48 protein-coding genes (2 of these 48 cut by a window edge) are annotated in these 57042 nt (G+C 72.0%); 25 read left to right on the top strand and 23 right to left on the bottom strand.

All coding sequences use genetic code 11. From position 1 onward, the window contains the following. The 4 genes in view from ACBI99_RS07355 to ACBI99_RS07370 are tightly spaced (each overlapping or abutting the next) and all read right to left on the bottom strand, a layout consistent with a single transcriptional unit that may run on beyond the window. Nucleotides 1–74: the start of an ATP/GTP-binding protein gene (locus ACBI99_RS07355; protein ID WP_219515339.1), read on the bottom strand. It extends 514 nt beyond the left edge of the window; the window shows 74 of its 588 coding nt (coding positions 1–74); it begins with the start codon at nt 72–74; its stop codon lies off the left edge, out of view. Beyond that, the gene (locus tag ACBI99_RS07360) at nt 61–420 is read right to left on the bottom strand and encodes a DUF742 domain-containing protein (RefSeq protein WP_219515336.1); all 360 of its coding nucleotides are present in this window, start codon (nt 418–420) and stop codon (nt 61–63) included. Before ACBI99_RS07360 ends, ACBI99_RS07355 begins: the two co-directional genes overlap by 14 nt. Further along, complete coding sequence (locus tag ACBI99_RS07365; protein WP_219515334.1) at nt 417–860, bottom strand: roadblock/LC7 domain-containing protein; 444 nt, start codon at nt 858–860, stop codon at nt 417–419. The genes ACBI99_RS07360 and ACBI99_RS07365 overlap by 4 nt, the downstream gene beginning before the upstream one ends. Continuing rightward, the gene (locus tag ACBI99_RS07370; RefSeq protein ID WP_357592413.1) at nt 857–2335 is read right to left on the bottom strand and encodes a hypothetical protein; all 1479 of its coding nucleotides are present in this window, start codon (nt 2333–2335) and stop codon (nt 857–859) included. Before ACBI99_RS07370 ends, ACBI99_RS07365 begins: the two co-directional genes overlap by 4 nt. 355 nt (nt 2336–2690) lie before the next feature. On the opposite strand from ACBI99_RS07370, the gene ACBI99_RS07375 reads away from it, so the two are divergent. Then, nucleotides 2691–4049: an MFS transporter gene (locus ACBI99_RS07375; protein WP_219515311.1), complete on the top strand. Its 1359-nt coding sequence runs from the start codon at nt 2691–2693 to the stop codon at nt 4047–4049. Here ACBI99_RS07375 and ACBI99_RS07380 read toward each other — a convergent pair. Next, nucleotides 4046–4648 carry a DNA-binding response regulator gene (locus ACBI99_RS07380; protein WP_219515279.1) on the bottom strand — a complete coding sequence of 201 codons (603 nt, stop codon included), beginning with the start codon at nt 4646–4648 and terminating at the stop codon, nt 4046–4048. The two genes, ACBI99_RS07375 and ACBI99_RS07380, sit on opposite strands and share 4 nt — an antisense overlap. Then, the gene (locus ACBI99_RS07385) at nt 4645–5865 is read right to left on the bottom strand and encodes a sensor histidine kinase (RefSeq protein ID WP_375071951.1); all 1221 of its coding nucleotides are present in this window, start codon (nt 5863–5865) and stop codon (nt 4645–4647) included. The genes ACBI99_RS07380 and ACBI99_RS07385 overlap by 4 nt, the downstream gene beginning before the upstream one ends. Nucleotides 5866–6007: 142 nt before the next feature. On the opposite strand from ACBI99_RS07385, the gene ACBI99_RS07390 reads away from it, so the two are divergent. The 3 genes from ACBI99_RS07390 (at nt 6008) to ACBI99_RS07400 (ending at nt 8662) form a co-directional block, all read left to right on the top strand. Continuing rightward, nucleotides 6008–6553 (top strand): hypothetical protein, encoded by a 546-nt coding sequence (locus ACBI99_RS07390; protein ID WP_219508691.1) that lies wholly within the window; start codon nt 6008–6010, stop codon nt 6551–6553. Nucleotides 6554–6646: 93 nt separating this feature from the next. After that, on the top strand, nt 6647–7579 hold the full coding sequence (locus ACBI99_RS07395) for a hypothetical protein (RefSeq protein WP_219508692.1): 933 nt from the start codon (nt 6647–6649) through the stop codon (nt 7577–7579). 120 nt (nt 7580–7699) lie between these two features. Then, complete coding sequence (locus ACBI99_RS07400) at nt 7700–8662, top strand: prephenate dehydrogenase (protein WP_357592994.1); 963 nt, start codon at nt 7700–7702, stop codon at nt 8660–8662. A gap of 50 nt (nt 8663–8712) precedes the next feature. Here the strand turns inward: ACBI99_RS07400 and ACBI99_RS07405 are convergent, their stop codons facing one another. Beyond that, on the bottom strand, nt 8713–9900 hold the full coding sequence (locus ACBI99_RS07405) for an acyl-CoA dehydrogenase family protein (RefSeq protein ID WP_219508695.1): 1188 nt from the start codon (nt 9898–9900) through the stop codon (nt 8713–8715). Between the two features lie 69 nt (nt 9901–9969). Continuing rightward, a complete protein-coding gene (locus tag ACBI99_RS07410) occupies nt 9970–10245 on the bottom strand; it encodes a phosphopantetheine-binding protein (RefSeq protein ID WP_246645785.1) in 276 nt (91 codons plus the stop codon). 224 nt (nt 10246–10469) lie between these two features. Here ACBI99_RS07410 and ACBI99_RS07415 point away from each other — a divergent pair, with 224 nt between their 5' ends. After that, nucleotides 10470–10880 carry an SgcJ/EcaC family oxidoreductase gene (locus tag ACBI99_RS07415; RefSeq protein WP_219508697.1) on the top strand — a complete coding sequence of 137 codons (411 nt, stop codon included), beginning with the start codon at nt 10470–10472 and terminating at the stop codon, nt 10878–10880. 148 nt (nt 10881–11028) lie between these two features. Here the strand turns inward: ACBI99_RS07415 and ACBI99_RS07420 are convergent, their stop codons facing one another. Both ACBI99_RS07420 and rfbH read right to left on the bottom strand, forming a co-directional pair. Continuing rightward, entirely contained in the window at nt 11029–12063 is a 1035-nt protein-coding gene (locus ACBI99_RS07420; RefSeq protein WP_219508698.1) for a glucose-1-phosphate thymidylyltransferase, read from the bottom strand. 49 nt (nt 12064–12112) lie between these two features. Further along, entirely contained in the window at nt 12113–13417 is a 1305-nt protein-coding gene (gene rfbH, locus ACBI99_RS07425; RefSeq protein WP_219508699.1) for a lipopolysaccharide biosynthesis protein RfbH, read from the bottom strand. 198 nt (nt 13418–13615) lie between these two features. Here rfbH and ACBI99_RS07430 point away from each other — a divergent pair, with 198 nt between their 5' ends. The 6 genes from ACBI99_RS07430 (at nt 13616) to ACBI99_RS07455 (ending at nt 22788) form a co-directional block, all read left to right on the top strand. Next, the gene (locus tag ACBI99_RS07430; protein WP_357592990.1) at nt 13616–14929 is read left to right on the top strand and encodes a nucleotide sugar dehydrogenase; all 1314 of its coding nucleotides are present in this window, start codon (nt 13616–13618) and stop codon (nt 14927–14929) included. A 99-nt stretch (nt 14930–15028) separates the two neighbouring features. Beyond that, a complete protein-coding gene (locus tag ACBI99_RS07435) occupies nt 15029–16399 on the top strand; it encodes a condensation domain-containing protein (protein ID WP_357592988.1) in 1371 nt (456 codons plus the stop codon). 41 nt (nt 16400–16440) lie between these two features. Continuing rightward, nucleotides 16441–18075 carry an MFS transporter gene (locus ACBI99_RS07440; protein ID WP_357592986.1) on the top strand — a complete coding sequence of 545 codons (1635 nt, stop codon included), beginning with the start codon at nt 16441–16443 and terminating at the stop codon, nt 18073–18075. Nucleotides 18076–18156: 81 nt separating this feature from the next. Beyond that, complete coding sequence (locus tag ACBI99_RS07445) at nt 18157–20013, top strand: ATP-binding cassette domain-containing protein (RefSeq protein WP_375071952.1); 1857 nt, start codon at nt 18157–18159, stop codon at nt 20011–20013. A gap of 16 nt (nt 20014–20029) precedes the next feature. Beyond that, nucleotides 20030–21343 (top strand): nucleotide disphospho-sugar-binding domain-containing protein, encoded by a 1314-nt coding sequence (locus ACBI99_RS07450; RefSeq protein ID WP_375071953.1) that lies wholly within the window; start codon nt 20030–20032, stop codon nt 21341–21343. Continuing rightward, complete coding sequence (locus tag ACBI99_RS07455; RefSeq protein ID WP_219508705.1) at nt 21340–22788, top strand: extracellular solute-binding protein; 1449 nt, start codon at nt 21340–21342, stop codon at nt 22786–22788. The genes ACBI99_RS07450 and ACBI99_RS07455 overlap by 4 nt, the downstream gene beginning before the upstream one ends. 78 nt (nt 22789–22866) lie before the next feature. On the opposite strand, the gene ACBI99_RS07460 is transcribed toward ACBI99_RS07455, so the two are convergent. Then, on the bottom strand, nt 22867–24402 hold the full coding sequence (locus tag ACBI99_RS07460; RefSeq protein WP_375071954.1) for a methyltransferase domain-containing protein: 1536 nt from the start codon (nt 24400–24402) through the stop codon (nt 22867–22869). A 36-nt stretch (nt 24403–24438) separates the two neighbouring features. Beyond that, complete coding sequence (locus tag ACBI99_RS07465) at nt 24439–25269, bottom strand: methyltransferase domain-containing protein (RefSeq protein ID WP_357592981.1); 831 nt, start codon at nt 25267–25269, stop codon at nt 24439–24441. A gap of 183 nt (nt 25270–25452) precedes the next feature. Between ACBI99_RS07465 and ACBI99_RS07470 the strand changes: the two genes are divergently transcribed. Next, the gene (locus ACBI99_RS07470; protein ID WP_357592980.1) at nt 25453–26835 is read left to right on the top strand and encodes an FAD-binding protein; all 1383 of its coding nucleotides are present in this window, start codon (nt 25453–25455) and stop codon (nt 26833–26835) included. Between the two features lie 30 nt (nt 26836–26865). Beyond that, nucleotides 26866–27222, top strand: coding sequence for a DUF1801 domain-containing protein (locus tag ACBI99_RS07475; protein ID WP_219508709.1), 357 nt, complete (start codon nt 26866–26868; stop codon nt 27220–27222). A gap of 55 nt (nt 27223–27277) precedes the next feature. Here ACBI99_RS07475 and ACBI99_RS07480 read toward each other — a convergent pair whose 3' ends face one another. From ACBI99_RS07480 to ACBI99_RS07495, 4 genes are read right to left on the bottom strand one after another with little or no spacing between them, the layout of a single operon-like run. Further along, on the bottom strand, nt 27278–28681 hold the full coding sequence (locus ACBI99_RS07480; protein ID WP_375071955.1) for a phenylacetate--CoA ligase family protein: 1404 nt from the start codon (nt 28679–28681) through the stop codon (nt 27278–27280). Continuing rightward, on the bottom strand, nt 28678–29352 hold the full coding sequence (locus tag ACBI99_RS07485; protein WP_219508713.1) for a flavodoxin family protein: 675 nt from the start codon (nt 29350–29352) through the stop codon (nt 28678–28680). Before ACBI99_RS07485 ends, ACBI99_RS07480 begins: the two co-directional genes overlap by 4 nt. Before the next feature lie 30 nt (nt 29353–29382). Beyond that, nucleotides 29383–29592, bottom strand: a complete 210-nt coding sequence (locus tag ACBI99_RS07490) for a DUF6052 family protein (RefSeq protein ID WP_219508715.1) — start codon at nt 29590–29592, stop codon at nt 29383–29385. Then, a complete protein-coding gene (locus ACBI99_RS07495; protein ID WP_219508717.1) occupies nt 29576–30904 on the bottom strand; it encodes a phenylacetate--CoA ligase family protein in 1329 nt (442 codons plus the stop codon). The genes ACBI99_RS07490 and ACBI99_RS07495 overlap by 17 nt, the downstream gene beginning before the upstream one ends. A gap of 264 nt (nt 30905–31168) precedes the next feature. Here ACBI99_RS07495 and ACBI99_RS07500 point away from each other — a divergent pair, with 264 nt between their 5' ends. The 6 genes from ACBI99_RS07500 to ACBI99_RS07525 all read left to right on the top strand — a co-directional run bounded on the left by ACBI99_RS07500 (nt 31169) and on the right by ACBI99_RS07525 (nt 38949). After that, the gene (locus ACBI99_RS07500) at nt 31169–32278 is read left to right on the top strand and encodes a serine hydrolase (RefSeq protein ID WP_219508718.1); all 1110 of its coding nucleotides are present in this window, start codon (nt 31169–31171) and stop codon (nt 32276–32278) included. Nucleotides 32279–33013: 735 nt separating this feature from the next. Beyond that, nucleotides 33014–34171 (top strand): epoxide hydrolase family protein, encoded by a 1158-nt coding sequence (locus ACBI99_RS07505; protein ID WP_357592978.1) that lies wholly within the window; start codon nt 33014–33016, stop codon nt 34169–34171. A gap of 109 nt (nt 34172–34280) precedes the next feature. Further along, the gene (locus ACBI99_RS07510; protein ID WP_375071956.1) at nt 34281–35660 is read left to right on the top strand and encodes an FAD-dependent oxidoreductase; all 1380 of its coding nucleotides are present in this window, start codon (nt 34281–34283) and stop codon (nt 35658–35660) included. Between the two features lie 154 nt (nt 35661–35814). After that, nucleotides 35815–37125 carry an acyltransferase gene (locus tag ACBI99_RS07515; RefSeq protein ID WP_281427167.1) on the top strand — a complete coding sequence of 437 codons (1311 nt, stop codon included), beginning with the start codon at nt 35815–35817 and terminating at the stop codon, nt 37123–37125. A 27-nt stretch (nt 37126–37152) separates the two neighbouring features. Then, nucleotides 37153–37716, top strand: coding sequence for a dihydrofolate reductase family protein (locus ACBI99_RS07520; protein WP_357592976.1), 564 nt, complete (start codon nt 37153–37155; stop codon nt 37714–37716). 177 nt (nt 37717–37893) lie between these two features. Next, nucleotides 37894–38949 carry an NAD-dependent epimerase/dehydratase family protein gene (locus tag ACBI99_RS07525; RefSeq protein WP_219508723.1) on the top strand — a complete coding sequence of 352 codons (1056 nt, stop codon included), beginning with the start codon at nt 37894–37896 and terminating at the stop codon, nt 38947–38949. A 98-nt stretch (nt 38950–39047) separates the two neighbouring features. On the opposite strand, the gene ACBI99_RS07530 is transcribed toward ACBI99_RS07525, so the two are convergent. The 5 genes from ACBI99_RS07530 to ACBI99_RS07550 all read right to left on the bottom strand — a co-directional run bounded on the left by ACBI99_RS07530 (nt 39048) and on the right by ACBI99_RS07550 (nt 44858). Beyond that, nucleotides 39048–40325 carry a cytochrome P450 gene (locus ACBI99_RS07530; RefSeq protein WP_219508724.1) on the bottom strand — a complete coding sequence of 426 codons (1278 nt, stop codon included), beginning with the start codon at nt 40323–40325 and terminating at the stop codon, nt 39048–39050. A gap of 88 nt (nt 40326–40413) precedes the next feature. Then, nucleotides 40414–41622 carry an acyltransferase gene (locus ACBI99_RS07535; protein ID WP_308125932.1) on the bottom strand — a complete coding sequence of 403 codons (1209 nt, stop codon included), beginning with the start codon at nt 41620–41622 and terminating at the stop codon, nt 40414–40416. 96 nt (nt 41623–41718) lie between these two features. Next, nucleotides 41719–42939, bottom strand: a complete 1221-nt coding sequence (locus ACBI99_RS07540; RefSeq protein WP_375071957.1) for a methyltransferase domain-containing protein — start codon at nt 42937–42939, stop codon at nt 41719–41721. Nucleotides 42940–42992: 53 nt separating this feature from the next. Next, nucleotides 42993–44093, bottom strand: coding sequence for a DegT/DnrJ/EryC1/StrS family aminotransferase (locus tag ACBI99_RS07545; RefSeq protein ID WP_375071958.1), 1101 nt, complete (start codon nt 44091–44093; stop codon nt 42993–42995). A gap of 6 nt (nt 44094–44099) precedes the next feature. Beyond that, nucleotides 44100–44858: a methyltransferase domain-containing protein gene (locus ACBI99_RS07550; RefSeq protein WP_308125933.1), complete on the bottom strand. Its 759-nt coding sequence runs from the start codon at nt 44856–44858 to the stop codon at nt 44100–44102. Nucleotides 44859–45119: 261 nt separating this feature from the next. On the opposite strand from ACBI99_RS07550, the gene ACBI99_RS07555 reads away from it, so the two are divergent. The 3 genes from ACBI99_RS07555 (at nt 45120) to ACBI99_RS07565 (ending at nt 48587) form a co-directional block, all read left to right on the top strand. After that, complete coding sequence (locus tag ACBI99_RS07555; RefSeq protein WP_219508729.1) at nt 45120–45548, top strand: enediyne antibiotic chromoprotein; 429 nt, start codon at nt 45120–45122, stop codon at nt 45546–45548. Nucleotides 45549–45766: 218 nt separating this feature from the next. Further along, nucleotides 45767–46987: an acyl-CoA dehydrogenase family protein gene (locus ACBI99_RS07560; RefSeq protein ID WP_357592968.1), complete on the top strand. Its 1221-nt coding sequence runs from the start codon at nt 45767–45769 to the stop codon at nt 46985–46987. A gap of 10 nt (nt 46988–46997) precedes the next feature. After that, complete coding sequence (locus tag ACBI99_RS07565; RefSeq protein ID WP_219508732.1) at nt 46998–48587, top strand: 4-hydroxyphenylacetate 3-hydroxylase family protein; 1590 nt, start codon at nt 46998–47000, stop codon at nt 48585–48587. A gap of 63 nt (nt 48588–48650) precedes the next feature. On the opposite strand, the gene cmdF is transcribed toward ACBI99_RS07565, so the two are convergent. Next, entirely contained in the window at nt 48651–50324 is a 1674-nt protein-coding gene (cmdF, locus tag ACBI99_RS07570) for a tyrosine 2,3-aminomutase (protein ID WP_219508734.1), read from the bottom strand. Continuing rightward, nucleotides 50317–53550: a condensation domain-containing protein gene (locus tag ACBI99_RS07575; protein WP_375071959.1), complete on the bottom strand. Its 3234-nt coding sequence runs from the start codon at nt 53548–53550 to the stop codon at nt 50317–50319. Before ACBI99_RS07575 ends, cmdF begins: the two co-directional genes overlap by 8 nt. 257 nt (nt 53551–53807) lie before the next feature. On the opposite strand from ACBI99_RS07575, the gene ACBI99_RS07580 reads away from it, so the two are divergent. The 3 genes from ACBI99_RS07580 to ACBI99_RS07590 form a co-directional block, all read left to right on the top strand. Beyond that, on the top strand, nt 53808–54572 hold the full coding sequence (locus ACBI99_RS07580; RefSeq protein ID WP_357592962.1) for a 2,3-dihydro-2,3-dihydroxybenzoate dehydrogenase: 765 nt from the start codon (nt 53808–53810) through the stop codon (nt 54570–54572). A 162-nt stretch (nt 54573–54734) separates the two neighbouring features. Then, nucleotides 54735–55259, top strand: a complete 525-nt coding sequence (locus tag ACBI99_RS07585; protein WP_357592960.1) for an isochorismatase family protein — start codon at nt 54735–54737, stop codon at nt 55257–55259. Continuing rightward, nucleotides 55256–57042 carry the 5' portion of an anthranilate synthase family protein gene (locus ACBI99_RS07590; protein WP_219508739.1) on the top strand. Its footprint extends 100 nt past the window's final position, so the window shows 1787 of its 1887 coding nt (coding positions 1–1787); it begins with the start codon at nt 55256–55258; the stop codon falls past the right edge of the window. Before ACBI99_RS07585 ends, ACBI99_RS07590 begins: the two co-directional genes overlap by 4 nt.

Below are 57042 nucleotides of genomic sequence, written 5' to 3' on the forward strand. Positions count from 1 at the left end.
ACGGCGAACGGGCCGAGCACGAGAACCTTCACCGGCCGGGCCGTCGCCGGCACGTAACGGTCAGAGCTTTTCAAGTGCCTTCAACACCTTCATCAGGAAGTCGGTGCTATAGGGGGAGGCGGCGGGGACGAACGGCGCGCGCGGGGCCAGGTGGCCGCTGTCGACGAGGCCGGCCACGATGACCTTGACGATCGCGCCCGGCAGCTCCAGGTGGGCGGCGACCTCCGACACCGACAGCGCCCCGGGCAGGCACAGGTCCATCACCCGCCGGGGGTGGGCGGCGAGCCCGGCCAGCGGCCGGGCGGGGTCGGCGAGCAGCAGCGTGGCGGCGTCGAGACCGGCGCGTGTCGCGGAGGCGTCGCCGCCCGACACGGTGTAGGAGCGGATCATGCCCGCCCGCCGGTGCCGCGACGGTGTCATGCGCCGCTGCTCCGCTCCCGCGCGCCGAGGATCGGGCCGAGCCCGCGCACGGTCTTGGTGGCCGCCTGGATCGCGATGTGGGTCGCGGCGCTGTTGGACTCGCCGCGGATGGACACGCCGATGCCGGTGCGCTCGGTCACGGCGAACAGCACCATGGTGACGTTCGCGAGGTCGGCGATCACGTAGCGTAGCGGCCCTGGAGCGCTGTGACGCGACGGGGTGGTGCAGAACTCGCTCAGCTGCTGCTGCAGCGACTTCATCGCCGACAGGGCGGCGGCGGCGCGGTCGGCGTCGTCGCGGCTCATGCCGGCCGAGTGCGCCAGGACCAGCCCGTCGGAGGTGAACAGCACCGCGTTCATGACGTCCGACTGCTGGTCGACGAGGTTGTTGAGGACCCAGCTCATGTTGGTGTCGTCGGCGGTGGGCTGCTCTATGGTCATGGCTGCGAGTGTCCTTCGGCGTCGTTGTCGCGGCCGGTGGCGAGGCCCGTGCTGAGCAGCTCGCTCAGCTTTCCGAGGTCGGCGGCCACGTCTTCGGGCGCGCGGGTGTCGGTGATGGATTGCTGGGTCGGCTGGGCCGAGAGGGGCGCGACCGCGTGCCGGCGTTCGCGCTTGGGCAGGCCGTGGGAGGTGGTGACCGGCGCGGGGGCCGCGTGGAGCGCGGGCTGCGGCGGGGCCGTCTCGCGCGGGGGCGCGGCGAGGCCGGGGGCGGCGCTCATCAGGTGGTGCGGGACGAGGCAGGACGCCTGGACGCCGCCGCTGGGCGAGGGGGCGCTGACGTCGACGTGGAAGCCGTAGTCGTGCGCCAGGGTGCCGATGATGGCGAAGCCCAGCTTGCGCTCGTCGGCCAGGTTGGCCGCGTCGAGCGTCGTCTGGCGCGACAGCAGCCGCTCGGCCTCGGCGAGCTGGAAGGAGTTCAGGCCGGCGCCCTTGTCGTCGATGACGACACAGAAGCCCTTGGGGACCTCCCGGACGTAGACGCTGACCCGGTCGCCGGTGTAGCTGGTCGCGTTGGCCAGCAGCTCGGCGAGCGCGACGGTGATCGGCTCGACCACCCGGCCCTCGACCCACCGCTCGCCGACGTCGGGCACGTACGTGTAGTCGACGCGGTCGTAGGCGGGGATGCGGCCGCGGGCGCTCTCGACGATCTCGCGGAAGGTGCAGTCGGCGCGCTGCACGCCCGGCCAGGAGCCGGCCAGGATGCGCAGCCGCTGGACGGCGTGCAGCGCCCAGGTGGCGTGGGCGTCCATCTCGACCAGGCTGCGGTGGGGGTCGGTGCCGGGCGGCAGGTCGAGCGCCTCGTTGATGGACATCTGGAGGCGGGCCAGGTACATCTGCACCTCTTCGGCCATGCCCCGGACGCCGGCGCGGGCGGCGCCGCTGACGTCGGCCCGGGTGGCGTGCACGGCCTCGCGCAGCAGCTCCTCGGCGCCGGCGATGTGGTCGCTCAGCGGCGTGCCCGCGAACTGCGGGTGCAGCAGGCCGGGCACGACGACGTCGGAGTAGCCGCGCACCTCGGCGTCGGCCACCGCGTTGAGGCGCTCGACGAGCCGGCCGGTCTCGGCGACGGCCGCGTTGTACCACTGGAGGTTGGCGTTGGCCTGTTGCAGCGCCTGTTCTTTCTCTTTCTCGGCGGCCTCTCTGGCCTGTTCGGCACTGACTCTGGCCTTTTCTGCGGTTTGCACCTGTTCGTCGGCACGCGCCTGCCCGGCGGTTTCGTCGTTTCCCTGGGCGGGGCGCTCGGCGGGGGGCGCGGGGCGCTCGGCGGGCGGCTCGGCGGGGGCGGGCCCGCGCTCGGGCGCCCGGGAGCGCATGAGCAGGATGGCCAGCAGCACGAGGCAGACCATCAGCAATAACACGCTGCAGATGACGCTCGCCAGCAGCACTCCGGCAGTGAAATCCGCGGATCCGTTCATGTCCGTCCTTTGAAGTGCTGGAGCTCCATATGGGCACGGCAGAGGAATCGACACCCGTCAAATGAGCATGGGGCGTCGCCGCTTGACGACTTTACACGCCCTTGTCCCTACAGCCATGTCAAAACGTCGGCTATTTCTTATCAGGGACAATCACATACCGCACTAAACCGGAAATTCCCGAGACTTATTCATAAACGCCCGTACCGCCACGGGGCCCCGCCGCCCCGGTCCGCCGTGACCACTTCCTGACGCCGCACCCCTGGCGCAACACGATGTGATGTACGACACTCTGACCAGAACTCGGTCCTAGAACCCTGTTCTAGGGCACCCGGCTGCCACAGCGGAGGAGAAGTCCATGGTCAAGGCCGTCACCCGCGAGCGCCGGCGACTCGGTTCCCCACCCGCGGGCGGGATCAGCCCGACCGACCCCAACCCGTACGGCTGGGCGCCGTTCGCCGTGCTGTTCCTCGTCGGCATCGTGGACCGCATGGAGGCCGGGCTCCTGGCCGGCGTGCTCCCGCTCATCCAGGAGCAGTGGGGGTTCAGCGACACGGCCGCCGGATCCATCCCCACCGCCGGGGCCCTGGCCGCCACCGCCGTCGCGCTGCCCGCCGGCTACCTCGCCGACCGCTACAGCCGCACGAAGATCATCGCCGTCGTGGTGCTCTGCTGGGGGCTGGCCACGCTCGGCTCGGGACTCGCCGCCGGGTTCGCCGTCTTCTACCTCATGCGCGTGCTGCTCGCCGCCGCCGAGAACATCGACAACCCGGCCATGGGCAGCCTCATCGCCGACTTCTACCCCGCCGCCGCCCGGGTCCACGTGTACGGCTGGACCCGCATGACGACCTACCTGAGCGGGCTCGGCACCATCGTCGGCGGCGTGATCGGCCAGGCGTACGGGTGGCGCGCGGCCTTCCTGTGCATGGCGGTCCCCGGCATCCTCACCGCCCTGCTGGTCTGGCGGCTGCGCGAGCCCGAACGCGGCCGGCTCGACAGGATCAGGGCCTCGGCCGGCGACGCGCCCGCGACCGGCGCCGCTCCCCCGGACCGGCCCGCCCTCGCCTCGCCGCCCTTCTGGCGGCAGGTCCGCGAGGTCCTCGCCGTCCGGACGCTGGTCCGGGTCTCCGTGGGCGTCATGATCCTCACGCTGGGGCTGGGCGGCATCTACTACTGGCTGCCCACCCTCCTGTCACGCGCGTACGGCCTGCCCATCGGCACCGCGGGCACCACGAGCGGCCTGGTCACCATCGTCGGCGTGGTCGCCGGGACCGTGATCGGCGGCCGGCTCGGCCGCCGGGCCATCACCCGCCACCGCGCCGGGCTCCTGCTCGTCGGCGGCGCCGGCATCACCGCCGGCTCACTGCTGCTCGGCGGCGCCCTGCTCATGGGGTCGGCCACCGCCATGATCCTCTGTGTGCTGCTGGCCGTCACGGTGTCGGCGACCGCCATCCCCACCTGCACGGCCTCCGTCGCCGACGTCGTCGGCGCGCGCTCGCGCGGCCTCGGCTTCGCCGTGCTGCAGTTCCTGCTCACGCTCGGCGCGGCGTTCGGGCCGCTCATCGTCGGCATCACCTCCGACGCCACCGGCTCGCTCGTCACGGCCATGTACGCGCTCATCGTCCCGATGGTCCTCGGCGGCCTGCTCGTGCTGTCGGCCAGGGGCTCGTACGAGCGCGAGTCGGCCAAGGTCCTGGACGAGGCCCGCGACCTCTAGATCCAGCCCTCCTCCCAGGCCCGGTGGGCGGCGGCGTGCCGCGAGCCGGCGCCCAGCTTGGCCATCGCCGACGACAGGTAGTTGCGGACGGTGCCCGGCGCGAGATGCACCCGCTCGGCGATCTCGTTGACCGACGCGCCGGTCCGCGACGCCCGCAGCACCTCCAGCTCCCGGTCGGTGAGCGGGCAGGCGTCCTCGGTCAGCGCGGAGGCGGCGATGTCGGGGTCCACGTAGCGGCGGCCGGCGGCGACGGCCCGGATGATCTCGGCCAGCTTCGTCGCGGGCGTCGTCTTCGGCACGAAGCCGCTGACGCCCGCCGCGAGCGCCCGGCGCAGCACGCCCGGTCTGGCGTGCCGGGTGACCAGGACGATCCGGGTGGGCAGCTCCGCCCGGATCGTCTCGGCCGCGCGCAGGCCGTCGGCGGGCGGCATCTCCAGGTCCAGCACCGCGATGTCGGGGCGGTGCTCCCTGGCCAGGCGGACCGCGTCGGTGGAGGTGGCCGCCTCGGCCACGACGGCGAGGTCCTCCTCCAGCCCGAGCAGCGCCGCCAGAGCGCCCCTGAGCAGGTCCTCGTCGTCGGCTATCAGCAACCGGATCATCGGTCCTCCGCGCTTCGGGCGGGCAGGCGGGCCACCACGGCGAAGCGGTCGTCGTCGTGCTCCCAGGTCAGCTCGCCGCCCGCGGACGCCAGCCGCTCGGCGAGCGTGCGCAGCCCGGTCCCGCCCGCGCCGGGCTGATCCCCGTGCTGGTCGCTGGGCTGGTCGCCGGCGCCGTCGTTGGTCACGCGCAGGCGGGCGAGGTCGCCGGTCACCCGGTAGTCGACCTCGGCGTGCCGGGCCCGGCTGTGGCGCAGCACGTTGGTGGTCGCCTCCCGCATGACCAGGCCCAGCAGGTGGCGTCCGGCCTCGGGGAGGCGGCGGGCGTCGGCGGGCTCCACGCTCATCCGGGCGTCGATGCCGGCGGCGGCCAGCACGCCCGTCGCGTTGGCGATCTCCGCGTCGAGCGTGGTGCGGCGGTAGCCCTGCACGACCGCTCTGGTGTCGGAGAGCGCGTCGGCGGCCAGGCGGCGCACCTCGTGCATCTCCGCGGCGGCGCGCGCCGGGTCCGCCTCGGCGAGCCGGGCGGCCAGCTCGCTCTTGAGCGCGATCACCTGGAGGTGGTGGCCCTGGATGTCGTGCAGGTCGGCGGCGAAGCGCAGCCGTTCCTCCTTGACCGCCAGCTCGGCGGCGAGCCTGCGCACGTCGTTGAGCCGCTTGGCCACGTCCCAGCCCCACAGCATGGCCAGGGTCGTCCACGCGGTGACCAGCACCACGGCGGGCGGCAGCACGGCGGCGCCGGGCAGCGGCGCGCCGGAGAGCGCGCCGACGCCCGAGGCGGCCAGCGCCGACGCCCCGATGAGCCCCCACCGGGGCGCCGGGCGCAGGAACGTCGCGGCGATCGACACCACCAGCGCGGCCGGCAGCGACCAGCGCCCGTCGTCCCCGTGGGCCAGCATGAGCCCGCCGAGCACCGCCGCCCCCGCGCCCCCGGCGACCGTCCACCCCACAGGCAGCCGGACGACCGAAGGCGCGGACACAGGCGAAGGCGTGTCCGGGGAGGGGGTCATGCGGCGGGTGAGGAGTGCCATGCCGGACAGGCCCGTGGCGGCCAGGGCGGCGGCGCCCGTGACGCGGGCCCACAGGGCCACGGCGGGGTCGAGGACCCAGGCCCCGGCGACGAAGACGAGGAAGAACCCGGTCGTCGCGGTCACGCTCCACCAGGTGCCCCGGCGGAAGCGGCCCAGGCCGGCGTCCTCGTCGATCGGGAGGTCAGGCACGCGGCCATTCTCGCAGCAAGGCACGCGCGGATGACAGATGTCACCCGATCATGTGACACGTCCACGCGCGCCCGTGCGCATCCGGCACTACTGGCGGGGCGCGCCGGTGGCGAGGCTGGAGCCCTCATCGAAGGAGGACGCCGTGAACGACACGACCGAACGGGTCTCGACGCTGCGCCACTGGCCCACCATGGCCGGGATCGTGCTGGCCGGGCTGATGGTGTACGGGCTGGCGGGCGGGGAGGAGGTCGCGCCGGTCCTGGCCGCCTCCGGGATGATCTACCTGGGCGCCGCCGCGCTGGGCCGGCCGTCGGCGGCGTGGCCGCTGTTCGGGGTGAGCTTCGCCGTCATCGCCGTCTCCAAGGCGCTGCTCCCGGGCGTCGGCCCGACCTGGCCGATGCTCGGCGTGGCCGCCGGGCTGGCGGCGTACGGGCTGGTCACGCGGGCGGCGGGGCTGTCGCGCCAGGTGCTCGCGATGGCGGGGTTCGGGCTGGTCGCGGTCGTCACGCTGGCGGTCGGCGGGGACGCGGGCGCGTACCTGGTGGCGGCGGGGATGCTCGGTCACGCCGCGTGGGACGTCCACCACCATCGCACGGGGAAGGTGGTGGCGCGGTCGCTGGCGGAGTTCTGCTTCGTGCTGGACTCGCTGGTCGGCGTGGCGCTGGTGGCAATGACTGTATGGCAATGAATGGCCACAAACTAAGCATTCTCGAAGAAATCGCCCCCAAGATCGCCGTTCATCCTGACCGTACGTGACACTCCGAGTGAACGGTGGTGGGTGATGGCGAACACGTTGAGCGGCCGGCAGGCGCGCGACGGTGAGCTGCGGACCGTGCGGCGCGGCCGGGTCGTCCTGATCAGCGCGGTGATCGGGTTCCTGCTGACGGTCGTGTGGTCGGCCCGGTTCGTGGACGAGACGATCGGCGGCACCGTCGCCGACACCCTGCTGGGGCACGACGCCGCGGAGGCGCCGATCGCGGGCATCGCGGCGGGGGTCGTGTTCGCGTTCGTGACCGGCATGGCCGGCACGTTCACCGCGTGCAACATTGCGGTGTTCGGCGCGCTGGCTCCCCTGGTCGGCGACGGCGCCGGGCGCCGCGAGCGGTTCCGGGCGGCGCTGCGGCCGCTCGGGCTGCTCGCCGCCGGCATGATCCCCGTCTCCGCCCTGTACGGAGCGCTCGTCGGGATCGTCGGCACGAGCATGCCGCAGTTCTCCACGGCGGCCAACGTCTCCGGCGGGCTGTCGCCGCGCAGCATCCAGTCGATGGTGGTGTTCGGGATCGTCGGGCTGGCGATGCTCTACCTGGGGCTGGCCGCGCTCAGGCTGGTGCCCGACCCGTTCGAGCGGCGGCCCGGCGCGCGCATGGTCTTCATGGGCGCGCTGATCGGCGGCTTCCTGATCGGCCGCCCGTTCGGGCTGTTCCGGGCGATGTTCCGGGACGCGGCCGAGAGCGGCAACCCGCTGTACGGGGCCGCGGCGTTCACGCTGCAGTCGATCGGCAACATCGTGCTGCTCGCGGTGCTGCTGGTGGTCACCGCCGTGGTGTTCGGCGGGCGGGTGCACCGGTGGCTGGCCGCCAAGCCGCACCGGATCGCCGTGCTGACCGCCTCGGCGCTCATCGTCGCCGGCGTGTTCACGTTCCTGTACTGGGACGTCAGGCTCCTGGCCCGGCGGGAGATCATCCCGTGGTACCCGGTGGCGCCGTGGACGTGACCCGCTGGCAGGAACGTGCTGCCCGTCGGCAGTAAGCGGACGTCACCTCGCCCCCTTTTCGGCCCTGGTCCGGCGCAGCATGGCAGTGGAAGCACCGATGCTGAGGAAGGACCGGTCACCATGGCCATCTTGACGTCCACGACGAGCGGGACCACGCGATCCACCCTCCGCCGGGTCACGGTGATCGGGTGCGGGCTGATCGGCACCTCCGTGGCGCTCGCGCTGCGTGCCGAGGGGATCCGCGTGCGGCTCGCCGACCACGACCCGCGTGCGCTGGCCGAGGCGGTGCGCCTGGGGGCGGGCGCGCCGCTGACCGTCGACGAGCCGCCCGCGGACGTCGTGGTCATCGCGACCCCGCCGTCCGCCGTGCCCCAGGTGCTGCGCGACGCGCAGGCCAGAGAGCTGGGAGCCGTCTACACCGACGTGGCCAGCACCAAGGCGCGGATCCTGGCGACCGCCGAGCTGGCCGGGTGCGACCTGAGCCGGTACGTCCCCGGCCACCCGATGGCCGGGCGTGAGGCGCCGGGGGCGGCCGCCGCCCGAGCCGGGCTGTTCACCGGCCGCAAGTGGGCGCTGTGCCCGTGCCCGGCCACCGCCCTGTACGCGGTGCGGGCCGTGGCCGACCTCGTCGCCGCCTGCGGCGCGCAGGTGACGCTGCTGTCGCCGCCCGCCCACGACAGGGCAGCCGCGGCGGTCTCGCACGCGCCGCTGGTCCTGTCGGCGGCGCTGGCCGCCCGGTTCGCGTACGCGGCCGGGCAGCCGGAGCTGCTGTCCCTGGCCGGCCGGGGGCTGTACGACGTGACCCGGGTGGCCGGCAGCCCGCCCGAGCTGTGGATCGACATCCTGGAGCACAACGCCGACGCCGTCGCCGGCGTCCTGGAGGAGGTCGTGGACGACCTGACCGCCGTGGCGCAGGCACTGCGGGCGCCGGAGGGAAGCACGAGCTGGGGCGTCGTGGCCGACCTGCTGGTGCGCGGCAACCTCGGCCGCGAGCTCATCGTCGACGCCTGCGCCCCCGCCGCCCGGGACCGCGGCCCCGCGGCCGCCGAGCCCGCCGAGGCGGCCGGTCTGGAAGCGGCGTGACGAGCGGATGCCCCGCCGCCGGAGGGCAGCGGGGCATCGGGGCACGCCGGTCAGATGTAGAGCGTGTTCGGCGGCAGGCCGCACAGGACTCTGCCGTACAGCTCGGTGTTGGTGTTGGGGTGCATGAGCGCGTGCAGGTTGGCGCTGTGCACGTCCCGCAGGATGCGCTGGATCGGCACGTCGGAGTAGAGGGACGAGCCGCCGCTGGCCGAGGCGAAGATGTCCGCGGCCTCCTTGGCCAGCGCGCACACCGCGCCCATGTCGGCGCGGACCCGGGCCCGCTCCTCCAGCGTCCACGCCTCGCCGCGCTCGCTCTTGCCGTCGACCGTGGCGGCCAGCCGCTCCGCGTGGAACTGGGCCTGGTCGATCTTCAGCGCGGCCGAGGCGACCTGCAGATGGGTGAGCGGCGCCTCGCTCTGCTGCTCGTAGCCCGTGTAGGTGATCTTGCGGCCGGGCAGGCGCTCCAGGAACGCCGTCTTCGCCGCCTTCGCCAGCCCCAGCAGCGTGCCGACCGAGGAGGCCGAGGCCACGGGGAGCATCGGCGCCCGGTAGATCGGGATGCCGGCGTTCAGCCGCGACGCGTACTGCTCCTGAAGGACGGCCGGCAGCGGGAGCACCCGCTCGGCCGGGACGAACACGTTCTCGGCCACCGTGCTGACGCTGCCGGTGCCCTGGAGCCCCGTCGTGTGCCAGTCGTCGATGATCTTCAGCTCGGACGTGGGCACCAGCGCCATGATGGGCATGGGCTCCTGGTCCGGGCCCACCTGGATGGCCACGATCTCCTGCCAGTGGCTGTGCCAGGCGCCGCTGACGAACCCCCACTTGCCGTTGACCACCACGCCGCCGTTCGCCGGGGCCGCCATCGCGGACGGGCTCAGCGTGCCGCAGACGCGCACGTCCGGCGTCGAGAACACCTCGGCCTGCACCTCGTCCGGGAACAGGCAGACCATCCACGTCGGAATCCAGTAGACCGACGCCGTCCACGCGGTGGACCCGTCGGCCTGGCCCAGCTCCGCGCCCACGTCGACCAGCGTGCGCGTGTCGCACTCGTAGCCGCCGAAGCGGGCCGGGACCCGCATCCTGAAGACGCCGGCGTCGGCCAGGGCCTCGATCGACTCCTCGTGGAGGCGCCGGTTCTGCTCGTTCCAGGCCGACTTGGCCCGGAGCGCCGGCGCGAGCGCGGACACCCGCTTCACCAGCTCTTCCCGCGCCGGAACCTCGGTCGTCGTCGCCACCATTTCCTCCTACTGTTCCCTCGGGGCTGGGCCGCGTGTCCCAGCGGTCAGAAGCTCGCGCCGTCGGCGCGTTCAGGCGAGGGACGAGACCTTCGCCGCGGCGGCGACCCTGAGCACCAGCGCGCCCACGTTGGGGTCCTCCTCGAAGATGTCACCCACCTCGAGCTCGACGCCCAGCTCGTCCTCGATGCGCGACACGATGCGGATCGCGGAGATCGACTCGCCTTCCAGGTCGAAGAACGTGGCGTCGGCCATGTCGTCCGGCACGTCCAAGACGGTGCGCCAGATCTTTCCGACCTTCTCCTCGATCAGAGCGAAACTCAGCTCGCCTGCCCGATTGTCAGTCATCCGGTGTCCTCCACTGCTGAATTCCCCAATGAAAGGGCCCGCGAACGGATACCCGCCCTGAATACCGGTTCTTGCGGATATCGTCACAGGCGGCGGCGGCGCGTACATCTTTGAGAATGCGGGAAAATGCCGGCGCCCTTCGGCACGGCAGGAGAAAGGCGGCGAAGGGCGCGGAGTTATGGTCACGGAGGGTGTTTATCAGCCGCTGAGTGGAGGACGATCCCATGAGCGTCACAACGATCACCGCCGACGACACGACCGCCGTGCGCGAGGTGCCGCGGCGCATCATCGCCGCCTGGGCCGCCAACGACGGTGACGCCTTCGCCGGCGTCTTCACCGAGGACGCCACCATGATCCTGCCCGGTGACGTCTACGTCGCCGGCCGCGAGGGCATCCGGGCGTACATGAGCGCCGCCTACGCCGGGCCGCTCAAGGGCACGCGGGTGTTCGGCGAGCCCGTGTCGGCCAAGTTCCTCGGCCCGGACGCCGCGGTGCTGGTCACCAAGGGCGGCGTGCTCGCCGGCGGCGAGAGCGAGGTCGCGCCCGAGCGGGCCGTCCGCGCCACCTGGGTGCTGGTCAAGCAGGACGGCCAGTGGCTCATCACCGCCTACCAGAACACCCCCGTCGGAGCCTGACCCGCTCCTCCCCCGCCCGACCGACCGGCCTCACCGGTCGGTCGCCGCATGTCCGGGGAGCGCGCCGCACCCCCGCGCCCGTGTGCGGGAGTACGCCGCGCCCCCGCGCCCGGGGGGAGAGGCCGTACCGGGGACGGGGGCCCGGGGGTCAGCGGGCCACGGGGGCGATCTCGACGCGGGTGTTGTCGCCGACCAGCAGGCGGTACGGGATCGCGGGCGAGCCGGCCGGCTCGATGACGGCCGAGCGGCCGACGATGGAGCCGTGCATGCCGGGCACCTCCAGGATGGAGGCGCCGTCGAGCACGATGGAGTCGCTCAGCCGGGTCCCGCGCAGCACGCAGTCGCGGCCGATCGAGACGTTCGGCCCGATGAGGCAGTCCTCGATGACGGTGTTGGCCCCGACGATGACCGGCCCTTCGATGCGCGAGCGCGTGGTCCTGGTCATGGGGCCGAGCTCGACGCGGCCGCCGAGCTCGGCGAGCAGCCGCCGGTTGCATTCCAGCACGTCGTCGGGCTTGCCGGTGTCCTTCCAGAAGCCCTGGTACTCGGTCGCCCGGACGGGCCGCCCGTGGGAGACGAGCCACTGGACGGCGTCGGTGATCTCCAGCTCGCCGCGCCGGCTGGGGGCGATGGCGTCGACGGCCTCGTGCACGGCGGCGGTGAAGAAGTACACGCCCACCATGGCGAGGTCGCTGCGCGGGTGGCGCGGCTTCTCGACGAGCCGCCGCACGTTCCCGCCGGGCCCGAGCTCGACGACGCCGAACGCCCTCGGGTCCGGCACCCGCTGGGCGACGACGTGCGCGGCGGGCCGCCGGGCGCGGAAGTCGGCGGCGACGCCGGCGACGCCGTCGGGCAGCATGATGTCGCCCAGGTAGAGCACGAAGTCGTCGTCGCCGAGGAAGCCGCGGGCCAGCCGCACGGCGTGGGCCAGCCCGAGCGGCTCGTCCTGCCGGATGTAGGTGACGCGCAGGCCGAGCGACGAGCCGTCCCCGACGACCGCGGCGATCTCCGCGGCCCAGGAGCCGACGACGACGCCGATCTCGGTCACGCCCAGGTCGCGGATGTTCACCAGCACGTGCTCCAGCACGGGACGGTTGGCGATGGGGATGAGCTGTTTCGGCATCGAGTAGCTGAAGGGACGCAGACGGGTGCCGGACCCGCCGGACAGCACCAAGGCCTTCATGCGTCGGTCCGGCCCATGAGGAATCACCTTCTCGGCTTCTGTCACACGGTCATCCGCGCGCGGCGACGAACTCCTTGATCGACGCGACCACGTAGTCGATCATCTGGTCGGTCAGTCCGGGGTACACGCCGACGTGGAAGGTGTGGGTGGTGATGATGTCGGTGTTGGTCAGCTCGCCCACCACGCGGTGGTCGCGGTCGAGGTAGGCGGGGTGGCGCAGCAGGTTGCCGGCGAAGAGGCGGCGAGTGCCGATCTTGCGGTCCTCCAGGAAGTCCACGAGTTCCTTGGCGTCGAACGGCGCGGCCGGGTCGACGGTGAGGACGAAGCCGTACCAGCTCGGGTCGGAGCGGGGGGTGGCCTCGGGCAGGATCAGGTGCGGGACGCCTTCGAGGCCCTCGCGCAGCCGGCGCCAGTTGTGGCGGCGGGCGGCGCAGAAGTCGTCGAGCTTGCCGAGCTGGCTCAGGCCGAGCGCGGCCTGCAGCTCGGTGATCTTCAGGTTGTAGCCGACGTGCGAGTAGATGTACTTGTGGTCGTAGCCGTGCGGCAGCGTGCCCATCTGGTAGTTGAACCTCTTCAGGCACGTGTTGCTCTCGCCGGGCTCGCACCAGCAGTCGCGGCCCCAGTCGCGCAGCGATTCGACGATGCGTGACAGCAGCAGGCTGGAGGTCAGCACGCAGCCGCCCTCGCCCATCGTCATGTGGTGGGCCGGGTAGAAGCTCACGGTGGTGAGGTCGCCGAAGGTGCCGACGGGCTCGCCGTCGTAGGTGGAGCCGACGGCGTCGCAGCTGTCCTCGATGAGGAAGAGCTCGTGCTCGGCGGCCAGTTCGGCCATCTCGGCGACGGCGAACGGGTTGCCGACGGTGTGCGCGATCATGATGGCGCGCGTCTTCGGGCCGATGGCCCGGGCGACCATGTCGACGGTCGGGTTGTACGTGCCGAGCTCCACGTCCACGTAGACGGGGACGAGCCCGTTCTGCAGGATCGGGTTGACCGTGGTCGGGAACGCCGCCGCGACGGTGATCACCTCGTCGCCGGGCCGCAGCCGGGCGTCCTCCAGCCGGTGGGAGGTCAGCGCCGACACCGCCAGCAGGTTGGCGGAGGAGCCCGAGTTGGTCAGGTGCGCCTTGCGCCGCTTCATCTTGCGCGCGAAGACCGATTCGAACTTCCTGGCCCTGGTGCCGCCGGCGACGCGGAGGTCGAGGGCGGCCTCGACCAGCGCCAGCCGGTCCGCCACGTCGTGCACCGCCCCGGTGGGCCAGATCTCGGTGACGCCCGGCTCGAAATCCCCGGAGGGTGCCACATCGGCGTGGTATTTACGCACCTCGTCGAGGATCAACGCCTTGTGTTCGTTCATCTCACGCCCTTCGTCGATGCACCACTCCACAGCATCGGCCACCTCCATTCCCGTCGCATCTCCTGTATTGCGCCCGGCCAGGCAACCCACAAGATGCGCGCCGCCGGGAATTGCGTTGTGCTGGCAACAGGAATTTCGACCGGTCGCCCTAAAGGGGGAACGTTCATGCGATGCCTGCGGGAAAACGAGCAGCCGAAAGTGGCGGTCATCGGACTCGGCTACGTCGGCTCCTGTTACGCCGCCATCCTCGCCGAGCGCGGGTGGGACGTGATCGGCATCGACACCAACGCCAGGCTGATCGACGAATTGACCGAGGGCCACTGCCGCTATCAGGAGGACGGCCTGGCCCCGCTGCTGGAGGCCGCCATCATGGCCGGCCGGCTGCGGCTGACGACGAGTTTCGCGGCGGTCCGCGACGCCGACGTGCTGCTGCTGGCGGTCGGCACGCCGGTGCGCACCGACGGCTCCATGGTGGAGGACCAGCTCGGGCAGGCGTCCGAGCAGGTGGGCCGCCATCTGCGGGCCGGGCAGCTCGTGCTGGTCAAGAGCACGGTCCCGCCCGGCACGACGCGCGACTTCGTCCGGCCGCTGCTGGAGGGCGGCGGCCTGGCCTGCGGCGTGGACTTCAACCTCGCCTTCACCCCGGAGCGGTTCGCCGAGGGGACCGCGCTGCGGGAGCTGCGCTCGCTGCCGATCGTGGTGGGCGGCGTCGACGACGACAGCACGGCGGACGCCGCCCTGTTCTGGCGGCAGGCGCTCGGCGTCGAGGTGATCACCCAGGACTCCCCCGAGGCTGCCGAGATCGTCAAGCTGGCCGACAACTGGTGGATCGACCTCAACATCGCGCTGGCCAACGAGCTGGCCAAGTTCTGCGCCGCCTACGACGTCGACGTCCTGGACGTGATCGCCGCCGCGAACACGATCACCAAGGGCAAGAGCAAGGTCAACATCCTGCTGCCCAGTGTGGGGGTCGGCGGCTCGTGCCTGGTCAAGGACCCGTGGATGGTCTGGCACGCCGCCCGCCGCCGCGGCGTCGAGCTCCACACGCCGCCGACCGGCCGCAAGGTCAACCTCGGCATGCCCGAGCACGCCAGCCAGCTCATCATCGACACGCTGGTCGGCCAGGGCAAGGACCCGGCCACGGCGACCGTCGCCATCCTGGGCGCGGCCTTCAAGAACAACACCGGCGACCTGCGCGCGACCCCCGTCGAGGGCGTCGTCACCGCCCTGCTCAAGGCCGGCGCGACGGTCAGGCTGCACGATCCGCTGGTCGACCCGTTCCAGGCCGAGACGCTGTTCGGCATCGCCCCGACCGAGTCCCTCGACGAGACGGTCCGCGACGCCGACTGCGTGGCCATCATGGCGAACCACCACGACTTCGCGGACATCGACTACGCGGCGCTGCCGGTGGCGGGCAACTGCCTCATTCTCGACGGCCGGGCCTACTACAGCAAGGAAAAGATCGCCGAACTGCGCCGGCTCGGTTACCTCTACCTGGGCATCGGCCGGTGAAAGACAGCAATCCAGAATAAGTCCGGAAAGTGCGTCGCGGATATTCTTTCAGTCCGTCCGGGACGCGCCTTGCGGCGAATTTCAGTGAAGGGACCCGTGGTGAGCGTCACCGAAATCCTGAACACGCCGAGCGAGCCGGTGAGCCGCGTTCCGCTTTCCCTCAACCAGGAATTCCTGTCCGTCTTCGACGAGGGTGACGACTCGGGGCCGTTCGGACCGGCGTACAACATCTTCTACGCCTGCCGGGTGCGCGGCGAGGTCGACGACGGGACGCTGCGGGCGGCCCTGGGCGACGTCGTGGCGCGGCACGAGGCGCTGCGGACGCTGCTCGTCCGCGAGCCCGGCGACAGCCACCAGCGGATCATGCCGCCGGGACCGGTGGAGCTGGAGGTGCGCGACCTGTCGGACACCGGCGCGGACGCGCGTGACCTGCGGGCGAGCGAGCTGGTCAACGAGGTGGAGTCCGGCTCCTACAGCGCGACGTCGGTGCCGCTGCTGCGCGCCGTGCTCGGCCGCTTCGATTCGGCCGACGCGGTGCTCGTGCTGGCCGTCCATCACACCGCCGCCGACGCGTGGTCGATGCACGTGATCATGCGCGAGGTGGCGCTCTGCTACGCCGTCCGGCGCGGGCACCCGGTGGAGCTGCCGCCCCCGCCGCCGCAGTACCGCGAGTACGCGGCGTGGGAGCGGGAGCGGGCCGCCTCCGACGAGCTCGACGGGGCACGCGCGTTCTGGCGGGAGAAGCTGAGCGGCGCCGAGATGCTCACCTTCCCCACCGACCACCCCCGCTCGGCCGGGCTGCCCAAGACCACCGGCTGGCACCGCTTCACCGTCGGCGCCGAGCTGAGCGCCGCGACGAGGAAGGCGGCGGCGAAGCTGCGCTGCTCGCCGTTCATGGTCCTGTTCGCCGCCCACGCGATCGTGCTGCGCCGCATCACCGGCGTCAGCGACGTCGTGGTGCCGACGTTCACCACCGGGCGCACCGCGATGCGCTTCCACCAGACCGTCGGGTCGTTCTTCAACTTCGTGCCGCTGCGCACCGACCTGACGGGCTGCGACACGTTCGGCGACGTGGCCCGGCTCGTGCGGGCGAGCTGCCTGGAGAGCTACGCGCACGACATCCCGTTCTCGCAGATCGTCGCGCAGGCCCCGCAGCTCATGAGCACGGCGGCGGCCGACGACGGCGGGCTGTTCCTGTTCCAGGTCTTCCACTCGCCGTTCGCGATGAACGGCGAGCGCGTCGGCGACGTCGAGTACGCCGAGGTGCCCCGCCTGCTGTCGCAGCCGTCCGGCGGCGACATCCCGGACGGCGCGCTGTGCGAGCTCAACATCACACCGGCCGGGGAGATCATCGGCACTCTCGGCTACAACACCAACCTGTGGAACCCGGACACGATGGCCGCCTGGGCCTCGGAGTTCACCACCGTCCTGCGAGCCGTCGTCACCACTCCGGATTCCCCCCTGCACTAGGGCCGAGGGCCCTGGAAACCCCCCAGACGGAAGGATCTCCCATGGATGTGAGCTCCGGCGCCGGGTCCGATGTGCGGGCCGGTCGCAAGGAGTGGATCGGCCTGGCCGTACTGGCCCTGCCGACCCTGCTGCTGTCGCTGGACATGAGCGCGCTGTACCTGGCGCTGCCGCACCTGAGCCAGGACCTGGGCGCGAGCGCGACCCAGCAGCTCTGGATCACCGATATCTACGGCTTCCTGATCGCCGGGTTCCTGGTCACGATGGGCACGGTGGGCGACCGGGTCGGCCGGCGCAGACTGCTGCTGATCGGCGCCGTCGCGTTCGCCGCCGCCTCCGTGGCCGCCGCGTACTCGACCAGCGCGGAGATGCTGATCGTCTCCCGGGCGCTCATGGGCATCGCCGGCGCCACGCTGATGCCGTCCACCATGTCGCTGCTCGGCGTGATGTTCAAGAACCCCCAGCAGATGGGCGTCGCCATCGCCGTGTGGATGAGCTGCTTCATGGGCGGCATGGCGATCGGCCCCGTCGTCGGCGGCGTGCTGCTGGTGAACTTCTGGTGGGGCTCGGTCTTCCTTCTGGGCGTGCCGGTCATGGCGCTGCTCCTGCTGGCGGGGCCGAAGCTGCTGCCCGAATACCGCGACGCCGAGAGCGGCCGGGTCGACCTGGTCAGCGTGGCCCTGTCGCTCGGCGCGATCCTGCCCGTCATCTACGGGCTCAAGGAGGTCGCCAGGAGCGGCTGGCAGCCGGTGAACATCACCGCCGTCGCCGTCGGCCTCATCGTCGGCGTGCTGTTCGTGCAGCGCCAGCGCAGCCTCGCCAGCCCGCTGCTCGACCTGCGGCTGTTCGCCAACCGCTCGTTCAGCGCCGCCCTGGTGATCATGGTGGGCGGCGGCATCATGAGCGGCACGTACCTGCTGGTCAACCTCTACCTGCAGACGGTCGAGGGCCTCTCGCCGCTGCAGGCGGGCGCCTGGCTGGTGCCCTCGACCATCGCCACCATCTTCGGCGTGATGGCGGCCCCCGCCGTCGCCCGCAAGATCAGGCCCGGGTACGTGATCGCCGGCGGCCTCGTGGTCACCGCGGTCGGCTACCTGCTGCTGACCCAGGTCGGCAGCTCGGCGGGCGTCGCGCTGCTGGTCACCGGCCTCATCGTCAGCTCGCTCGGCGCGGGCCCGATGGGCGCGCTCGGCACCGGGCTCATCATCGGGTCCGTGCCGCCGGAGAAGGCCGGGTCGGCGTCGGCGATGTCGGAGACCAGCGGCGAGTTCGGCATCGCGTTCGGCATCGCGGTCATGGGCAGCGTCGGCACCGCCGTCTACCAGAGCAGCCTCAGCGGCGGCCTGCCCGCGGGCGTGCCCGCCGAGGCGGCGCGGACCGCCCAGGAGAGCATCGCCGGCGCCTACACGGCCGTCGAGCAGGTGACGGGGCCGGTGGCGGCGCAGCTGCTCACCGCCGCCCGCGAGGCGTTCACCTCGGCGATGAACTCCACCGCCGTCGCCAGCGCCGTCGTCGCGCTCGTCCTGGCCACCGTGGCCGCCGTCGCGCTCCGGCACGCCCCGCCCACCGGCGACCAGCCGGACGGCGGCGAGCAGGCGGGCGACGGCGAGCAGGCCGGCGAGCCCGGCGCCGCCCCCGCCGGGGCGGACCAGCCGGTGGCCGAGACCGCAGCCAAGTAGCGCGGGCCAGTGATCCGGCCGGGGATCGGAACACCTCGGCCGGATCACCGTGTCTCCCGCGCCGCAGGAACAGGAGCACCAGTGAGCGTCACAGCAGACCCGGCCCCCGCGCCGGCCGTCTCCCCCAGCCTCGACGTCATCAGGATCACCGGGGCGCGGGAGCACAACCTCAAGGACGTGTCCCTCACCATCCCGAAGAACCAGATCACCGTCTTCACCGGCGTGTCGGGATCGGGCAAGTCGTCCATCGTCTTCGACACCGTGGCGGTGGAGGCTCAGCGGCAGCTCAACGGCACCTACCCGTGGTTCATCCGCAACCAGCTGCCCAAGTACGAGCGCCCGCTGGCCGACGCGATCGAGAACCTCACGCCGCCGGTCGTCGTGGACCAGAAGCCGCTCGGCGGCAACGCCCGCTCCACGGTGGGGACGATCACCGACATCTACTCGGTCATCCGGTCCCTGTTCGCCCGCTACGGCACGCCGACCGACGGCCTGGCCTCGACGTACTCCTTCAACAACCCGCGCGGCATGTGCACCGGCTGCGACGGCCTCGGCCGCAGCGTCCGCGCCGACGTCGACCTGATGCTGGACCGCGACAAGTCGCTGGCCGACGGCGCGATCCTGGTCCCCGGCTACGGCGTCGGCACCCCCGACTGGCAGCTGTACGCCAACAGCGGCAAGCTCGACCCGGCCAAGCCGGTGCGCGACTACACGCAGGAGGAGATGGACTTCTTCCTCCACGGCACCGGCGGCAAGGTCCAGCTCACCACGAAGAGCGGCTCGTACAAGACGAACTACGAGGGCCTGCTCGACCGGTTCACCCGGCTGGGCGTCAAGCGTGACATGAGCAAGACCAGCGAGCGGACCCGCGAGACGATCCAGCGGTTCATCTCCGAGGGCGGGGCGGGCGCGCACGGCGGCGAGATCGTCTACACCGGCTCGTTCGCGGGGCTGCGCGAGGCCGACACGCCCACCGGCCGGGGCCTGCGCGCGGCGACCACGATGAAGACCGAGTTCCGGCAGCCGCGCGGCGTCCTGCCGATCACCGGGGCCACCCTGCACAACCTCAAGGACGTGTCGGTGGACATCCCCCTCGGCGTGCTGACCGTGGTCACCGGCGTCGCGGGCTCGGGCAAGAGCACGCTGATCGCCGACGTGTTCACCCGCGCGTACCCCGAGGCCGTCTACGTCGACCAGTCGCCCATCGCCGCCTCCGCCCGCTCCACGCCCGCCACGTACCTGGGCCTGATGGACCCGATCAGGAAGCTGTTCGCGCAGGCCAGCGGGCAGCCGGCGAGCCTGTTCAGCTTCAACTCCGAGGGAGCCTGCGCCGAGTGCCAGGGCCGCGGCGTCATCATCACCGAGCTCGCCTACATGGACCCGGTCACCGTCCGCTGCACCGCCTGCGACGGCAGCAGGTTCCACCAGGACGTGCTCGCGCACCGGCTCGACGGCAGGTCCATCGCCGACGTGCTGGCGCTGCCCGCCGAGCAGGCCGTCGACGCGTTCACGCAGCCCGCGCTGCGCCGCAAGCTGCGGGCGCTCACGGACGTCGGCCTCGACTACCTGACGCTCGGGCAGCCGCTCAGCACGCTGTCGGGCGGCGAGCTGCAGCGCATCAAGCTGGCCGCGCAACTGCACCGCACCGGCACCGTCTACGTCCTGGACGAGCCCACCACCGGCCTGCACATGTCAGACATCACCACCCTGCTCACGCTCCTCGACACGCTGGTCCGCCAGGGCGACACCGTGGTGGCCATCGAGCACAACCTGGACGTCGTCCAGCAGGCGGACCACGTCATCGACCTGGGCCCCGACGGCGGCAAGGACGGCGGCCGCATCGTGTTCACCGGGACCCCGCTGGAACTCCTGCAGTCCCCCGACTCCCTCACCGGCGAGCACCTGAGGCGCTACCGGTCGACCCACGCACATCTCTAGATCCCAAGGAGCCTCCATGCGAGTGATGCTCACCGTCTGGCCCCAGAGATGCCATCTGTTCCCGGCCGTCCCGTACGCCCACGCGCTGCAGACCGCCGGGCACGAGGTCGTCATCGCGTGCCCGCCGGGCGCCGAGGACGACATCACCGCCGCCGGGCTGACGGCGGTGGTGTGCGGCGTCCCGGAGACGACCGCGCAGGGCTGGGCCCGGCCCGACCTGGCGCCGAACGTGCCCGAGATAGACCGGCTGGCGGCGGAGCTGGGCGTCTCCCCGGCCGACCGCGACAGCTGGGACGTCTTCTACCAGTTCCTGCTGTCGGCGGCCAAGTACCACCTGCCGCCGGAGCCGAGCGCGGACAACGTGGCGCTGGTGGAGTTCGCGCTCGCCTGGCGGCCCGACCTGGTGCTGTGGGACCCGTGGTTCCCCGGCGGCGCCGTGGCGGCGCGCGCGGCCGGCGCGGCGCACGCGCGCGTCATCATGGGCCCCGACTACAGCGGCTGGGCCACCGAGCTGTTCGCCGCCCGCGGCCCGGCCGCCGCCGGCAACCCGCTGGCCGACGCGGTCCGCCCGCTGGCCGAGCGCTACGGCGTCGAGGTGGACGAGGAGCTGCTGCTCGGCCAGTGGACGGTGGACCCGCTGCCGCCCGAGATGCGCGTCTCGACCACGCTCACGTCGCTGCCGGTGCGCTGGATCCCGTACAACGGCGGCGGCGTCAAACCCTCCTGGCTGTACGGGCCGCCCGAGCGGCCCCGGATCGCCCTGTCGCTGGGCCTGTCGACCCGCACCTACCACCAGGGCGAATGGCGCACCCCGAAGATCCTGGAGGCGGTGGCCGACCTCGACGTAGAGCTCGTCGCCACGCTCGACGCCAACCAGCTCGTCGGCCTGCCGCCGATCCCGGACAACGTCCGCGTCGTGGACTACGTGCCGCTCTCGCAGTTGCTGCCGACCTGCTCGGCCAGCATCAACCACGGCTCCAGCGGCACGTTCTGGGCCTCCGTCGCCGCCAACGTGCCGCAGATCATCGCCGACACGGACGAGTCTCAGCGCCTGGAGTTCACCGAGGAGGGCGGCAGCGTCATCCCCGAGCGGCACATCCTGTCGCCGATCGCCGCCTCGTACATCGTCGGCCGGGGCGCCGGGTTCCGGCTCGACCACCAGAAGCAGTCCGCCGAGGAGGTCCGCGCGCTGATCGTCAGCACCCTGGAGGACCCGGCGTACAAGGCGGGCGCCGACGCCCTGCACGAGGAGTGGCTGGACCGCCCGAGCCCGTCGGACATCGTGCCCGACCTGGAGAAGCTGACCGCGCAACACCGGGGGATCGCATGAAGAAGAAGATCGTGCTGGACGTGTGGGTGCCGGACCTGACCTTTCCCGGGTGGATGGACCGGTGGCGGGAGCAGGGCAGGGACTTCGAGCGGGCCCATCCCGACTACGAGGTGAACATCGAGGGCAAGGACTTCTGGACCTTCCCGCTGCAGGTCGCGCAGGCGGCGGCGAGCGGGCAGCGGCCGGCCGTGGCCGAGTACTACTTCTACATGGGCCAGGCCGCCCGCGACCTGATCGGGCCCGACGGGGAGCCGGTGTTCACGTCGCTGGAGCGGGCGATCGGCGGCCGGACGGAGATCCTGGGCGAGCCGGTGGTGATCGACGACCTGCTGCCGGCCTTCCGCGAGTACTACTCGCTCGACGGGGATCTCACCTCGATGCCGTCCGGCGGCACGACGAGCCTGCTGTTCGCCAACAAGGGGATGCTGCGGGCGGCCGGCGTGACGGAGCTGCCGCAGACGTGGGCCGAGGTCGACGAGGTGTGCGAGCGGATCGCCGGGCTGCGCGGCGACCGGCCGGCGTTCCCCATCACCTGGTCCAACCACGGCACGTTCTTCCAGCAGGCGCTGGCCACGCAGGGCGGGCTGCTGGTGGACAACGACAACGGCCGGTCGGGGCGGGCCACCACGGCGTACCTGGCCTCGGAGGAGATGCTGGCGTGGGTGGAGTGGTGGCGGCGGCTGCACGCGCGCGGCCACTGTCTCTACACCGGCAAGATCCCCGACTGGGCGGGCACGTTCCGGGCCTTCGCCGAGCGTGACGTGGCGATCCGGCTGACCTCGTCCAACGATGTCAACTACATGGTGCAGGCGGCGCACAAGAACGGGTTCGACGTCGAGGTGGGGGTCTTCCCGTACAACGGCGAGGTGCCGTACGTGGGCAACGCGGTGGCGGGCACGTCGCTGTGGCTGGCGAACGGCCTCGACGCGGACACGCAGGACGGCGCGCTCGCGCTCATCCAGTTCCTGCACAATCCGCGCAACGCGGCCGACCGGCACAAGTTCAGCAGCTTCATCCCGATCACGCACGCCTCCTACCGGCTGCTGGAGGACGAGGGCTGGTTCGACCAGCACCCGTACCACCGGCTCGGCTACGAGCACGTCAGCAGGTACCCCAGCCGGGCGCTGCCCGGCGGCGGGCCGGTGCCGGTGTCGCGGGGCGCGCTGTTCGGCGACTTCGCCGGCAACCAGGACGTCATGACGCGGGCGATGGACGACGTGCTGACGCGGGGGGCCGACCCGCTGGCGCGCTTCACGGCCGCCACCGCGGAGGCGCAGAAGCTGCTGGACGAGTACAACGCGTACGCGATCGGCACGGGCTTCCGCAACCCGGCGACGAGCCCTGGGCACAGCCTGGCCGTGGAGTCGTTCAGCACCGCCTCGGCGGGGCGCGACTACTCGGCCGCCGACCTGGAGAAGGTGGTGCAGCTCAAGCTGAACCGCTGATACCCGGGCGAGGGAGAAGGGCCGCTGCCGATCGGATCGGCAGCGGCCCTTCTGGTTTCGCGTCGTCGTTCCCGGGCGTCAGGCGGGGCGCTCGGCGGTGATGAGGACGAAGGTGCCGGGGCCGTGCTCGTGGCGGATCGTCAGGCCCGCCGCGGCCAGCCACGCCTTGATGTCGTCGAGCTCGAACAGCTCCATGCCGCTCTGGTGGCCGGGGAAGTAGTGGCAGGCGACCAGGTGGCGGTAGACGGGGTCGGCGGAGGAGTGGAAGGTGAGGAAGGTGAACGTGCCGCCGGGGCGCAGGCAGCGGCCGATCTCCTTGATGGCCTCCGGCGCGTCGTCCGGGAAGGCCTGGAGCGCGTTCCAGCACATGACGGCGCCGAGGGTGGCGTCGCCGAAGGGCAGGCGGCGCGCGCCCGCCATGACGGCGGGCAGCTCGGGCAGGCGTCTGCGGGTGGCGGTGAGCATGGGCGGATACATGTCCAGCGCGATGACGCGGTCGGCGCCGACGGCCTCGGTCAGCGTCTGCGTCCACCGGCCGGCTCCGCAGGCGAGGTCGAGCACCGGGCCGTCGACCGGGCGGACGTGCTCGGTGATGTAGGCGTCCTCGTCGGCGGGGCTGATCGCGGTGCCCCAGTTGGAGCCGGCCAGCCGCAGGAAGTTGGGGCGCGCGTACGCCTCGTAGAAGTGGCCCATGCTGGGCACCTCGGCGAGCTTGTAGAGGAAGTCGCCGGCGTTGCGCTCGGCGTCCTCGGTGAGGTTGAGGATGCCGTTGGCCACCGGGTAGACGGCGGCGCAGGCCGCGCAGCGCACCTCGGCGCCGGTGAGGTCCAGGCCGCTCGCGCAGCGCGGGCAGCGCAGCGCGGCGGCGTGCGGCGCGAACAGCTCGGTGCCGCCGTCGGGCGGCGGGGGCAGCTCGTCGCGGGGCGGGACGGTGCCGACCTCGACGGGGGTGGGCGCGCCGTTGAGCGCGGCCCAGTGGGCTGCGGCGCCCAGGTTGCCGCGGACGGTGCTGGTGTCCTTGTCCCAGTTGAGGATGATCTGCTCGGTGGGCATGGCCTTGATCCACGAGTTGTCGAAGTCGCGCTCCGCCTCGTCCATCAGCGCCCACACGGCCGGCGACGGGAAGACCCGGCCGATGACCGGGTCTTCCAGGTCGAGCCGGGCGAGCGCCCGATCGAGCTTGGACAGGTCGTAGACGTCGAGCCCCCGGTCGCCGGCGACGGACAGGATGCGGTCGCGGTGCTCGGGGAAGTGCGACAGCAGGTAGGCCAGGGCGAGGGAGAGCGGCTGCCCGTTCGCGCTGCCGATCCACAGGTCCAGGTAGAGGTCGACCTCCCGCCCCACGGCCGTGGCCAGCTCGCCGTCACCGGCGGGGTCCTCGGCGCCGGCCAGCAGGCCCAGCAGGACGGCCGGGTGGGCCTTGCGGTCCGCGGGCGCGGTGCGCAGCAGCTCGACCAGCAGCGGCACGGCGGGCGAGGCCAGTTCGGTCGCCGTGCCGCCGTCGAGCAGCAGCCCGGCCAGGCGCAGGTACTCCTCGCCGAGCCGGTCGGGGTCCGCGCCGGAGAACGACTCGACGAGGTCGGCGACGGCCGGCTGGGACATGGACAAGGTCATGTGCGCGTCCTTTCGTGGTGATCGCCCGCCTCGCGCTCAACGCAGGGGTTTGCGGGCGGAGACGATGACGTACCCGATCTGGTCGGGACGGGGGGCGAAGAATCCGGCGTGGCGCCGCGAGAACGTCGTCACCGCGGCCTCGCCGAACCGCTCGGCGATCTCCTGCCTGCGGGGCATCGCGGTGCGCAGGTACTTGGACTTGCGGCCGAAGACCCTCGGCCCGCACTGGGTGTACTCCTCGGGCACGAACCCGGCGGCGCGCGCGTGGCCGAGCCATTCGGCGAGCGTGGGCAGCTCCCGCAGCTTGAGGCTGGCCATGAACTTGGCCACCCGCTCGGGCTCGGCCTGCGACTCCAGGCTGAAGTCGGAGAAGGTGATGCGGCCGCCTGGGCGCAGCACGCGGAACAGCTCGGCGAACACCGCGGCCAGGTCGGGGGCGTTCTGCAGCGACTCCAGGGCCAGGACGGCGTCGAAGGAGCCGTCGGCGTAGGCCAGGTCGGTGTAGTCGCCGTACTCGAAGGTGACCAGGTCGGCGACGCCGGCGGCGGCGGCCCGCTCGCGGGCGGCGCCGAGCTCGAACTCGCTGATGGAGATCCCGGTGACCCGCGCGCCGTAGCCGGTGGCCAGGAAGACGCTGGTGGCGCCCGGCCCGCAGCCGGCGTCGAGCAGCCGTTCGCCGGGGCGCAGCCCGAGCGTGTCGGCGACCTTGCGGCTGGTGCGGCCCACGGCCTCGGCCAGCGACGCCTCGTCCTCGTCGTCGTACCAGTACCACATGTGGATGTGGCCGTCGCGGAGCACGTCGCCGATGGGCGAGCGCTCGTCGTAATGCCTGCCGATTGCGGCCGTGTCGAGGAATTCGGAAGCCATGGAATACGTCGCTCTCCCGCGAATCCGGTGCACCCTGAGGCCATGGTGCGCCCCTCGGGCGGCCGGGCACATCTCCTGGTGTGCGAGACCGAAACCGCATTCTGGAAGACGTGGCGCGGGCCCGCGCGTGCGAGGCTGGACAACGGCCTGACACGCGGGCACCCGAGCTGGAGGCTGACGCTCATGACCGTGGTTGACGAGCCGGGCACGTTGATCGCCTCGCCCGGCGATCCGGCGTACGAGGCGGCCACGCACGTGTTCAACCTGGCGGGCCCGCTGCGGCCGGTCGCCGCCACCACGGCGCGGACCGTGGACCAGGTCAGGGCCGCCATCCGGCACGCGAGGGCGGCCGGGCTGGGCGTGCGCGCGCACAGCACCGGGCACGGCGCCCCCGCCGGGCGGCCGATGGACGGCGACCTGCTGATCCGCACCCGGATGGACGGCGAGGTCGAGATCGACGCGGCCCGCCGCGTGGCGCGCGTGCCCGCCGGGACCGCGTGGGCCGCCGTCGTGACGGCCGCCGCCGCCCACGGGCTGGCCGCGCCGCACGGCTCGGCGCCGACCGTCGGCGTGGTCGGCTACCTGCTGCGCGGCGGGCTGAGCTTCTACGGCCGCAAGCACGGGCTGGCCGCCAACAGCGTGCTGGCGATCGAGCTGGTGACCGCCGACGGCGAGGCGCGCCGCGTCGACGCCGCGTCCGACCCCGAGCTGTTCTGGGCGCTGCGCGGCGGCGGGGGCGGCTTCGGCGTCGTCACCGCCGTCGAGGTCGGCCTCTTCCCGGCGGCCCGGGTGGTCACCGGGGCCGCCTACTGGCCGGCCGCGCACGCCCCCCGGCTGCTGTCGGCCTGGCGGCGGTGGGCGCTCGACGCCCCCTGGGAGGCCGGCACGTCGCTGCGGGTGATGAACCTGCCGCCGCTGCCCGAGATCCCGCCCGCGCTGAGCTCCGGCCCGGTGCTGTGCGTCGACGGCGTCGTGCTCGACGCCGAGTCCGGCCCCGGCACCGCCGAGCGGCACGCCGCCGACCTGCTCGGGCCGCTGCGCGCGATCGCCGAGCCGGTGCTCGACACGTGGGAGACGACCACCACCGCCGCGGTGCTCGACGCGCACATGGAGCCGGACGAGCCCATCGCCATCGCCGGCGACCATCTGCTGCTGCGCGAGATCGGCGACGACGGCGCCGCCCGCCTGCTCGACCTGATCGCCGATCCGGCCGGCTCGCCGCTGGTCACCGCGGGGCTGCGGCAGCTCGGCGGCGCGTACGCCGCCCCGCCGGCGCCCGGCGGGGCGCTCGACCGGCTGGACGCCGCCTACGCCTACTCGGGCGCGGGCGTCGTGATGGACGCCGGCAGCCTCGCGGCCATCCGCGACCGCTGCGCCCGCGTACGTGAGGCGCTCGCGCCCTGGGACACCGGCAGGACCGCGCCCACCTTCGTGGAGGACAGCGAGCAGCCGCAGGGCCATCTCAGCGCCGAGCAGATCGGCGAGCTGGACCGGATCCGGCAGCGGGTCGACCCGGACGGGCTGTTCCGCGGAGATGTCACGCCGAACGCGTCCAGCTTGATATGAAAGCCATCACCACCACAAGGAGGTCTGCTAATGGGTAACCCGGACGTCGACGAATTCGTGAAGACCAGGGTCTCCCCGGAGTACAAGGACATCGTCGAGGGGCTGCGCGCGCTGATGGCCGAGGCCGCTCCCGACGCGCGCGAGGTGCTGACCTACGGGTCGCCCTCCTGGCGTGACAACAAGGTCCTGGCGATCATCAGCCTGAGCAAGACGCACGTCACGTTCGCCTTCGAGCGGGGCGCGAGCTTCGAGGACGCGCACGGGCTGCTGGCCGGATCGGGCAAGCAGACCCGGCACGTGAAGCTCAAGAAGCCGGCCGACCTGGAGACGCACGACGCGGCGCTGCGCGACTACATCGCCCAGGCCGTGAAGCTGGACAAGGGGTAGGACAGCGGCGTGCCGAGGGGCCGTCCGGTCGTCGACCGGACGGCCCCTCGGCGTCTCAGGTGGTGATCGCGTAGCGGTGGGCCACCTCGCGGGCCACCAGCGCCACGCGGTCGGGCTCCGACCTGTTGTCGAGGATCCTGGCCGCCTTCCAGCTCGTGAACGAGCCGGTGTTCGTCACCGGGTCCAGGCCGGCGTCCACGCTGACCCCGGCGCGCACCCCGGCCAGCTCGCGCAGCCGCGCCGACACGCCCTCGCCCACCTCGCGCGGGTCGCCGCTGACCTCCGGCAGCAGGTCCAGGCGCACCGTGACCTCGTCGCCCGGGTCGATGACGATCTGGTAGCCCAGGCAGCCCCGGACGCCGGTGAGCACGGCGCTCTCCAGCTCGGCGGGCTGCAGGGTGGCGCTGCCCAGGTGGATGCGGTCAGCCACCCGGCCGATGACCTCGACGACCGGCCCGGGCAGGGGCGCGCCGGGCGGCGCCGGGGTGATCCGGACGAGGTCGCCGGTGCGGTAGCGGATCAGCGGCTTGATGCCGTCGATCAGCATGGTCAGCACCAGCTCGCCCTCCCCCGTCTCGCCCAGCGCCTCACCGGTGTCCGGGTCGACGACCTCGGCCAGGTAGTTCGGCTTGGACAGGTGCAGGTCGCCGCTGACCGCGCCGGTGGCGATGCACAGGGCCTCCTGCGACCCGTACAGGGCGGGGTAGACGGCGGCGCCGGGCCACAGCGAGGTGACGTTCGCCCGGAAGGCGCCCGTGCACACCTCGCCGAGCACCAGGAACATCGACACCGGCAGCCGGTCGAGGTCGTAGCCGTAGTGCAGGGCGGCCTTGGCCAGGCTCAGGCACAGCGCCGGCGCGCACACCAGCACCTCGACGCCCAGCTCCTCGATGAGCCGCAGCGCCTTGCGGAAGCCGACGCGCGGCGACTCCGGCCAGATCTTGACGTGGCAGATGCCCAGCTCGGCGGTGACCGCGCCGAACACGTCGCCGAAGGCGTACAGCTCGGAGGGGCCCATCAGCCCGACGACGGGCCTGCGGTCGCCGAAGCGGGCCGCGAACAGCCGCCGCCACGCCTCCACGACGGCGGAGTTGCTCGTCATGACGTCCCTGGGCCCGCGCGGGCAGGGCGTGGACGCGCCGGTGGTGCCGGTCGTCTCGTAGTAGACGGCGGCCTCGGCGACGCTGCCGGACAGCACGTCGTACATCTCCCGGCGCAGGTCGTCCTTGGTGGTGAACGGCAGCAGCGGCAGCGTGTCCGGGGTCACCCGCGCCAGGTCGATCCCGGCCAGGTGGCGGCGGTAGAACGGCGAGCGCTCGGTGACGTGCCGCAGCACGCTCGCCAGCCGCCGCTCCTGCCAGGCGGCCCAGTCGTCCCGCGACATCGCGCCGGCGTAGAAGCGGGTGTGCAGCCGCCGGTACTCCTCGCGGAACGCGGCGTCGTCCGGCGGCGCGCTCACATGCGCTCCCGCGCGGCGTTCCAGGCCAGCCCCTCGCGCTCGTTGCGTTCCGGCGGGGGCAGGATGTCGTCGCGGCCGGTCAGCTCGCGGTAGTCGTCCAGCAGCTCGATCATGTCGATCATGCGCTCGACCTGGCGGCCGACGTTGATGAGGCCCTCCTCGTCGAAGGCCGCGTCGCCCTTGTGCAGGGCGTGCACCGTGGCCGGGAACCCGGCGCCGACGACGATCATGCGGTTGAGCAGGGCGTTGGCCATGAGCTGCGCCCACACCTCGCCGGCGCTGTAGCGGCGGGCCAGCGCGATGATGCCGGCGACCTTGTTGCTGAGCGGCCGGTCGAAGCGCAGATAGCCCACGCCCGCCCGCTCGATGAACGTCTGCATCAGGCTGGAGGTGCCGAACCCGTGCACGGGGGCGGCGTAGATGATGGCGTCGGCCTCGATCATCTTGTCGACGACGCCGGGCACGTCGTCGGTCTGCACGCACCGCACGACGCGGTCGTTGCAGTCGCCGCACGGGCCGCAGCGCATCATGTCGATGTCACGCAGGTGGATGGTCTCGAACTCGACGCCGCGCCGGAAGGCGATGCCCGCGGCGTACGCGAGCACGTCGGCGGTGTTGCCGTCGCGTTCCGACCCGTTGATCGCGACTATCTTCTTCGGCCTGCCGGCCATGGTTGCCTCCTCCGGGCTCAGACGGGCTGCTCACACGGGCTGCTCGGAGCTCCATTTGTGGGAGTAGAACCCGAAGTCGAGCGCCTGCCCGTCGAGGGCGGCGTGCAGCTCGGCCACGGCGGCGCGCGCCGCGGCCACGACGGAGGGGACTCCGCAGGTTTCCGCGAGCTCGTGCAGCGTCGCGTAGCAGTCGCGGAGCTGGCGCTCCTGCTTGTCGGAGAGCTCATCTGCGTTCGTCATGGAACCTCGCCGCCTTCAGTTCGAACCGGGGAAGGGTGCCCGGAGTCACGAACTCCACGTCCGGGCGGATGCCGACCTCCTGCTTCATCGTCGTGCTGACGCGGGCGCCGAGGTCGGCGACGTCCAGGCCGGGGATCTCGTCGGGCTCGATCCGCAGCACGATCGTGTCCAGGCCGCGGATCGTCCGCAGCACCACCTGGAACTCGTTCACCTCGGGGAAGCCGCGCAGGACGTCCTCGACCATGACCGGGGTGACCGACACGCCGCGGATCTTGCGCATGTCGTCGCGGCGGCCGAGGATGCCGCCGTCGAACCAGTCCCAGGTCCGGCCGCAGCCGCACTCGCTCCACGGCCGCTTGACCACGAGGTCGTCCGTCCAGTGCCGGAACAGCTGCATGCCCTCGCGGCCGAGCCCGGTCGTCACCCGGATGCCCTCTTCGCCGTAGCCGACCGGCTGCCGCGTGTCGGGGTGCAGCACCTCTTCGATGACGCCCGACTCGATGATGTGGCAGCCGCCGTTGAGCGAGGGGCACTCGAACATCGACACCGTGCCGAACTCGGTCGTCCCGGCCGCGTTGAAGACGCGTGCGCCGAACGCCTCGGAGATCGCCTGCGTGGTCGACTCGGGCCGCGGCTCGCCACCGGCCATGATGATCTTCACGTTGGCGTCGCGCGCCAGGTCGACGCCCATCTCCTTGGCCGTCTCGATCAGGCGCATGGCGTAGCTCGGCGTGCAGCCCAGCACCTCGACCTGCAGGTCCACCAGGATGCGCACGCGCGCCTTGGAGTCGAGCCCGCCCGCCGGGACGACCCGGCAGCCCATCCGCTCCAGCCCGTAGTGCATGCCCCAGAAGCCGATGAACAGCCCGTACCCGAACGCGACCAGGCCCGTGTAGCCGGGCCGCACGCCCATGCCGTGCAGCACGGTGCACCACAGGTCGACCCCCCAGGTCCAGTCGCGCTGGGTGTCGAAGGTGCGCACGGGCGGGTCGCCGCTGGTGCCGCTGGTCTGGTGGTGCCGGATGGCGAAGGACGGGTCCAGCGACGGCCACGTCCCGTACGGCGGCGCCGTCTCCTCCGCCGCGATCAGGTCCTTCTTGTACAGCAGCGGCACCCGCGCGAAGTAGTCCTCCAGCGAGTCGAGCCGCTCGGGCAGCCGCTCGCGCCAGAAGGGCGAGTTCGCCCGGGCGTGGGCGAGCGCGAGCTGCAGCTTGCGCCACTGCCAGGCGGCCAGCTCCTGGCGTGGCATGGTCTCGGTCTTCCTGTTCCAGTAGCCGGCCGTGGCCGGTCCGGGTGGCGCGAGCAGTGCCATCAAGCCTCCCCCACGCGCGGGTGACGCGATATCAACCGAATCAACCGAAGGAATAGCGTTACGAATCATGCTTTACTGGCACATCTTGCTGGCCGGTCCGCCCGTGGCGCATCTCCGAGAATGCTGGGGCTGAACCAGCGGATTTCTCCGAGAATGCGGCGTTCATCTGTTCGGTTGTCCGGCGACCTTTTCTCTCAGCAAACTGTCGGTGAATGGCCCTCAGTTGAGGCGAGGACATCCACCATCACAAGGGAAACAGGGACCATGAGCGATCTCCAGCGGCAAGTTCAGGAGACGATCGACCAGCTAGTCGAATCCGGAGCCGAGACGGGTCTGCAGGTCGCCGTCTACCGTCACGGTGAACTACTGGCCGACGCCGTCTCCGGTGTCGCCGACCAGGCGACCGGACGGCCACTCACCTCCGACACCCCCATCTACGCCACCTCCGCCGGCAAGGCGCTCACCTCCACGGTGGTGCACGTGCTCGTCGGTGAAGGCGTCTTCGGGTACGACACCCCGATCGCCGAGATCTGGCCCGAGTACGGGGCCAACGGCAAGGAGAAGGCGACGATCAGGCACGCGCTGACCCACACCGTCGGCACCCCCGGCGTCCCTGAGGACACCACCGGCGACGACCTGACCGACTGGGACAAGATCGTCAACGGCCTGGCCGCCGCCGAGCCGTGGTGGGAGCCCGGCTCCAAGACCGGCTACCACGCCCAGACGTTCGGCTACATCATCGGCGAGGTCGTCCGCCGCGCCACCGGCAAGCGCATCTCGGAGGTGCTGCGCGAGAAGGTGTCCGGCCCGCTCGGCGTCGCCGACGAGCTCTACCTGGCCGTGCCCGAGTCCGCCCTCGACCGCGTCGCCCCGCAGGTGCAGGTCGGCGACCCGGTCGACCTCGACATGCTCGCCCAGATGATGCCCACGTACTTCAAGGCCGTGCCCAAGGCCGTGCAGCTCTCGGCCGAGCTCGTCAACCGGCGCGACTACCTCGGCGCCGAGATCCCCGCCGGCGGCACCATGAGCGCGCGGGCGCTCGCCAAGCTGTACGCCGCCCTCCAGAGCGAGGTCGACGGCGTCCGCCTGCTCAGCCCGGGGCAGCTGGAGGAGATCTCCGCCGTCGCCGTCAACGACGTCGACCAGATCTTCGGCCACCCCACCCAGTACGCGCTCGGCTTCGGCCTCGGACGGCCCGTCGAGAACGGCCCCGACCCGTCGACCGTCCTCGGCTGGCCCGGCGCCGGCGGCAGCCACGCCGAGCTCCACCTGCCCAGCGGCACGGCGTTCGCGGTCACCAAGACCCGCTTCAGCCCGGGCGACTACTCGGCCGTGGCGGCGGTGGCGGACGTCATCACCAAGGCCACCGCCTGACCCCCGCACCGCCGGCGCCGCCACCGTAGCCGGCGCCGGACCCCTCGGCCCGGCCGGCCCGCCTCCCCCAACGGCACCCGGCCGGGCCTTCGCCATCCCTGGGCCCCGCCGTCTTCGTACGCCGCCGCAGAGGCCCACGTCGGCCCCACGACGCCCCTGAGAAGACCAGACCCGCCACAGGCCACCCCGAGAACCACCGACCACCCCTGGCCCCTGGGTGAAGCAGCCCCCAAGGAACCCGGCCCCTGACGGCACCCGCCCAGAGAGGGCACGCCCACCCGGAGGGGGCCCGTACGCCCGCAGAGGGCCGCCCCGCCGAAGAGGACCCGCCGTCTCGCGGAGAGGGCGCCCCGCCGGAGGGGGCCGTCCGGCGCAGGGGCCGCTCCGCCAGAGGGCCGGCCCGTTGAAGGGGCCCGCCGCCGCGCGAGGAGGTCACCCCACCGGAGGGTCCGTCCGGCGTTGCGGGTTCGCCCCAGCCGCGGGCGCGGTGGGTGAAGAGGCTGGTGGGAGGGCGGCCGTTCGGTGGAGGGGGTCGCTCTGGGCGGTGGGGGTGGCTGGGCGGTGGGGGCTTTCGTACGGACGGGCGGGCGGGGAACGGTCGGGGGTGACGGGAGGGGGATGGCGCACGTCGCGAGATGCGCCGGGGGGTGGGCGGGGCTGACGATGACGTCGTGGGGCCGGAGGCGCGCAGTCCTCGCCCCTCCCCCAGACAGCTCTAGCGAACCAGGGGCACACATGCGTCCGTTCCGTATCGACATCCCGCAGGACGACCTCGACGATCTGAACCGGAGACTCGCCGCCACCCGGTGGCCGGACGAGCTGCCGGGCGTGGGCTGGGACCGGGGGGTGCCTCTGGACTACCTCAAGGAGCTGGCCGAGTACTGGCGCACGGGCTACGACTGGCGTGCGGCCGAGCGGCGGCTGAACTCCTTCCCGCAGTTCACGACGGAGATCGACGGCGCGAACGTGCACTTCGTCCACGTGCGCTCCCCCGAGCCGGACGCGACGCCGCTGATCATCACGCACGGCTGGCCGGGGTCGGTCGCGGAGTTCGTGGACGTGATCGGCCCGCTGACGGACCCGGCGGCGCACGGCGGCGATCCGGCGGACGCGTTCGACGTGGTCATCCCGTCGATCCCCGGGTACGGCTTCTCGGGCCCGACGCGGGAGACCGGGTGGGACGTGCCGCGGGTGGCGCGGGCGTGGGCGGAGCTGATGAGCCGGCTCGGCTACGACCGGTACGTGGCGCAGGGCGGCGACTGGGGCAAGGTGATCTCGCTGCAGCTCGGCCTGGCCGATCCGGCGCACGTGGCCGGGGTGCACATCAACATGCTGGTGACGTTCCCGCCGCAGGACCCGGCGGCGATGGCGGAGCTGAGCGCGGACGATCTGGCCAGGCTGGAGCACGGCGGCCGGTTCCAGCAGGACGGGATCGGCTGGCAGAAGATCCAGTCGACCCGCCCGCAGACGCTCGCGTACGGGCTGACGGACTCGCCGGTCGGGCAGCTCGCCTGGATCGTGGAGAAGTTCAAGGAGTGGACGGACTCCGACAAGTCGCCCGAGGACGCGGTGAGCCGTGACGACCTGCTGACGAACGTGTCGATCTACTGGCTGACGGCGACGGCGGGTTCGTCGGCGCAGTTCTACTACGAGTCCTCGTACGGGGACGCGGCGTTCGTGCGGACGTGGGGCGGGCCGTGGCCGCTGGAGATGCCGGTGGGCGTCGCGGTGTTCCCGGCGGACGCGACGCGGCCGATCCGGCGGTTCGCCGACCACCAGCTGCCGACGATCACGCGGTGGACGGAGTTCGAGCGTGGCGGCCACTTCGCGGCGCTGGAGCAGCCGGCCGAGCTGGTCGGCGACATCCGCGCCTTCGCGCGTTCGCTGCGATGAGGCGGGCGCGGGCGCGCCGGTCGCGACCGGCATCACACGAGACGGCCCCGCGCGCCGGGCGGCGTGCCGAGGGTTCCGCTGACGATCAGGAACGTGGGAGGTGACCGCGATGGCCGTGGGAGACCGCGCGGTGGTGCTGGGCGGCAGCATGGCGGGCCTGCTGGCGGCCCGGGTGCTGGCCGAGGCGTACACGGACGTGCTGGTGGTGGATCGTGACGCGCTGGTGGGCGTGAGCGCCGCCAGGCGTGGGGTGCCGCAGGGGCGGCACGTGCACGGGCTGCTGGCCCGGGGTCAGCAGATCCTGGAGGAGCTGTTCCCCGGGTTCACCGAGGGGGCGAAGGCGGCGGGTGTGCCGACGGGCGACCTGGGCGAGCTGCGCTGGTTCTTCAACGGCGTCCGGCTCGCGCCGGGCACGACGGGGCTGGTGTGCGTGTCGGCGGCCCGGCCGGTGCTGGAGAGCCACGTGCGGGCCCGGGTGGCGGAGCTGCCGAACGTGACGTTCGTGGAGCGGTGCGACATCGTCGGCCTGGTGGCGACGGCGGACCGGGCCCGGGTGACGGGCGTGCGGGTGCGTCCCCGGGACGGCGAGCGCGAGGAGCTCATCGAGGCGGATCTCGTCGTGGACGCGACGGGGCGCGGCTCCCGTACGCCGGTGTGGCTGGAGGAGTTCGGCTACGGGCGGCCCGAGGAGGAGAAGGTCAAGATCGACCTGACCTACACGACGCGGCACTACCGGCTGCCGGACGAGAGCATCCTGGACGGCGACCTGTCGATCAACCCGGTGTCGGGGCCGTCGCACCCGCGTGGCGCGTTCTTCTCGCGGATCGAGGGCGGCCGCTGCGTGCTGTCGCTGACGGGCGTGCTGGGCGACGCCGCGCCGGCGACGCACGAGGGCTTCATGGAGTTCGTCAGGTCGCTGCCCCTGCCGGACATCTACGAGGTGATCCGTGACGCCGAGCCGCTGGACGACCCGGTGTCGTTCAGGTATCCGGCGAGCGTCCGGCGGCACTACGAGCGGCTGGAGCGCTTCCCGGCCGGGCTGCTGGTGCTGGGTGACGCCGCGTGCAGCTTCAACCCGGTGTACGGGCAGGGCATGACGGTGGCGGCGCTGGAGGCGCTGACGCTCCGCACGCATCTGCGGCGGGGGGTGGAGCCGCGCCCGCTGGACTTCCTCAAGGACATCTCCGCGGTGATCGACGTGCCGTGGAACATCTCGGCCGGCGGTGACCTGAGCTTCGCCGAGGTGGCGGGGCCGAGGCCGGCGATGGTCCGGATGATGAACGCGTACATGGCGAAGCTGCAGGTGGCCGCGACCAGGGACGGCGCGGTGACCAGGACGTTCATGCGGGTGGCCGGGCTGGTCGACCCGCCGCAGGCGCTGATGAGCCCCGGCATGGTCTTCCGGGTGCTGCGGAACGGCACGCGCGGCCTGGATCCGGCGCCGTCGTGGACGCCGAGCCCGGCCCCGGGCGAGGCCGTCCGCCGCTGATCGGCACAACGGAGCGCGGCCTGTTCCCATAACTCAATATCCCGCAATTCAGGAGATGTGGTTCACCGATCGGCCGTGCTGATATCGACGCGTAGCAAATAAACGGATACGGCCGGAAAAGTGCCGATGAAAACACTCCTGATGGGAGCACGCGATGGTGGCAACAGCCCGCGCTAGCGGTGGCGGAACCGCTGAAGGCGAACGCCTTCCCAGATTGGAAGGAGTGCGCGGAGTCCTCGCTCTGGGAGTTCTCGTATTCCACGCAGCCTGGTTGTCCGGCGACTCCAGTTTCATGGACCAGCCGGGCAACGGGATCTGGGGCGTCCTGGCCGACGGGCTGGCCGTGTGCCTGCCCCCCTTCTTCGTCCTGTCCGGTCTGTTCCTGTACAGGCCGTTCGCCCGCGCGGCGATCGCCGGGACCTCGCGCCCGGCGATCCCGGCCTTCCTCGCCAGGCGGGCGCTGCGCATCCTGCCCGCCTACTGGCTGGTGCTGGCGGTCGCGCTGCTCGCGATCAACCTGAACGGCATCGCGACCGTGTGGGACGTGCTCCGGCCGTTCCTGGCGATCCACTTCTTCTGGCAGGAGGGTCAGCCGATGACCGGCCTCCTGCACACCTGGACGGTGCCGACGGAGCTGACGTTCTACCTGGCCATCCCGCTGCTGGCGTGGATCTCCGGCCGGCTGGCGCGGGGCCGCGAGGACCAGCGGGCGCGCCTGCGCTGGATGATGGTCACCCCGGTGGCCGTGCTGGTGCTGGGCCTGGCCTGGGTGACCTGGACGAACCTGCCGACCTTCACCGGCCCGTACGAGCTGTGGTTCTGGCCCTTCTACTACATGAGCGCCTTCGCCTGCGGCATGATGCTCGGCACCCTGTCCGCCTACCAGGACGTCTCGGGGAACACGCCCGGAATCTACCGGCTGGCCGCCCGCCGGCCGAACCTGTTCTGGCTGGCCGCGGCCGCCGTCTACCTGGCCTACGCGCCGCAGCCGTTCGGCACGCCGGGCGCGGGTGACGTGCCGGCGCTGGTGCAGGAGCTGGTGGGGCACTCGCTGGTGCTGGTCTTCGGCGTGCTGTTCATCGTGCCGCTGACCGTGCCGCACGCCAGGTCGCGCCTGATGGACGTGACGCTGGCCAACCCGGTCATCCGCTATCTCGGGCGGATCTCGTACGGGATCTACCTGTGGCACGTCGTGCTGCAGGAGGTCTACCTGCGCAACGGCAACATCTTCGGCACGGTCCCGGTCGACGCGACCCAGTTCCGCGGCACGGTGGGCTTCTGGGAGCTGACGCTGTTCGTGCTGGCGACGAGCGTCGCCCTCTCGACCGTCAGTTATTACGTCCTGGAACGCCCTGTCATGAGACTGTGGACGCGGTGGTTCGGCAAGAGCCGCCCCGCCGAGCCGGTCGCCCAGCCCGCGCCCGGCGTGCCGGTGGCCGCCGCCTCCGACAGCGCCCGTCCGTAGAGCCATCCACTTCCTGGGAGTCGCCCCATGCGCAAGGTCATCGCATCGGTCATCATGTCGCTCGACGGCGTCATCGAACGGCCCGAGGAATGGTCCATGGACTACTGGAGCGACGAGGCCGAGTCCCACGCCCTCGCCACGCTCAAGGCCGCCGACGCCCTGCTCATGGGGCGTGTGACGTACGAGGGCTTCGCCGAGGCCTGGCCCACCATGGAGGACGAGGGCGGCTACGCCGCCCGGATGAACAGCCTGCCCAAGTACGTCGTCTCCAGCACGCTGGAGAAGGCCGACTGGAACAACAGCACCGTGCTCGGCGGCGACGCCGTCGGCGAGGTGCGCAAGCTCAAGGAGCAGCCCGGCGGCGACATCCTCATCTACGGGTGGGGTCGGCTCACCGCCACGCTCGTCGAGCACGGCCTCCTCGACGAGGTGCAGATCTGGCTCCACCCGGTCCTCGTCGGCAGCGGCGGCGTCGGTGAGCTGCTCTACAACGACGGCACCACGGCGCCGCTGCGGCTGGCCGGGGCCACGCCGCTGGAGTCGGGCATCGTCATCCTCACCTACCGGACCGTCGAGAAGACCTCCGGCTGACCGGCGAAGAAAAGCCCGGTCCCGCGACGAAGCGGGGCCGGGTTTTTTCTTTTCCCGTCGGCAGGAAGCTGCCCGGCGGTGCAGTTTGCTGACGCCGGAAAAACTTATTCAGAGCCCTCGGAAGCGGGATATTGGAGGTGTCGAAGAAAATAACCACCCCGTGAAAGGGACGGAAAAATGCCGAACGCAGATCTGGCGCAGCTCAGCCCGAGGCCCGCCCGCGTGGTCGTGACCGGTGGTTCCGGATTCATCGGCAGCCATCTGGTGGAGCGGCTGATCGCCCGCGGTGACGAGGTGACCGTCTTCGACAGCGGGCCGCTGCCCGAGACGCAGCGGATGGCGCGGGCGCACGCCCGGCTGGTGCTCGGTGACGTGCGTGATCCCGGTGACCTGGCCAGGGCCGTGGGCAAGGGCGTGGACGTGGTGTACCACCTGGCGGCGGTGGTCGGCGTGGACCAGTACCTGGCCCGCCCGCTGGACGTCATCGACATCAACTTCCAGGGCACCCGCAACGTCCTGGAGGCCGCCGCGCGGGCCGGGGCGCGGGTCGTGGTGGCGAGCACGAGCGAGGTGTTCGGCAAGAACCCGGCGGTGCCGTGGACGGAGGAGGCCGACCGGGTCCTCGGCTCCACCTCGGCCGACCGGTGGACGTACTCCTCCGCCAAGGCGCTGACCGAGCACCTGACGTTCGCCTTCGGCCGCCAGCACGGCCTGGAGACCACGGTGGTGCGCTACTTCAACGCCTACGGCCCGCGCCAGCGGCCCGCGTTCGTCCTCAGCCGCAGCGTGCACCGGGCGCTCAACGGCCGGCCGATCGTCATGTACGACCGGGGCGAGCAGACCCGCTGCTTCACGTACGTGGACGACGCCGTGGCGGGGACCCTGCTGGCGGCCTCGCACCCGGCGGCCGTCGGCGAGTCGTTCAACCTGGGGAGCATGGTGGAGACGAGCATCAGGGACGCCGGGGAGCTGGTGGCGAAGCTGACGGGCGCCGAGGCCGAGGAGATCGCGGTCGACACCCGGGCCGCGCTCGGGTCCGCCTACGAGGACGTGCCCCGGCGCATCCCCGACAGCTCCAAGGCGCGGCGGGTGCTGGGCTGGGAGTGCGCCACGTCGCTGGAGGAGGGGCTGCTGCGGACGATCGAGTGGGCGAGGGCGAACCCGTGGTGGCTCGCCCTGGACGACACCGGCGCCGGCGCCGTCCGGGCCCGGCCGCTGGCGGCCGCGGCGTGACCCGCCCCCCGAACGCGACGATCCGGCCCGGTGCTCCGGGCCGGATCGTCGGTCGTGCGGGCGCGCCAGCGGGCGCCGGCGGGCACAGTGCGGGCGGGCTAACGGGCCCCGGCGGGCACAGCGGTGGTCACCTCGGCGGGCACCTCGGCGGGCACGTCGGCGGTGAGGCGGACGGGCAGGGCCTGGTGGCCGTTCATGATGAACGTGGGCAGCGGCACCAGCTCCTCGCGCGGCACCGCGAGGCTCAGGTCGGGGAAGCGCTCGAACAGCGTCGAGAGCCCCGTCTGGGCGACCGCGCGGGCGATGCTGGCGCCCAGGCAGTAGTGCGGGCCGTAGCCGAAGGACAGGTGCTCCTTGTCCTGCCGGGTGATGTCGAAGCGGCCGGCCTCCTCCCCGTGCAGGGCGGGGTCGCGGCCCACGGCGCTGTAGTTGATGAGGATCGGGTCGCCCTGCGGGATCGTGACGCCGTCCAGGTGGATGTCGGTGACGGCGTAGCGCAGCGGCAGGTGGACGAGCGGCGAGTCGACGCGCAGGGTCTCGTCGATGACGTCGTCCCAGCTCGCCCGCCCGGTCCGGACGAGGTCGAGCTGGTCGGGGTGGGTGAGCAGCGCGGTGATGGCGTTGTCGAAGAAGTTGATCGTGGTCTCTGAGCCGGCGCCGAGGATCGCGAAGATCGTGTCGGTGAGCTCGACCTCCGACAGCCGCGACCCGTCCTCGTCGCGGGCGGCCACGAGGTCGCTGGTGATGTCCTCGCCGGGGTTGCGGCGCTTCTCGGCGATGAGCTCCTCCATCGCGCCGCGCCAGCCGAGCAGGATGCCCTGGGCCTGCTCGGGGCTCACGGTGGTGTCGACCATCATGTCGATGACCTTGGCGGTCTGCACGCGGGCCGCCTCCGACATGCCGATGAGGTCGGCCACCAGCATGGCGGGCAGCGGGTAGGCGAAGCTCTGCCGCAGGTCGACGACCTCGCCGGGCGGCACGGCCGCCAGGGCGTCCAGGAGCTGGTTGGTCAGCTCGGCCATGCGCGGGCGGATCGCCTCGGTGCGCCGGGGCGTGAACGCCTTGCCGACGAGCTTGCGCAGCCGCACGTGGTCCTTGCCGTACGCGGTGACCATGTTGTCCATGGCCACCCAGCTGATCATCTCCCAGTCGGGCGGGATCTCGCCGTTGCGGAAGGCGGGCCAGTGGTTGCGGGCGCTCTTGGTGACGTTCGGGTCGGTGAGCAGCCGCCTGATCGCGGCGTGGGTGTTGACGGACCAGGCGATGACCCCGCCGGGCAGCTCGACCTGGGTCGCGTGGCCGCGCGAGCGCAGTTGGTCCGTCTCGGCGTGGATGTTCTTGCCGGTGGTGTCGAGGACCGGGCAACGTCTGTTCACGGAACTCTCCTGGGTCGTGGTCGATCGTGTTACGCCGATGCCCACCGCTGGACAGGGGTGGGCATCGCGGGCACAGCGGGGGGAAGGGTCACTCGGCGGCTGAGGCGGTGGGCACCGGGGCGCGCGCCGGCTCCCGCGGCGGTGGCGGCGGCGTCTTCTTCGACCGGCTCCAGTGCCGCATCGCGGGCCGCTCGACCAGCGTGTAGAGCAGCCAGGCGGCCACGACGTTGACCGCGATGAGGCCCAGGATCAGCAGCGTGCCGCCGACGGGCCCGTACTCGGCGTCGCCGAGCACCGCGCCGCGCAGCCAGTAGAGCACCACGGCCTGGGTCATGTAGAAGGCGAACGAGACGGTGCCGAGCCACACCATGACCCGGCTGCCCATGAAGGTGCGCCGGCCGCGCAGGTTGGCCGCGGCGTAGGTGCCGATGGCCAGCCCGAACGGGATCGCGGTGACGAGCGAGATGCTGTACGGCTCCGGCACCCACAGCGTGGCGGCGTAGGCGGCCACGAGCAGGGCGATGACCGGGGCGATCCCGATGCGGGGCCACCGGCCGCTGATCACGATCCTGGCCAGGACCATGCCGAGCACGAACTCGAACAGCCGCGCCGGCGGGAACATGTAGACGAACCAGAACTGCGTCAGCGCCAGCGCCTCACCCGGGTAGCGGGGCGAGTCGGGCAGCAGCGTGAGCGTGGCCACGCAGACCGCGGCCATGGCCAGGACCACGAGGCCGGCCGACAGCCACAGCCGGCTCTCCTTGATCTTGGCGATCGGGATGATCAGCAGCGGGAAGAGCAGGTAGAACAGCATCTCGGAGCTGAGCGACCAGGCCGGCATGTTCGCGCCGCCCCACAGGTTGGGGTCGGGCGAGAACGAGTTGACCAGGAACAGGTTCGGCAGGCCCCACAGGGGCGTGAACGACGCGGCGAACAGCAGCATCGCCAGGCCCCAGGTGACGGCGTGGTTGGGCAGGATCTTCACCGCCCGCCGCCGCCAGAAGGACGTGGCCCGGCCGCCCGGCTGCCAGGACCAGGTGATGACGAAGCCGCTCAGGATGAAGAAGAACGAGACGCCGATGTAGCCGCCGGGGTAGAAGAGCCAGACGAGCGTCTGGGTGATCCCGTCGTCGCTGTAGGGGGTCGCGGGATTCTGGTTTCCCGACGTCATGGGATAGACGACGTGGCTCATGAAAACGAGCAACGCCGCGATGATGCGTAGTCCGGTCAATGCGGGAAGGTCGGGGCGGCGCTCTCCGAGAGCGCCTGTATGACTGATTTCCGCCGCCACAGACACCGTGGGTTCCTTTCTCTCGGACCGCCCGGCTGGGGGAATTAACTAAATGGTGGGCGGCCACCCCGCACGGCGCATCTCCCCATGTGCTGAAAATGCTCAGACGATATGCACCTCGGGCACGTAGAGAACCCAGCGCCCGCCTCGCTCGGCGAACGCGCGCTCTTTCGCCATGATTTCCTCGGCGTGGTTCCAGGCGAACAGGATGGCGTGGTCGGCGTCGCTCTCGGCGAACACGGACGGCGCCACCACGGGGATGTGCGAGCCGGCCACCACGCGGCCCTGCTTGGAGGGCGTGGAGTCGCAGACGAAGGGGATGACGTCCGGGCCGAAGCCGCAGTAGTTGGTCACCGTGGTGATCTTGGCGGGGGCGCCGTAGCCGACGACCTTCTTGCCCTGGGCGCGCAGCGACCCGACGAGGGCGGTCAGCTCGTCGCGGATGTGCTCGGCGCGGCGGGCGAAGGCCTCCAGCGTGGCGTGCTCCCCCAGCCGCTGGGCAGCCTCGGCGGCCAGCAGCTCGGGCACCGCGGGGGCGACCGGGCGGGCGCCGGGCTGGCCCAGCGTGTAGCGCATCGAGCCGCCGTGCAGCGCCACCGGCTCGGCGTCGACGAGCTCCAGCCCGTACAGCTCGGCCGCGGCCTGGATGGCACGCACGGAGAAGACGAAGGAGTGCTCGTCGTAGAGGATGTCGAACGCGGTCTGCTCGACGACGCTGCCGAGGTAGGGCTCCTCGAAGACGAAGACGCCGTCCGGGCCGAGCAGCTTCTTGGCGCCCTTGAGCACCGAGGCCAGGTGGGAGATGTGGGCGATCACGTTCGCGCCGAACATCACGTCGGCCGGGCCGTGCTCGGCACGGATCGGCCCGGCGCTGTCCTCGTCGAAGAACTGCGACAGCACCCGCACGCCCCGCGCCCTGGACATCTCCGCCACCTGCGCCGACGGCTCGATGCCGAGGTGGCGCACGCCGGCCGCGGCGATGGTGGCGAGCATGACGCCGTCGTTGCTGCCGATCTCCGCGATGAACGGGTCGGGCCCGGTCAGCTCGTGCTCCAGGAAATGCCGCGCCAGGCCCTCGAAATGCCGGCTGTGCACCACCGAGTTGGAGGCGTGGTACGGGTATTCGTCGTGGTATCTGACTTCCTGGGGAATGTCCGCCATCAGCTGGACCATGGTGCACGAGTCGCACATTCCCACGACCAGCTGGTAACGGAATTCACCGGCCACCCGGTCGGCCCGGGGAAAAGCGTTTCCGCGGGGCTGGAAACCGAGGTCGACAAACGCCTTGACCGGCCCGCTGCAAATTCGACAGGAAGCGTCCATGAATAGACGTTAACACCGGCCGGGCGCGAACCTTTATCGGCGATTGCCATGAGTCACCAGCCGGATCTTATGGCGTGCGCGACGTGCGCCCGGTCCTCGTCCGACAGCCACCAGCCGACCGGGATGTTGACCGCCCGGTCGTGCACCGCCTCCAGGCCGGGCAGCGGCTCGGCCGACGGAGTCACGCAGCCGTGCGCGTCGTTGCGCCGGCACACCACGCTCGCCGCGACCCCGGCGGCGGCGAGCTTGCCGATGAACGCGTCACGGTCCTCCACCAGGACCGGGTAGAGCCAGAACGACGAGTCCAGGCCGGGCGTGCGCGCGGTCAGCTCCAGGCCGGGCACCCCGGCCAGCTCGGCGTCGTAGTAGGCGGCGTTGGCGCGGTGGCGGGCGATCCGCTCGTCGACCACGGTGAGGCTGCTGAGCCCGATGGCCGCGCCGATCTCGTTCAGGTAGAAGTTGTAGCCCCACTCGGGCACGTCGTAGTCGGCGTGCACGCGGTCGGCGTCGCGCTCGATGCCGAAGAAGCGCAGCCGCCGGGCGCGCCGCAGTGACTCCTCGTCGGGCAGCACGAGCAGGCCGCCGGTGCCGCAGCTCAGGTGCTTGGTGGCGTGGAAGCTGTAGACGCACAGGTTGCCGTGGCGGCCCAGCGGGCGGCCGTGCACGGTGGCGCCCCACGCCTGGGCGCAGTCCTCGACGACGACCGGCCGGCGCCCGTGGGCGGCCTCGGCGTCGTCCAGGATGCGGGCCAGGCGCTCGACGTCGACGGGGCAGCCGCCCCAGTGCACCACCATGACCGCCCGGGTGCGGGGGGTGATCTTCTTGGCGAGGTCCTCGAGGTCCACGTTGAGCGTGGCCGGGTCGACGTCCACCCAGGTGATGCGCCCGCCCCCGGCCAGGATGCTCCAGTTCGTCGCCTCGAACGTGAACGGCGTGCTCAGGACCTCGCCGTCGGCCCCGGCCAGGCGCAGCGCGAGCTGCAGGCCGGAGGTGGCGTTGTTCAGCGCCGCCACGTACGGGTTGCCGATCCGCTCGCCGAGCTGCCGCTCGAACTCCTCGACCAGCGGCCCGTGCCCGAGCATGCCGCTGTCGAGCACGGCGGTGACCCGGTCGGCGGCGCCGGCCGGGACCTCGACCTTGAACAGGGGGATCACCGCGAATCATCCGTCCCGTCGCACGCCGAGGAACAGGGAGCGGCCGGCGAGCAGCGGCCCGGTCTCCTCCAGGCACTCGGCGGTGAAGCCGGCCCGCTCGAAGGCCGCCGCGTACTCGGCGCGGGAGAACAGGTTCATCACCTGCGTGTGCTCGAAGTGGCGCACCCCGGCGCCGTCGGCCACCAGGTAGTGCGCCTCGACGCGGACGGTGTCGCCCACGCGGGACGATTTGGCCACCCTGGCGATGGTCCGGCCGTCCTCGCGGACCACGTCGTCGCCGATGTGCCCGTCGGCGAAGCCGTCCTTGAAGTACCAGGGCTCCACGATGAGCACCCCGCCGGGGGCCACATGCCGGCCCATGCTGGCCACGGCGGCGTCGAGCTCCTCGGTGCCCGCCATGTAGCCGACCGTGCTGTAGAGGCTGCACACGGCGTCGAAGACGCGGCCGAGCCGGAAGTCACGGATGTCGCCCGGGTGGACGGCGACGCCGGGCAGCTTGGCCTGCGCCCTGGCCCGCATCGCCGCCGACAGCTCCACCCCCTCGACCAGGGAGAAGCGGGTGCGCAGCGTCCTGAGGTGCTCGCCCGTCCCGCAGGCCACGTCGAGCAGCGAGTCGGCGTGCGGCGCGCGCTCGCGCACGAGGCTGGTCACGATGTCGGCCTCCCCCGCGTAGTCCTTGCCGCGCCGCAGGTAGAGCAGGTCGTAGATCTCGCTGATGTCGTCGCCGTAGACGTTGGCGTCCCGGGTGATCTGGTCAATGGTCACAGCCGCTCCCAACCGATGAGCCGTGCCGTACGGACGGGCACACTGGTCCGGATTCTCCCGGCTGCGCGGCCCGCTGTCTTATCCGGCCTTGCTCGCCTGCGAATAGCCCATCGTCAAACAGAACGCAAGGCGATCATTGACAAGATGCAGTCACCGTCACTGCAGCTTGCTGAATTGATTTCCTCTGGCACCCGCCGGGCCGATGCCGCAGAGTTGTACTCACGACGGCGAAACAAATCGCCCCGGAAAAAGGAGTAAAGAATGACGCGCAAGACTGGTCTGATTGCCAAGCTGGGTCTCGCCGCCACGGTCACGCTCGGCCTGGCCTTCGCCACCAGCCCGGCGGCCTCCGCCGCGGCCCCGTCGTTCTCCGTCTCGCCGGCCTCCGGCGTGTCGGACGGCGCGACTGCCACGGTGACCGTCACCGGGGCCCTGCCCAATGCCGTGTTCGGCATCGCCACCTGCGCCAACACGGCCTCGGGCGCCGCCTGCGACGGCGGCACGGCCACCTCGTTCACCACCGACGCGAGCGGTTCGGCCACCATCCCGCTGAAGCTCAACCGCCAGTTCGACGGCGTCGGCTACGACGGCACCCCGGTGGGCCCGGTGGACTGCGCGGCGGCCTCCTGCTTCGTCGGCGCCGGCAACAACGAGCAGGTGCTCGGGGAGGTGGCCATCTCCTTCAAGTGAGAAACCAGCGGTAATCCACCGGGAGAAAGGAATTCAGCCGCCCACACACCGGAATGACGCGGAAATCGAAAGCCCCTGGTTCGGGAAAATGCTTCCTGAACCGGGGGCTTCGCCGTGCCCGCGCAGAACAGCACGCCGGGAGATGCGCGGCCTAATCGTGGATGTGACGCTGGCGGCATGTCCGATTCGACCACGAAACCGTGAGGACGCGCATAGCGATGGGTGTCGACACCACTGTTTTCGAGCACCGCCTCGCCGAACCGCCGGAGCCCGGACTCACCCCCGAGGACGTGGTCGCCAGGGCGGAGGCCATGATTCCCGCGCTGGCCGAGCGCCAGGCCGAGACCGAGCGGCGCACGTTCTACGCCGAGGACGTCCACGAGGAGTTCTCCAGAGCGGGCTTCTACCGCATCCTGGTCCCCCGCCGGTTCGGCGGCTACGAGTTCGGGATCGACACCTTCGTCCGCGTGGCGATCAACCTGACCCGGGGCTGCCCCTCGACAGGCTGGATGTTCTGCCTGGGCGCCGCGCACGCGCTCCCGGCCGCGACGATCTTCGACGAGCGCACCCAGGAGGAGATCTTCGCCTCCGGGGAGTTCATCTGCCCCGCGACCGTCATGCCCGGCGGCACGGCCGAGCGCACGCCGGACGGCGACTGGCTGATCAACGGCACCTGGGGCTACTGCTCGGGGTCGCCGTACGCCACCCACTTCATGGGGCACGCCCTGATCGAGTCGGGCGAGCCGATCATGTTCATCGCCCCGCGCAGCGAGTGGACCCGGCTCGACGACTGGGGTCACGCGCTGGGCCTGAAGGGCAGCGGCTCGCACAGCATCCGCATCACCGGCGGCCGCGTCCCCGACCGCTACGTGCTCAAGCACCACATGAGCCAGATCGACGTCACCGGCGGCACCCCCGGCCGCGAGCTGCACGGCCCCGAGTACGGCGGCGGGCAGCTCAGCTTCATGGTCATGGAGGACGCGCTGCTGGCGGTCGGCATGGCCAAGGGCGCGCTGGACGCCTACGAGGACCTCATGCGGACCCGCACGACGCCGTTCCCGCCCATCGTGACCCGTACCGAGGACCCGGACTTCCAGCTCACGTACGGCAAGGCCGCGGGCCTGATCGCCACGGCCGAGGCCGCGACCACGGACGCGGTGCGGCAGTGGCGCGAGACGAGCGCCCGCGGCGCGGCGGCCGTCACCCACGAGCACGAGCTGCGGCTGGCGGCGATCTGCCAGGAGGCCGTGGCGCTGTGCTGGCGGGCGGTCGAGTCGCACCTGTTCCCCACGGCGGGTTCGAGCGCCGTGCGCGCCGGCGAGCGCGTCGAGCGGGTGTGGCGGGACATGTCGATGTTCGTCACGCACGCCGGCCTGTCCACCTACCTCGCCAAAATCGCCAAACGCGATCTGGCCAAGGCCCGGTTCGGGCTCGAATAGGGGAATTGCCATGACTGACTTGCAGGACGCGCCACACATCCCGGACACCGGGCCGGGCAGCCGGCCGAAGACCCGCCCGATGACCGGCGCCGAGTACGTCGAGAGCCTGCGCGACGACCGGGCGATCTACCTGTACGGCGACCGCGTCTCGGACGTGACCGCGCACCCGGCGTTCCACAACCCGATCCGGATGACCGCCAGGCTCTACGACGCGCTGCACGACCCGGAGCGGCGCGGCGACCTCGTCGTGCCGACCGACACGGGCGGCGATGGCTTCACCCACAGCTTCTTCACCACCCCGCGCAGCGCCGACGACCTGGTGGCCAACCAGCGCGCCATCGCCGCGTGGGCGCGGATGAGCTACGGCTGGATGGGCCGCAGCCCCGACTACAAGGCGGCCTTCCTCGGCACGCTGGGCGCCAACGCCGAGTTCTACGAGCCGTTCGCCGACAACGCGCGGCGCTGGTACCGGGAGTCGCAGGAGAAGGTCCTGTTCTGGAACCACGCGATCGTGCACCCGCCGGTGGACCGCAGCCGGCCGCCGGACGAGGTCGCCGACGTGTTCGTGCACGTGGAGAAGGAGACCGACGCCGGGCTCGTGGTGAGCGGGGCGAAGGTGGTGGCGACGGGGTCGGCGCTGACGCACTACAACTTCATCGCCCACTACGGCCTGCCGATCAAGGACAAGAAGTTCGCGCTGGTGGCGACCATCCCGATGAACGCGCCGGGGCTGAAGCTGATCTGCCGGCCGTCCTACACCGCCGCGGCGACCGTGATGGGCAGCCCGTTCGACTACCCCCTGTCGTCGCGGCTGGACGAGAACGACACGATCCTCGTCCTGGACAAGGTGCTCATCCCCTGGGAGAACGTCTTCATCTACGGCCACCTCGGCAAGGTGCAGCTGTTCACCGGCCGCTCCGGCTTCCCCGAGCGCTTCACCTTCCACGGCTGCACCCGCCTGGCGGTCAAGCTGGAGTTCATCGCGGGCCTGCTGGCCAAGGCCGTGGAGATCACCGGCACCAAGGACTTCCGGGGCGTGCAGAGCCGCATCGGCGAGGTGCTGGCCTGGCGCAACCTGTTCTGGGGCCTGTCGGACGCGGCCGCGCGCAACCCCGTCGAGTGGCGCAACGGCGCGGTCCTGCCCAACCCGGAGTACGGCCTGGCCTACCGCTGGTTCATGCAGACCGGCTACCCCCGGGTCAAGGAGATCATCCACCAGGACATCGCCAGCGGCCTGATCTACATCAACTCCAGCGCCGAGGACTTCAAGAACCCCGAGGTGCGGCCGTACCTGGACAAGTACCTGCGCGGCTCCGGCGGCATCGACTCGGTCGAGCGGATCAAGGTGATGAAGCTGCTCTGGGACGCCGTGGGCACCGAGTTCGGCGGCCGGCACGAGCTGTACGAGCGCAACTACGCCGGCAACCATGAGAACACCCGCGTGGAGCTGCTGGCCGCGCAGACCGCCAGCGGCCAGGTGGACGGCTACAAGGCGTTCGTCGACCAGTGCCTGAGCGAGTACGACCTGGACGGCTGGACGGCGCCCGACCTGTCCTCCTTCGAGCACCTGCGCCAGGCGAAGAACGGCCTGCGCCACTGAGCGCCGAGCCCGCGAGAAAGCGCCCCCGGGATCACCTCCCGGGGGCGCTTTCTCGTACGGGGTCTAACGGAGGGCGACGTCGGCCTGGACGACCGCGTCCAGGAACTCGCCCCGTGAGATCGCCGAGGCCACCAGCTCGATGTCGTCGGCCATGTACCGGTCCGCCTCCAGGACCGGCACGAGCGAGCGGACCCGCTCGTACGTGGCCCGCCCGGCCGGGCTGAGCCGGTCCGCGCGGCCCGACAGGTCCACGGCCTGGGCCGCGGCCAGGAACTCCACCGCGAGGATCCTGCTGTTGTTCTGCAGCACCCGGCGGGCGTTGCGGGCGGCGATCAGGCCCATGCTGACGACGTCCTGGTTGTCGCCGTTGGACGGCACGCTCTGGGTGCTGGCCGGGCCGATCGTCCGGTTCTCCGCGACCAGGGCGGTGGCGGGGTACTGGGCTCCCGCGAACCCGCTGTTGAGGCCGGGGTCGCCGGCGACGAGGAACTCGGGCAAACCGTTGCTGAGGTGGCGGTTGAGCAGCCGGTTGGTGCGCCGCTCGGAGAAGACGCCGAGCTGGGTGAGCGCGATCGTCAGGTAGTCCATGACGAAGGCGACCGGCTGGCCGTGGAAGTTGGCGCCGTGGAAGACCTCCTTGCCCTCGAAGACGAGGGGGTTGTCGTTGGAGGAGTTGAGCTCGGTGCGCAGCGTGGCGGCGGCGTGGTAGACCGTGTCGCGGACGGCGCCGACGACCTGCGGGATGGCCCGCAGTGTGTACGCCTTCTGCAGGTAGACCTCGGTCCGGTGGACGCCGTGCTCGGGCGCGTCGCCGTCCTTGCGGCGGCGCGGCGGCTCCCGGTCGCGCAGGATCGACAGGCGCAGCGGGTCGACGCTGAGCGCCTGGCGCAGCTCGCTGTGCTCCACCGCCAGGCCGCTGCCGCTGAGCAGGGCGCGCATGTTGGCGGCGACGTCGATCTGCCCCTGGTGGGGGCGGGCGATGTCGTGCCCGTCGGCCACGAACGGGCTGGTCGAGCCCTGCAGCACCTCGCAGATCAGCGCGGTGACGATCTCGGCCTGCCGGACCTGGTCGAGCGCCCGGGTGACGAGCAGGCAGCCGAGCCCGGTCATCGCCGAGGTGCCGTTGATGAGCGCCAGGCCCTCCTTGAACCGCAGTTGCAGCGGCTCGATGCCGAGCTCGCGCAGCACCGGCCCGGTCTCGGTGCGGCGGCCGTCGCGCAGCACGTACCCCTCGCCGATGAGCGTCGAGGCGACGTGCGCCAGCGGCGCGAGGTCACCGCTGGCGCCCAGCGACCCGATCTCGGGGATGGCGGGCGTGATGCCGAGGTTGAGGTAGAGCGCCATGCGTTCGAGCAGTTCGGGCCGGACCGCCGAGTAGCCCTTGGACAGGGCGTTGAGCCGGGCCGTGAGAACCGCCCGAGCCTCGTCCTCGGCGAAGATCGGGCCGACGCCGGCGCAGTGGCTGCGGACGAGGTTGGTCTGGAGCTGGATCTCGTTGGAGGTGTCGACGAGCATGTAGATCATCTCGCCGTAGCCGGTCGTCACGCCGTACACGGGGATGCCACGTGCGATGACGTCCTCGAACAGCCGCCGGTTGGCCGCGACCTTGGCCAGGGCGGACGGGGCGACGCCGCAGGTGACCTGGTTCTCGGCGATCAGCCGTACTGTCGGGACATCCAGGTTCTCCCCATCGAAGTCGACTGACGTCGAGGTCTCCACCAGTGTCACATCACTCACCCGCCATAGATTGGTTGACAGCATCAGCGGAAAGCGCGTGCGCGCTGACCTGAGCGGCCAGGCCGTTCAGGGTGGGGTTGGCGAAGAACTCCCACAGGGGGATCTCCACGCCGAACCTGTCACGCACGCGATCGAGCAGGCGGGGCACCATGAGCGAGTGCCCGCCCACCGCGAAGAAGGGGTCCCCGTCGCCGTCCGGCTCGGCGCCCAGGACGTCTGACCAGATGGCGGCCAGTTCGAGCTCGGCCGGCGTCCGCGCGCTCCGGTTCGCGCCGCCCGCGGGCAGCGCCGGCAGCATCCGCCGGTCGATCTTGCCGCCGACGTTGCGGGGCAGCGCGCCGACCGTCCTGACCGACAGGGGCAGCGTGCTCTTGCCGAACCGGGCGCGCAGCGTGGCCCGCAGGTCGGCGGCCCGCACCTCCGCCTCGCCCGCCGCCGTGCGGTTCGGCACGACGTAGGCGACCAGGCGGGTGACCCAGCCGTCGGGGCCGCTCACCGGGACGACCGCGCACTCGGCGACCGCCTCGTTCCGGTTCAGCGCGTCCTCTACCTCGGCCAGCTCGACGCGGGTGCCGTGGAACTTGATCTGGGAGTCGCCGCGCCCGCGGAACTCCAGCAGGCCGTCCCACCGCAGGCGGCCGAGGTCGCCGGTGCGGTAGAAGCGGCCGAAGCCGGACCCGCACGCCTGCAGGTGGTAGACGGGCTCGAAGGGCCGCGTGTCCGCGCCCGCGCCCGCGTAGCCGAGCGCGACGTACGGGCTCCTGACCACCAGATGCCCGGTGACGCCGGGCGGGCAGGGCCGGTCCCAGTCGTCGAGCACGACGACCTGGCGGCCGGGGATGGACGTGCCGATCGGCGTCATGCCGGGCACCGGGCCGGTCACCTCGTACCAGGTCGCCAGGATCGTCTCGGTGGCGCCGTACAGGTTCGCCAGCCGGACGGCGGGCAGGGCCGCGCGCAGGTCGGCGGCCAGCTCGCCGGGCAGCGGCTCGCCGGCGAGCAGCAGGCAGCCGAGCGAGAGCGAGCGGCCGGCGCCGTCGGCGGTGATCGCGTCGAGGAGCTTGCGCGCGAAGCTCGGCACGGTCTGCAGCAGCGTGATGCGCTCGTCGGCGAGCCAGGCGGCCAGCTTCTCCGGGTTCGCCCTGATCCGCTCGGGGACCGGGCAGAGCGTCGCGCCGCCGGTCAGCGCGGCGAACGTCTCGACGAGCGCGGCGTCGTAGCCGGGCGCGGCCCACTGGGCGACGCGGGCGCCCGGCCGCATCCGGAACTCGGTGGCCAGCCAGGTGGCGAACTGGGCGAGGCTGCCGTGCGACTGGATGATGCCCTTGGGCCTGCCGGTCGAGCCGGAGGTGTAGGCGACGTAGGCGGGCGCGGTGGTCATGGGGGTGACCAGGGCGGCCGGGCGGGCGGGGACGCCGAGTGCGGTGACGTCGACGACGGTTCCGCCGAGCTCGTCCTCGTACCAGCGGATCAGGTCGTCGGACCGGCCCTCGGTGAGCACGCAGGCGGGCCGTAGCTCGGCGAGCACGGCCTTGCCCCGCTCGCCCGCGTCGCCGGTGGCCAGGCAGGTGAGCCTGGCGCCGGCGCCGAGCGTGCCGAGCACGGCGGCGACCTGGGCGGGGCCCGGCGCCATCCGGACGACCACGGAGGCGTCCCCGAGAGGCCCGGTTGCGGATTCTGTGGCAGGCCCGGCGGCTTCTCCGGGGGGTGCGTCGGCGGGCAGCGCGCGCAGGGCGGTGATGACGGCCGAGGCGCGCGCGTCCAGCTCGCGGAAGGTCAGCGCGGCGTCCGGCCAGTCCACCGCGACCGCGTCCGGCGTGCGGGTGGCGCGGGCGCGCACGAGCTCGGGCACGGACGGCAGCAGCGGGTCGAGCACCCCCGTCCGGTCGGCCTCGCGCACCCGGGCGCGGGTGCGGGCGTAGTCCTCCAGCGGGATCTGGTCGGCGGGCAGGTCCGGGGCGCGCAGGGCGATGGCCAGGAACGTGCGGAGCTGGTCGAGAAGCTGCCCGGCTGACTCGTCCTCGTACAGGCTGTCGCGGTAGGTCAGCTCCCCGGTGAGGCCGGAGCCGACGTGCTCGACCGTGAGGCACAGGTCGGTCCTGGCCGAGCCCGCGCGCGGCCGCACCGGGCGCACCTCGGCGTCACCCAGGACGGGCAGCGGCTCGGCCTCGTCGCGGTAGTCGAACAGCACGTCGCACAGCGGCATCCGGCGCGGGTCCCGCTCCAGCCGCAGCGCCTGCACCAGCCGGTCGTAGGGGACGATCCGGCGCTGGTAGGCGTGCGCCACGGCCTTGGCCACCCGGCGCACCGCCTGCCGGAACGTGATCCCGCCGGACAGGTCGGCGCACAGCACCACGTGGTTGCGGAACGGGCCGACGAGCGCGCCGGTGCGCACCGCGGGCCGCAGGTTGACGGGGGCGCCGACGGCCACCCGGTCCTCGCCGCTGTGGCGGCGCAGCAGGCACAGGAACGCGGCCAGCAGCACCGCGGGGGCGCTGACCCGTTCCTCACGGGACAGCTCGGCGACGGCCTGCCCGAGCGCGGGCGCCCAGCTGAAGGGGACCGCCCCGCCGCCGAAGGACGGCCCGTCGGGACGGGGCCGGTCGGCGGGCGGTGCCGGGGAGGCGGGCGGCGGCGTCAGGTGCCCGGTCCACCAGCGCAGCAGCCCGTGGAACTCGGGCGTGTGCCCCTGGTCGCGCTGCCAGCGGGCGTAGGAGGCGTACTGGAGCCCCTCGGGCGGCGGCGGCACCCGCTGGTCGGCGTAGCCGTCGGAGAGCTCGTCGAGCAGCGTGGGAAGTGACCACTCGTCGGCGACGGCCTCGTGCAGCCGCAGCACGAGCAGGTGGCCGCCGTCGGCCGGCCGGGCCACGGTGAGCTGCGCGAGCGGGCCGTCCTCCAGGTCGAGCGGGGTGCGCGCGAGGTCGGCGCAGAGCTGCTCGGCCGTGGCGCCGGGGGCGTCGAGCTCGGTGAAGGCGCGCGGGTGGCAGTCGCCGGCGATCTCCTGCACGGGCAGCCCGCCGTCGTCCACGAGCGTGGTGCGCAGGATCTCGTGCCGCAGCACGACCCCCCGCCAGGCGGCGCGGAGCGCGGGCACGTCGAGTTCGCCGGTCGTTCGGTAGGCGCGGAGCATCGTGTAGGCGGGTGAATCCGGGACCAGTTTCTGCAGGAACCATGCCTGGTCCTGCAGCCACGAGGTCGCCGCTCTCTTGACACCGGACTTCCTCACCACGACATCGTCAGCTCGGGCCGCCCCTTGGGGCATCTCTTGACGTGCTGCGTTGCTCCGGGCTGGCAGGAAACAGCGCCGGGAAGACAACTTGCTGCCACGCTCCCGCCTTGTTCCGGGTCATCCCCGATCGCAGTCTCTTACGTAAGAGAAAGACCCGGAAATTGACAGACCCGCACCTCGGCAATTGTGCGGGGAAAGGCGGCTGAGTTCATCATGCACATTCATTTGACGCGATTCTCCGCCGGGAGCTCCTGATGGTGGCGCTGGTCACCGGAGCCGCCGGCGGCATCGGGGCGGCGATCGCGCGGACGCTGGGAGAGGAGGGCATCGCGGTGGCCGCCCTGGACCGGGACGAGGCCGGGCTGAGGGAGCTGGCCGGGAAGCTGGAGGCCGACGGGCTGCGGGTGGCGGCGTTCCCCGTGGACGTCGCCTCCAGCGCCCAGGTGGAGTCGGTGGTCGAGGCGGCCGAGCGGCTGCTCGGGCCGGTCACCAAGCTGGTCAACGCCGCGGGGGTGCTGCGCACCGGCCGGGCGGTGACGATGTCGGACGCCGACTGGGCGGCCACGTTCGCGGTCAACGTCGACGGCGTCTTCCACGTCTCCAGGGCGGTCGTGTCCCGGATGGTGCCGCGGCGGGCCGGCGCGGTCGTCACCGTCGCCTCCAACGCGGCGCTGGTCGCCCGCGCCGACATGGCCGCCTACGCCGCCTCCAAGGCCGCGGCCACGGCGTTCACGAAGTCCCTGGGCCTGGAGGTGGCCGGGTACGGGATCCGCTGCAACGTGGTGACGCCGGGCTCGGTCGACACCCCGATGCTCTCGGCGCTGTGGAGCGACCACGACCGGGCGTTGCGCTCGTCGATCGAGGGCAAGCCGCGCGCCTACCGCACCGGCATCCCCCTCGGAAAGGTCGCCAGCCCGGCCGACATCGCGCACACGGTCGCATTCCTGCTCTCCGAAAAGGCGAGCCACATCACGCTTCAGCACCTGACGGTGGACGGGGGCGCCGCACTGGGCGCCTGAATTTCTTCATCGCACAACCAGATTGAGGCAACAATGATCGGGATTCCTGCTATTACGCCTTATCCGATGCCGGACTCCGGCGAACTACCGGCCAACACGGCGCGGTGGACCGTTTCCCCGGAGCGGGCCGTTCTCCTGTTGCACGACATGCAGCATTTCTTCTTGGATGCCTTTCCCGCGGGCGAGGCCCCGGTGACGGATCTCGTCAGGAACGCGGCCGCGCTGCGCGAGCGGTGCGCCGCCGCCGGCATCCCCGTCGCCTACACCACGCAGCCCGGCGGGATGTCCGACCGGCAGCGGGGACTGCTCAGGGACTTCTGGGGACCCGGCATGACCACCGGCGCGGAGCATCGCGGCGTCGTGGACCCGGTGGCGCCCGGGCCGGACGACTGGATCATCGTCAAACGGCGCTACAGCGCCTTCCACCAGTCGCCGCTGCTGTGGATGCTGCGTGACAGCGGGCGCGACCAGTTGATCATCTCGGGGGTGTACGCGCACATCGGCGTGCTGATGACGGCCGTGGACGCCTACTCCCACGACGTCCAGCCGTTCCTGGTGGCCGACGCCGTCGCCGACTTCACCGCCGAGGACCACCTCATGACGCTGCGGTACGTGGCCGGGCGGTGCGGCATGGTCGCCACGACCAAGGAGCTCCTGACCGATCTCGCGCGAGGAGGGCGGCCATGAGCGCCGAACGGCTCCTGGACGACGTCCTGTCCCCCGTGCCGCCTCCGTTCGCGCTGCTGCACCGGCCGGGCGCCGGCCGCGAGGGCATGCTGGACGTGCTGGTCGGCGAGGTGTCCACGGTCGCCACGCTGGCCGAGCTCCCGCTGCCCGACGAGCCCGGCGCCGAGGGTCCCGAGCTGCTGACGCTCATCCCGTACCGGCAGATCGCCGAGCGCGGCTTCGAGGCGCGCGACGACGGCGCGCCGCTCGTGGCGATGACCGTCACCGGCCACGGCAGCCTGCCGCTGCCCGCCGCGCTGGCGCGCATCCCCGACCGGCCGATCCGCACCCGCGAGCGCACGGTCGACACCTCCGACGAGGACTACGCGGCCGTGGTGCGGGCCGTCATCGACGACGAGATCGGCCGGGGCGAGGGCGCCAACTTCGTCATCAAGCGCTCGTTCCTGGCCGACATCACCGACTACACCCCGGCCGCCGCCCTCACGCTGTTCCGCCGGCTGGCCACCCGGGAGACGGGCACGTACTGGACGTTCGTCATCCACACCGGCGAGCGGACGTTCGTCGGCGCCTCGCCCGAGCGGCACATCAGCGTCGACGGCGGCGTCGCGGTGATGAACCCGATCAGCGGCACCTACCGCTATCCCCCGTCCGGGCCGACCGTCGGCGCGCTCATGGACTTCCTCGGCGACAAGAAGGAGGCCGACGAGCTCTACATGGTGGTCGACGAGGAGCTCAAGATGATGGCCCGGATCTGCGAGTCGGGCGGCCGGCTGTCGGGGCCGTACCTGCGGGAGATGGCCAGGCTCGCGCACACCGAGTACTACATCGAGGGCGAGACCACCCGCGACGTGCGGGAGATTCTGCGCGAGACCCTGTTCGCGCCGACCGTCACCGGCAGCCCGCTGGAGAGCGCCTGCCGGGTGATCGGCCGCTACGAGAAGGAGGGACGCGGCTACTACAGCGGCGTGGCCGCGCTGATCGGCAGCGACGGGGCGGGCCGGCGGACGCTCGACTCCTCGATCCTCATCCGCACCGCCGACATCGACGCCGCCGGGCGGGTCCGCATCGGCGTCGGCTCGACCCTCGTCAGGCACTCCGACCCGGAGTCGGAGGTGGCCGAGACCGCGGCGAAGGCGGCCGGGCTGCTCGACGCGCTGTGCGCCGAGCCGCCGGAGCCGCTGGCCGAGCACCCCGACGTGCGCGGCGCGCTGGAGGGGCGCAACGACGGCATCTCCGGGTTCTGGCGGCAGGAGCAGGGCGAGCGGACGTTCTGGACGCCCGACCTGATCGGCCTGCGGGTGCTGGTGGTGGACGCCGAGGACACGTTCACCTCGATGATCGGCCACCAGCTCCGCTCGCTGGGCCTCCAGGTGAGCGTGCGCCGCTTCGACGAGCCGTACGCGCTGGACGGCCACGACCTGGTGGTGCTCGGGCCCGGGCCGGGCGACCCGGCCGACCTGGCCCACCCCAAGATCGCGCACCTGCGTGACGCGGTCGGGCGGCTGCTCGGCTCCGGCGCCCCGTTCCTGGCCGTGTGCCTGAGCCACCAGGTGCTCAGCGGCGCGCTCGGCCTGCCGCTGCGCCGCAGGAAGGTGCCCAACCAGGGCGTGCAGCGGGTGATCGACCTGTTCGGCCGCCGGGCCAGGGTCGGCTTCTACAACACCTTCGCCGCGCACGCCCCGGCCGACGAGATCGAGCCCGCCGGGCTGACGGGGACCGTCGCGGTCAGCCGCGACCCGGAGACGGGCGAGGTGCACGCTTTGCGCGGGCCCCGGTTCGCCTC

It is taken from the genome of Nonomuraea sp. ATR24 (assembly GCF_041950485.1).
GTDB classification, from domain to species: domain Bacteria; phylum Actinomycetota; class Actinomycetes; order Streptosporangiales; family Streptosporangiaceae; genus Nonomuraea; species Nonomuraea ceibae.

Coding starts and splice junctions, on each gene's coding strand:
- ACBI99_RS07360 (WP_219515336.1), bottom strand. CDS start 420: ATGACACCGTCGCGGCACCGGCGGGCGGGCATGATCCGCTCCTACACC.
- ACBI99_RS07365 (WP_219515334.1), bottom strand. CDS start 860: ATGACCATAGAGCAGCCCACCGCCGACGACACCAACATGAGCTGGGTC.
- ACBI99_RS07370 (WP_357592413.1), bottom strand. CDS start 2,335: ATGAACGGATCCGCGGATTTCACTGCCGGAGTGCTGCTGGCGAGCGTC.
- ACBI99_RS07375 (WP_219515311.1), top strand. CDS start 2,691: ATGGTCAAGGCCGTCACCCGCGAGCGCCGGCGACTCGGTTCCCCACCC.
- ACBI99_RS07380 (WP_219515279.1), bottom strand. CDS start 4,648: ATGATCCGGTTGCTGATAGCCGACGACGAGGACCTGCTCAGGGGCGCT.
- ACBI99_RS07395 (WP_219508692.1), top strand. CDS start 6,647: ATGGCGAACACGTTGAGCGGCCGGCAGGCGCGCGACGGTGAGCTGCGG.
- ACBI99_RS07400 (WP_357592994.1), top strand. CDS start 7,700: ATGGCCATCTTGACGTCCACGACGAGCGGGACCACGCGATCCACCCTC.
- ACBI99_RS07405 (WP_219508695.1), bottom strand. CDS start 9,900: ATGGTGGCGACGACGACCGAGGTTCCGGCGCGGGAAGAGCTGGTGAAG.
- ACBI99_RS07410 (WP_246645785.1), bottom strand. CDS start 10,245: ATGACTGACAATCGGGCAGGCGAGCTGAGTTTCGCTCTGATCGAGGAG.
- ACBI99_RS07415 (WP_219508697.1), top strand. CDS start 10,470: ATGAGCGTCACAACGATCACCGCCGACGACACGACCGCCGTGCGCGAG.
- ACBI99_RS07420 (WP_219508698.1), bottom strand. CDS start 12,063: ATGAAGGCCTTGGTGCTGTCCGGCGGGTCCGGCACCCGTCTGCGTCCC.
- rfbH (WP_219508699.1), bottom strand. CDS start 13,417: ATGAACGAACACAAGGCGTTGATCCTCGACGAGGTGCGTAAATACCAC.
- ACBI99_RS07440 (WP_357592986.1), top strand. CDS start 16,441: ATGGATGTGAGCTCCGGCGCCGGGTCCGATGTGCGGGCCGGTCGCAAG.
- ACBI99_RS07450 (WP_375071953.1), top strand. CDS start 20,030: ATGCGAGTGATGCTCACCGTCTGGCCCCAGAGATGCCATCTGTTCCCG.
- ACBI99_RS07455 (WP_219508705.1), top strand. CDS start 21,340: ATGAAGAAGAAGATCGTGCTGGACGTGTGGGTGCCGGACCTGACCTTT.
- ACBI99_RS07460 (WP_375071954.1), bottom strand. CDS start 24,402: ATGACCTTGTCCATGTCCCAGCCGGCCGTCGCCGACCTCGTCGAGTCG.
- ACBI99_RS07465 (WP_357592981.1), bottom strand. CDS start 25,269: ATGGCTTCCGAATTCCTCGACACGGCCGCAATCGGCAGGCATTACGAC.
- ACBI99_RS07470 (WP_357592980.1), top strand. CDS start 25,453: ATGACCGTGGTTGACGAGCCGGGCACGTTGATCGCCTCGCCCGGCGAT.
- ACBI99_RS07475 (WP_219508709.1), top strand. CDS start 26,866: ATGGGTAACCCGGACGTCGACGAATTCGTGAAGACCAGGGTCTCCCCG.
- ACBI99_RS07485 (WP_219508713.1), bottom strand. CDS start 29,352: ATGGCCGGCAGGCCGAAGAAGATAGTCGCGATCAACGGGTCGGAACGC.
- ACBI99_RS07490 (WP_219508715.1), bottom strand. CDS start 29,592: ATGACGAACGCAGATGAGCTCTCCGACAAGCAGGAGCGCCAGCTCCGC.
- ACBI99_RS07495 (WP_219508717.1), bottom strand. CDS start 30,904: ATGGCACTGCTCGCGCCACCCGGACCGGCCACGGCCGGCTACTGGAAC.
- ACBI99_RS07500 (WP_219508718.1), top strand. CDS start 31,169: ATGAGCGATCTCCAGCGGCAAGTTCAGGAGACGATCGACCAGCTAGTC.
- ACBI99_RS07505 (WP_357592978.1), top strand. CDS start 33,014: ATGCGTCCGTTCCGTATCGACATCCCGCAGGACGACCTCGACGATCTG.
- ACBI99_RS07510 (WP_375071956.1), top strand. CDS start 34,281: ATGGCCGTGGGAGACCGCGCGGTGGTGCTGGGCGGCAGCATGGCGGGC.
- ACBI99_RS07515 (WP_281427167.1), top strand. CDS start 35,815: ATGGTGGCAACAGCCCGCGCTAGCGGTGGCGGAACCGCTGAAGGCGAA.
- ACBI99_RS07520 (WP_357592976.1), top strand. CDS start 37,153: ATGCGCAAGGTCATCGCATCGGTCATCATGTCGCTCGACGGCGTCATC.
- ACBI99_RS07525 (WP_219508723.1), top strand. CDS start 37,894: ATGCCGAACGCAGATCTGGCGCAGCTCAGCCCGAGGCCCGCCCGCGTG.
- ACBI99_RS07540 (WP_375071957.1), bottom strand. CDS start 42,939: ATGGACGCTTCCTGTCGAATTTGCAGCGGGCCGGTCAAGGCGTTTGTC.
- ACBI99_RS07555 (WP_219508729.1), top strand. CDS start 45,120: ATGACGCGCAAGACTGGTCTGATTGCCAAGCTGGGTCTCGCCGCCACG.
- ACBI99_RS07560 (WP_357592968.1), top strand. CDS start 45,767: ATGGGTGTCGACACCACTGTTTTCGAGCACCGCCTCGCCGAACCGCCG.
- ACBI99_RS07565 (WP_219508732.1), top strand. CDS start 46,998: ATGACTGACTTGCAGGACGCGCCACACATCCCGGACACCGGGCCGGGC.
- ACBI99_RS07580 (WP_357592962.1), top strand. CDS start 53,808: ATGGTGGCGCTGGTCACCGGAGCCGCCGGCGGCATCGGGGCGGCGATC.